Source organism: Aquidulcibacter sp., assembly GCF_049239865.1.
Lineage (GTDB): Bacteria > Pseudomonadota > Alphaproteobacteria > Caulobacterales > Aquidulcibacteraceae > Aquidulcibacter.
The window spans coordinates 1-56,427 of record NZ_JBMLTR010000031.1; the positions used below are offsets into that span (position 1 = coordinate 1).

The 56,427-nt window shown below is 56.8% G+C and carries 54 protein-coding genes and 1 tRNA gene (1 of these 55 only partly in view); 25 read left to right on the forward strand and 30 right to left on the reverse strand.

Going from position 1 to position 56,427, the window contains the following annotated elements; all coding sequences use genetic code 11:
- Together ACOVRA_RS02620 and ACOVRA_RS02625 are read right to left on the reverse strand one after the other, a co-directional pair.
- Window positions 1-724, reverse strand: a 724-nt coding sequence (locus ACOVRA_RS02620) for an acyl-CoA carboxylase subunit beta (protein ID WP_421718931.1), incomplete at its 3' end; no start/stop codon positions are given.
- A 102-nt stretch (window positions 725-826) separates the two neighbouring features.
- On the reverse strand, window positions 827-1,414 hold the full coding sequence (locus ACOVRA_RS02625) for a glutathione S-transferase family protein (RefSeq protein WP_421718932.1): 588 nt from the start codon (window positions 1,412-1,414) through the stop codon (window positions 827-829).
- Between the two features lie 203 nt (window positions 1,415-1,617).
- Here ACOVRA_RS02625 and ACOVRA_RS02630 point away from each other — a divergent pair, with 203 nt between their 5' ends.
- The 3 genes from ACOVRA_RS02630 to ACOVRA_RS02640 all read left to right on the forward strand — a co-directional run bounded on the left by ACOVRA_RS02630 (window position 1,618) and on the right by ACOVRA_RS02640 (window position 5,113).
- Window positions 1,618-2,757: a beta-ketoacyl-ACP synthase III gene (locus ACOVRA_RS02630; protein WP_421718933.1), complete on the forward strand. Its 1,140-nt coding sequence runs from the start codon at window positions 1,618-1,620 to the stop codon at window positions 2,755-2,757.
- A 119-nt stretch (window positions 2,758-2,876) separates the two neighbouring features.
- Window positions 2,877-3,245, forward strand: coding sequence for a hypothetical protein (locus tag ACOVRA_RS02635; protein ID WP_421718934.1), 369 nt, complete (start codon window positions 2,877-2,879; stop codon window positions 3,243-3,245).
- Between the two features lie 47 nt (window positions 3,246-3,292).
- Window positions 3,293-5,113 carry an AMP-binding protein gene (locus tag ACOVRA_RS02640; RefSeq protein WP_421718935.1) on the forward strand — a complete coding sequence of 607 codons (1,821 nt, stop codon included), beginning with the start codon at window positions 3,293-3,295 and terminating at the stop codon, window positions 5,111-5,113.
- On the opposite strand, the gene ACOVRA_RS02645 is transcribed toward ACOVRA_RS02640, so the two are convergent.
- Window positions 5,110-5,736 (reverse strand): 1-acyl-sn-glycerol-3-phosphate acyltransferase, encoded by a 627-nt coding sequence (locus ACOVRA_RS02645; RefSeq protein WP_298228996.1) that lies wholly within the window; start codon window positions 5,734-5,736, stop codon window positions 5,110-5,112. The two genes, ACOVRA_RS02640 and ACOVRA_RS02645, sit on opposite strands and share 4 nt — an antisense overlap.
- Before the next feature lie 323 nt (window positions 5,737-6,059).
- Between ACOVRA_RS02645 and ACOVRA_RS02650 the strand changes: the two genes are divergently transcribed.
- The 7 genes from ACOVRA_RS02650 (at window position 6,060) to ACOVRA_RS02680 (ending at window position 14,141) form a co-directional block, all read left to right on the forward strand.
- Window positions 6,060-7,817, forward strand: a complete 1,758-nt coding sequence (locus ACOVRA_RS02650; protein ID WP_421718936.1) for a DEAD/DEAH box helicase — start codon at window positions 6,060-6,062, stop codon at window positions 7,815-7,817.
- A 131-nt stretch (window positions 7,818-7,948) separates the two neighbouring features.
- Window positions 7,949-9,022: an extracellular solute-binding protein gene (locus ACOVRA_RS02655; protein ID WP_290805253.1), complete on the forward strand. Its 1,074-nt coding sequence runs from the start codon at window positions 7,949-7,951 to the stop codon at window positions 9,020-9,022.
- On the forward strand, window positions 9,019-10,608 hold the full coding sequence (locus ACOVRA_RS02660; protein WP_421718937.1) for an ABC transporter permease: 1,590 nt from the start codon (window positions 9,019-9,021) through the stop codon (window positions 10,606-10,608). The genes ACOVRA_RS02655 and ACOVRA_RS02660 overlap by 4 nt, the downstream gene beginning before the upstream one ends.
- Window positions 10,605-11,636, forward strand: coding sequence for an ABC transporter ATP-binding protein (locus ACOVRA_RS02665; protein WP_421718938.1), 1,032 nt, complete (start codon window positions 10,605-10,607; stop codon window positions 11,634-11,636). The genes ACOVRA_RS02660 and ACOVRA_RS02665 overlap by 4 nt, the downstream gene beginning before the upstream one ends.
- Before the next feature lie 54 nt (window positions 11,637-11,690).
- Window positions 11,691-12,689, forward strand: a complete 999-nt coding sequence (locus tag ACOVRA_RS02670) for a phosphotransferase family protein (protein ID WP_421718939.1) — start codon at window positions 11,691-11,693, stop codon at window positions 12,687-12,689.
- Window positions 12,682-13,044, forward strand: a complete 363-nt coding sequence (locus ACOVRA_RS02675; protein WP_421718940.1) for a DUF6285 domain-containing protein — start codon at window positions 12,682-12,684, stop codon at window positions 13,042-13,044. Before ACOVRA_RS02670 ends, ACOVRA_RS02675 begins: the two co-directional genes overlap by 8 nt.
- Entirely contained in the window at window positions 13,041-14,141 is a 1,101-nt protein-coding gene (locus tag ACOVRA_RS02680; RefSeq protein ID WP_421718941.1) for a DUF3089 domain-containing protein, read from the forward strand. Before ACOVRA_RS02675 ends, ACOVRA_RS02680 begins: the two co-directional genes overlap by 4 nt.
- A 68-nt stretch (window positions 14,142-14,209) precedes the next feature.
- Here ACOVRA_RS02680 and ACOVRA_RS02685 read toward each other — a convergent pair whose 3' ends face one another.
- From ACOVRA_RS02685 to ACOVRA_RS02695, 3 genes are all read right to left on the reverse strand, one after another.
- Window positions 14,210-14,854 carry a glutathione S-transferase family protein gene (locus ACOVRA_RS02685; protein ID WP_421718942.1) on the reverse strand — a complete coding sequence of 215 codons (645 nt, stop codon included), beginning with the start codon at window positions 14,852-14,854 and terminating at the stop codon, window positions 14,210-14,212.
- A 252-nt stretch (window positions 14,855-15,106) separates the two neighbouring features.
- Window positions 15,107-16,300, reverse strand: a complete 1,194-nt coding sequence (locus ACOVRA_RS02690; RefSeq protein ID WP_298229014.1) for an acetyl-CoA acetyltransferase — start codon at window positions 16,298-16,300, stop codon at window positions 15,107-15,109.
- An 82-nt stretch (window positions 16,301-16,382) separates the two neighbouring features.
- Entirely contained in the window at window positions 16,383-17,696 is a 1,314-nt protein-coding gene (locus ACOVRA_RS02695) for a hypothetical protein (RefSeq protein ID WP_421718943.1), read from the reverse strand.
- Window positions 17,697-17,993: 297 nt separating this feature from the next.
- On the opposite strand from ACOVRA_RS02695, the gene ACOVRA_RS02700 reads away from it, so the two are divergent.
- Entirely contained in the window at window positions 17,994-18,560 is a 567-nt protein-coding gene (locus tag ACOVRA_RS02700; RefSeq protein WP_421718944.1) for a hypothetical protein, read from the forward strand.
- Window positions 18,561-18,566: 6 nt separating this feature from the next.
- Here ACOVRA_RS02700 and ACOVRA_RS02705 read toward each other — a convergent pair whose 3' ends face one another.
- From ACOVRA_RS02705 to gatC, 4 genes are all read right to left on the reverse strand, one after another.
- Window positions 18,567-20,057: a hydroxymethylglutaryl-CoA synthase family protein gene (locus ACOVRA_RS02705; protein WP_421718945.1), complete on the reverse strand. Its 1,491-nt coding sequence runs from the start codon at window positions 20,055-20,057 to the stop codon at window positions 18,567-18,569.
- A 39-nt stretch (window positions 20,058-20,096) separates the two neighbouring features.
- Entirely contained in the window at window positions 20,097-21,491 is a 1,395-nt protein-coding gene (locus ACOVRA_RS02710; RefSeq protein WP_421718946.1) for an NAD(P)-binding protein, read from the reverse strand.
- Between the two features lie 62 nt (window positions 21,492-21,553).
- Complete coding sequence (gene gatA / locus ACOVRA_RS02715; protein WP_421718947.1) at window positions 21,554-23,032, reverse strand: Asp-tRNA(Asn)/Glu-tRNA(Gln) amidotransferase subunit GatA; 1,479 nt, start codon at window positions 23,030-23,032, stop codon at window positions 21,554-21,556.
- The gene (gatC, locus tag ACOVRA_RS02720; RefSeq protein WP_290801524.1) at window positions 23,032-23,319 is read right to left on the reverse strand and encodes an Asp-tRNA(Asn)/Glu-tRNA(Gln) amidotransferase subunit GatC; all 288 of its coding nucleotides are present in this window, start codon (window positions 23,317-23,319) and stop codon (window positions 23,032-23,034) included. Before gatC ends, gatA begins: the two co-directional genes overlap by 1 nt.
- Window positions 23,320-24,002: 683 nt before the next feature.
- Between gatC and ACOVRA_RS02725 the strand changes: the two genes are divergently transcribed.
- Window positions 24,003-25,262, forward strand: coding sequence for a TCR/Tet family MFS transporter (locus ACOVRA_RS02725; RefSeq protein ID WP_421718948.1), 1,260 nt, complete (start codon window positions 24,003-24,005; stop codon window positions 25,260-25,262).
- A gap of 9 nt (window positions 25,263-25,271) precedes the next feature.
- On the opposite strand, the gene ACOVRA_RS02730 is transcribed toward ACOVRA_RS02725, so the two are convergent.
- The 5 genes from ACOVRA_RS02730 to ACOVRA_RS02750 form a co-directional block, all read right to left on the reverse strand.
- Window positions 25,272-26,252 (reverse strand): threonine ammonia-lyase, encoded by a 981-nt coding sequence (locus ACOVRA_RS02730; RefSeq protein ID WP_421718949.1) that lies wholly within the window; start codon window positions 26,250-26,252, stop codon window positions 25,272-25,274.
- 30 nt (window positions 26,253-26,282) lie between these two features.
- The gene (hrpB, locus tag ACOVRA_RS02735; RefSeq protein WP_421718950.1) at window positions 26,283-28,748 is read right to left on the reverse strand and encodes an ATP-dependent helicase HrpB; all 2,466 of its coding nucleotides are present in this window, start codon (window positions 28,746-28,748) and stop codon (window positions 26,283-26,285) included.
- A gap of 6 nt (window positions 28,749-28,754) precedes the next feature.
- Entirely contained in the window at window positions 28,755-29,876 is a 1,122-nt protein-coding gene (gene prfB, locus ACOVRA_RS02740; protein ID WP_290807703.1) for a peptide chain release factor 2, read from the reverse strand.
- 95 nt (window positions 29,877-29,971) lie between these two features.
- Window positions 29,972-32,398 carry a penicillin-binding protein 1A gene (locus ACOVRA_RS02745; protein WP_421718951.1) on the reverse strand — a complete coding sequence of 809 codons (2,427 nt, stop codon included), beginning with the start codon at window positions 32,396-32,398 and terminating at the stop codon, window positions 29,972-29,974.
- A gap of 155 nt (window positions 32,399-32,553) precedes the next feature.
- Window positions 32,554-33,876 (reverse strand): N-acetylmuramoyl-L-alanine amidase, encoded by a 1,323-nt coding sequence (locus ACOVRA_RS02750; RefSeq protein ID WP_421718952.1) that lies wholly within the window; start codon window positions 33,874-33,876, stop codon window positions 32,554-32,556.
- Window positions 33,877-34,374: 498 nt separating this feature from the next.
- Between ACOVRA_RS02750 and ACOVRA_RS02755 the strand changes: the two genes are divergently transcribed.
- From ACOVRA_RS02755 to ACOVRA_RS02765, 3 genes are all read left to right on the forward strand, one after another.
- A complete protein-coding gene (locus ACOVRA_RS02755) occupies window positions 34,375-36,882 on the forward strand; it encodes an Rne/Rng family ribonuclease (protein ID WP_421718953.1) in 2,508 nt (835 codons plus the stop codon).
- Between the two features lie 214 nt (window positions 36,883-37,096).
- Entirely contained in the window at window positions 37,097-38,644 is a 1,548-nt protein-coding gene (locus ACOVRA_RS02760; RefSeq protein WP_421718954.1) for a M48 family metalloprotease, read from the forward strand.
- Window positions 38,645-38,697: 53 nt separating this feature from the next.
- Window positions 38,698-39,546, forward strand: a complete 849-nt coding sequence (locus tag ACOVRA_RS02765) for a DsbA family protein (protein WP_421718955.1) — start codon at window positions 38,698-38,700, stop codon at window positions 39,544-39,546.
- On the opposite strand, the gene ACOVRA_RS02770 is transcribed toward ACOVRA_RS02765, so the two are convergent.
- Window positions 39,543-39,740 carry a hypothetical protein gene (locus ACOVRA_RS02770; protein WP_290807714.1) on the reverse strand — a complete coding sequence of 66 codons (198 nt, stop codon included), beginning with the start codon at window positions 39,738-39,740 and terminating at the stop codon, window positions 39,543-39,545. The two genes, ACOVRA_RS02765 and ACOVRA_RS02770, sit on opposite strands and share 4 nt — an antisense overlap.
- 194 nt (window positions 39,741-39,934) lie before the next feature.
- On the opposite strand from ACOVRA_RS02770, the gene ACOVRA_RS02775 reads away from it, so the two are divergent.
- From ACOVRA_RS02775 to ACOVRA_RS02785, 3 genes are read left to right on the forward strand one after another with little or no spacing between them, the layout of a single operon-like run.
- Window positions 39,935-40,462, forward strand: coding sequence for a hypothetical protein (locus ACOVRA_RS02775; protein ID WP_421718956.1), 528 nt, complete (start codon window positions 39,935-39,937; stop codon window positions 40,460-40,462).
- A complete protein-coding gene (locus tag ACOVRA_RS02780) occupies window positions 40,455-40,850 on the forward strand; it encodes a helix-turn-helix domain-containing protein (RefSeq protein WP_421718957.1) in 396 nt (131 codons plus the stop codon). The genes ACOVRA_RS02775 and ACOVRA_RS02780 overlap by 8 nt, the downstream gene beginning before the upstream one ends.
- Window positions 40,847-41,278 (forward strand): DUF6941 family protein, encoded by a 432-nt coding sequence (locus tag ACOVRA_RS02785; protein WP_421718958.1) that lies wholly within the window; start codon window positions 40,847-40,849, stop codon window positions 41,276-41,278. Before ACOVRA_RS02780 ends, ACOVRA_RS02785 begins: the two co-directional genes overlap by 4 nt.
- A gap of 115 nt (window positions 41,279-41,393) precedes the next feature.
- Here ACOVRA_RS02785 and ACOVRA_RS02790 read toward each other — a convergent pair.
- A tRNA-Leu gene (locus ACOVRA_RS02790) sits at window positions 41,394-41,478 on the reverse strand.
- 156 nt (window positions 41,479-41,634) lie between these two features.
- Between ACOVRA_RS02790 and ACOVRA_RS02795 the strand changes: the two genes are divergently transcribed.
- From ACOVRA_RS02795 to ACOVRA_RS02805, 3 genes are all read left to right on the forward strand, one after another.
- The gene (locus tag ACOVRA_RS02795) at window positions 41,635-42,303 is read left to right on the forward strand and encodes an exopolysaccharide biosynthesis protein (RefSeq protein ID WP_290807723.1); all 669 of its coding nucleotides are present in this window, start codon (window positions 41,635-41,637) and stop codon (window positions 42,301-42,303) included.
- 61 nt (window positions 42,304-42,364) lie between these two features.
- Entirely contained in the window at window positions 42,365-42,901 is a 537-nt protein-coding gene (locus ACOVRA_RS02800; RefSeq protein WP_421718959.1) for a disulfide bond formation protein B, read from the forward strand.
- Window positions 42,894-43,472: a demethoxyubiquinone hydroxylase family protein gene (locus tag ACOVRA_RS02805; protein WP_298228484.1), complete on the forward strand. Its 579-nt coding sequence runs from the start codon at window positions 42,894-42,896 to the stop codon at window positions 43,470-43,472. Before ACOVRA_RS02800 ends, ACOVRA_RS02805 begins: the two co-directional genes overlap by 8 nt.
- A gap of 7 nt (window positions 43,473-43,479) precedes the next feature.
- Here ACOVRA_RS02805 and ACOVRA_RS02810 read toward each other — a convergent pair whose 3' ends face one another.
- Window positions 43,480-44,523, reverse strand: a complete 1,044-nt coding sequence (locus ACOVRA_RS02810; protein WP_421718960.1) for a 5-bromo-4-chloroindolyl phosphate hydrolysis family protein — start codon at window positions 44,521-44,523, stop codon at window positions 43,480-43,482.
- Window positions 44,524-44,651: 128 nt separating this feature from the next.
- Entirely contained in the window at window positions 44,652-45,251 is a 600-nt protein-coding gene (locus ACOVRA_RS02815; RefSeq protein ID WP_298228489.1) for an HNH endonuclease, read from the reverse strand.
- A 192-nt stretch (window positions 45,252-45,443) separates the two neighbouring features.
- Between ACOVRA_RS02815 and ACOVRA_RS02820 the strand changes: the two genes are divergently transcribed.
- Window positions 45,444-46,097, forward strand: a complete 654-nt coding sequence (locus ACOVRA_RS02820) for a Pr6Pr family membrane protein (RefSeq protein WP_421718961.1) — start codon at window positions 45,444-45,446, stop codon at window positions 46,095-46,097.
- Here the strand turns inward: ACOVRA_RS02820 and ACOVRA_RS02825 are convergent.
- Window positions 46,084-46,734, reverse strand: coding sequence for an alpha/beta hydrolase (locus tag ACOVRA_RS02825; protein WP_421718962.1), 651 nt, complete (start codon window positions 46,732-46,734; stop codon window positions 46,084-46,086). The two genes, ACOVRA_RS02820 and ACOVRA_RS02825, sit on opposite strands and share 14 nt — an antisense overlap.
- Before the next feature lie 58 nt (window positions 46,735-46,792).
- Between ACOVRA_RS02825 and gluQRS the strand changes: the two genes are divergently transcribed.
- From gluQRS to ACOVRA_RS02840, 3 genes are all read left to right on the forward strand, one after another.
- Window positions 46,793-47,617, forward strand: a complete 825-nt coding sequence (gene gluQRS, locus ACOVRA_RS02830; RefSeq protein WP_421718963.1) for a tRNA glutamyl-Q(34) synthetase GluQRS — start codon at window positions 46,793-46,795, stop codon at window positions 47,615-47,617.
- Between the two features lie 10 nt (window positions 47,618-47,627).
- A complete protein-coding gene (locus tag ACOVRA_RS02835; protein WP_421718964.1) occupies window positions 47,628-48,527 on the forward strand; it encodes a DMT family transporter in 900 nt (299 codons plus the stop codon).
- Window positions 48,528-48,589: 62 nt separating this feature from the next.
- Window positions 48,590-49,201 (forward strand): HD domain-containing protein, encoded by a 612-nt coding sequence (locus ACOVRA_RS02840; RefSeq protein WP_421718965.1) that lies wholly within the window; start codon window positions 48,590-48,592, stop codon window positions 49,199-49,201.
- Between the two features lie 11 nt (window positions 49,202-49,212).
- Here ACOVRA_RS02840 and ACOVRA_RS02845 read toward each other — a convergent pair whose 3' ends face one another.
- The 10 genes from ACOVRA_RS02845 to sufC all read right to left on the reverse strand — a co-directional run.
- Entirely contained in the window at window positions 49,213-49,932 is a 720-nt protein-coding gene (locus ACOVRA_RS02845; protein ID WP_421718966.1) for a TPM domain-containing protein, read from the reverse strand.
- Window positions 49,926-50,807: a TPM domain-containing protein gene (locus ACOVRA_RS02850; protein ID WP_421718967.1), complete on the reverse strand. Its 882-nt coding sequence runs from the start codon at window positions 50,805-50,807 to the stop codon at window positions 49,926-49,928. The genes ACOVRA_RS02845 and ACOVRA_RS02850 overlap by 7 nt, the downstream gene beginning before the upstream one ends.
- A 4-nt stretch (window positions 50,808-50,811) precedes the next feature.
- Window positions 50,812-51,408: a LemA family protein gene (locus ACOVRA_RS02855; RefSeq protein ID WP_421718968.1), complete on the reverse strand. Its 597-nt coding sequence runs from the start codon at window positions 51,406-51,408 to the stop codon at window positions 50,812-50,814.
- Between the two features lie 117 nt (window positions 51,409-51,525).
- Window positions 51,526-52,269 carry a GNAT family N-acetyltransferase gene (locus ACOVRA_RS02860; RefSeq protein ID WP_421718969.1) on the reverse strand — a complete coding sequence of 248 codons (744 nt, stop codon included), beginning with the start codon at window positions 52,267-52,269 and terminating at the stop codon, window positions 51,526-51,528.
- Between the two features lie 11 nt (window positions 52,270-52,280).
- The gene (locus tag ACOVRA_RS02865; RefSeq protein ID WP_421718970.1) at window positions 52,281-52,637 is read right to left on the reverse strand and encodes a TfoX/Sxy family protein; all 357 of its coding nucleotides are present in this window, start codon (window positions 52,635-52,637) and stop codon (window positions 52,281-52,283) included.
- A gap of 2 nt (window positions 52,638-52,639) precedes the next feature.
- Entirely contained in the window at window positions 52,640-53,029 is a 390-nt protein-coding gene (locus ACOVRA_RS02870; protein WP_298228510.1) for a HesB/IscA family protein, read from the reverse strand.
- 9 nt (window positions 53,030-53,038) lie between these two features.
- On the reverse strand, window positions 53,039-53,413 hold the full coding sequence (locus tag ACOVRA_RS02875) for a DUF59 domain-containing protein (protein WP_395631906.1): 375 nt from the start codon (window positions 53,411-53,413) through the stop codon (window positions 53,039-53,041).
- 39 nt (window positions 53,414-53,452) lie between these two features.
- Window positions 53,453-54,697 carry an aminotransferase class V-fold PLP-dependent enzyme gene (locus ACOVRA_RS02880; RefSeq protein WP_421718971.1) on the reverse strand — a complete coding sequence of 415 codons (1,245 nt, stop codon included), beginning with the start codon at window positions 54,695-54,697 and terminating at the stop codon, window positions 53,453-53,455.
- Complete coding sequence (gene sufD, locus ACOVRA_RS02885) at window positions 54,694-55,878, reverse strand: Fe-S cluster assembly protein SufD (RefSeq protein ID WP_421718972.1); 1,185 nt, start codon at window positions 55,876-55,878, stop codon at window positions 54,694-54,696. Before sufD ends, ACOVRA_RS02880 begins: the two co-directional genes overlap by 4 nt.
- Window positions 55,878-56,427 carry the 3' portion of a Fe-S cluster assembly ATPase SufC gene (gene sufC, locus ACOVRA_RS02890; RefSeq protein ID WP_421718973.1) on the reverse strand. Its footprint extends 197 nt past the window's final position, so 550 of the gene's 747 nt are visible here — the last part of the coding sequence; its start codon lies off the right edge, out of view; it ends in the stop codon at window positions 55,878-55,880. The genes sufD and sufC overlap by 1 nt, the downstream gene beginning before the upstream one ends.

The window sequence follows — 56,427 nt, forward strand, 5'->3', positions numbered from 1 at the left end:
CCAAGCGGCGCATCTGGAACAAGGTATCGAAATCATTGTCAAAGCTGCCGTCAATCACGCCAGACTTAGCGCCATGCACGCTCGCCCCGCCCAATTCTTCGGCCGTGACGACTTCATTGGTAACGGTTTTGACCACATCAGGGCCGGTCACAAACATATAGCTGGTATCCTTCACCATGAAGATGAAGTCGGTCAATGCGGGCGAATAAACGTCGCCACCCGCACATGGGCCCATGATGACACTGATCTGGGGGATCACGCCGGATGACATCACATTTTCCATGAAGATGTCGGCATAGCCCGCCAGAGAATCAACGCCTTCCTGAATGCGTGCGCCACCGGCATCAAACAGGCCGATGACAGGTGCGCCATTGCGGGCCGCCATTTGCTGAACTTTGACGATCTTGGCCGCATGGGTCAACGATAAGGAGCCGCCAAAGACGGTGAAGTCTTTCGAGAACAGATAGATCAGACGGCCATTGATCGTGCCTTGGCCGGTGATGACGCCATCGCCTGGAAACTTCTGGGCGTCCATGCCGAATTCGGTGCAGCGATGCTCCACGAACATGTCGAATTCTTCAAAGCTGCCTTCATCGAGCAAGATTTCAATCCGCTCACGCGCGGTCAGCTTGCCTTTAGCATGCTGCGCATCCACCCGTTTCTGGCCGCCCCCGGCACGAGCTTTGGCACGTTTGGCTTCAAGCGCTTGAAGAATATCTTGCATGGGTCTGTCCCTGAAATGAGTTACGCTGCAGGCAGCGCAGGCGGTGTTGGAATTGGGTTAGCGGGACAAAGCCGCGCTGACAAGTTTTCGCAACGGCAAGTGCTATAAGGCAGGCAGGCCTAAAAAGCCTTCGCACCGCCGGATCCAAGCCTGAATGGCCGGATAGCGATGCAGTTCAAACCCGCCCTGATCGGCAAAGCGGGTGTATGGCAACAGTGCCATATCGGCCAAAGTAAAGGCGGTGCCGACAAACCAATCCCGTTCGCTCAAGTGCTCATTCATGCGGGAGAGAATGACTTGCCCACGGGGCAGAAGGCTTGGGTCAATCTCAGCATCGGTTTGGCCGAGTAAATGCACTTTCGCGCGCCGTACCGCGATGACCACCTCGTGGCTATATTGCTCCCAGAACAGCCATTCGAACATTTTCGCGCGGTCAAACGCATCTGCCGGGATCAGGGACGACCCTTCGGCGAGATAGAGGATGATGGCGTTGGATTGGGCCAGCGTTCGGCCATCATCAAAACGAACGACGGGCACTTGGCCAAAGGGATTGAGGGCGCGAAATTCCGGGCTTGCCGTCTGGCCTGTCAGGGCCAACACCTCGTGCCAGACATAGGGTAAGTTCAAATGCTCCGCCGTCCAGCGTACTTTCAAACAATTGCCCGAGCGATCATCGCCATAAATCTGCATAACTTACCCCTATTGGCTCACGATTTTTGACCGCCTAGCACAGCTTCACAATAGATTGTCTCAAGAGTCCGCCTAAAGACTGCTAGAGACGGGTTCTGTCGTGAGGGCCTCGACGGGTTAGGTGACACGGTTTATGCCTACACCCTTGCGCGGTGCCCCGAAGTGCGCCCCACACGACTTTAACAGCTATGGAAAGACTGCCTGTGAGCTCTGCAATCAAACCTGTTATCTCTGCGACTGGCCTTTATACGCCACCAAATTCCATCACCAATGAGGAATTGGTCGATAGCTTTAATCGCTATGTCGAGCTCTATAATGGCGAACATGCAGCGGCGATTGAAGCCGGGGAAGTGGCCGCTTTGACGCCGTCCTCGGTCGAGTTCATTGAGAAAGCCTCTGGCATTAAGGCCCGCTTTGTCGTCAATAAGGATGGCATTTTGGACCCCACCATTATGGCCCCGCGCATTCCAGAGCGGCCGAATGACGAATTGTCGATTCTCGCTGAGCTCGCCGTACGGGCTGCCCGCCAAGCCCTTGAGCGCGCAGGCCGCGACCCGATGGAGGTAGACGCGGTTATCTGTGCGGCGTCCAATATGCAGCGCGCCTATCCCGCCATGGCGATTGAAATTCAAGCAGCGCTTGGCTGTAACCCCGAAGGCTTCGCCTTTGACATGAATGTGGCTTGTTCGTCGGCCACCTTTGGCATTCAGACGGCGGCTGACTTTGTGCGCGCGGGCCATGCGCGCAGCGTATTGGTGGTCAATCCAGAGATTTGTTCCGGCCATTTAAACTTTAAAGATCGCGACAGCCACTTCATCTTTGGCGATGTTGGTACGGCCATCCTGATTGAGGCCGCCGATGTCGTTGGCGACAAGCCGCATTGGGAGATTTTGGGCACCAAGCTCAAAACCCAATTCTCCAACAATATTCGCAACAATTTTGGCTTTTTGAACCACACCGCGCCTGAAGGCATTGGTGCCAAGGATAAGCTGTTTGTCCAAGAAGGCCGGAAGGTGTTCAAAGAAGTTGTGCCCATGGTCGCGGCCATGATCATCGAGCACATGGAAACCTTGGGCCTTGAAGCTTCAGGCCTACGCCGCATGTGGTTGCATCAGGCCAATGCCAATATGAACCGCCTGATTGCGGGCAAGGTTTTGGGCCATGAAGCCAGCGAAGATGAAAGCCCAACTGTGCTGGACACCTATGCCAACACCTCCTCTGCGGGCTCAATCATTGCCTTCCATAAAAATAGCGATGATCTGGGCGCAGGTGACACGGGCCTCATTTGTTCGTTTGGCGCAGGCTATTCGGCTGGGTCCGTCTTTGTCCGCAAGGTGGCCTAAGGCAACCTTGTGATCATTTGGCGGTAGAAACGGGCCAACGTTACAAGAGTTTCACTCGACATTCCCAATACAGCCTGCAAGCTATCCCCAATTGTAAAAGCGCATTGGGGATTTGCGGCATGTGGGTCTTTGCATTGTTAGCGGCTGGCTTTGGATCCTCGGCTCAAACCGAGAGCAAGGACCAAGAGCTTGTTTCGGCCCCTCGGGAGAAAATTGCTATTGAGCAAGAACTGATCCCGCCCCCAACTGGTGGAGCGCCAAAACATTTCTTCGACAAGCGCTTTGAGAAAAGTCCAAGCACGCGCGGTTTCATGGTGGTCACCCCACAACCGCCCGTCCGCCAGTTTGAAGAGCAGACAGAAGGGAACCCGCGATTGGAACCGCCCGGAGGCTGGGTGGCACCAGAGCGCAAGGGCAAGCACTACCGGGTTGAGCCCTTGAACGAGGCCTCGCCAAGAATTCGAATCCGGCGTGGCAACAGCCATTAGAGTAAGAGCTAGGTGCAAAGTGAAACGGGCTCGGCTATTTGTGGCTGATGCGTGCTGCCCCTTATATCTCCCCCGTCAAGATTGATCTGACCCGTCAAGCCGACGGCACCATCTTGCTAACTAACCCACATCCCTTGCGCCCCGCTTTTGCCAATGTTGTGGCACCCTTGGCGCATTGGGCTGATGAAGCGCCGCGCAGGCTTTGGCTTGCAGGCTTTGAGGCGGGGGCTTGGCGGCACCTCAGCTATGAGGATGGCTGGACATTGGTGCAATCCCTTGCTGCAGGGCTCTATGGCCGCTTTGCGCGCGGCAGCATTATTGCCATCGCCTCGTCCAATTCGATCAGCCATGCGCTTTTGACCTATGCTGCCCCCTTGGCTGGGCTGGCCGTCGCGGCAATTACCCCAGCCTATTCGACCAAAGCGCGCGACCCGCGCCGCTTGCACGAGGCTCTCAAGACTTTGGGTGCTTCGGCGGTCTTTATGGAAGGCCTAGCCTTTGCCAAGCCTGCGCTATGGGCAGAAGAAATTGGCGTGCCGGTCATTTCGCCGGGTGACGGGTTTGGTACCTCGGGGGAAATCTCGCTCGACCAGCTTTTCGGCGACCCGCAGGACGCGCCAGATCTCCAAACAATCGACCCGCGCGATGCCTGCAAATATCTTCTGACCTCTGGCTCAACCGGTTCGCCCAAAGCGGTGACGGTCACACACGCCAATTTGGCCGTGAATGCCGCCCAAATTCGTTCCACCTTTGATGCCGCGCGCGAAGCTGAAATTTGGCCAGACGGCATCATCATGGCCAATCACTTGCCGTGGAGCCACTCTTTGGGCGGCAATGCGGTGTTGCACATGTTGCTGCACGCAGGCGGTAGTTTGTGGATCGACCCCGGTACCCCAACCGCTGAAGGCCTTGCGGCCACGATTGCGACGATCAAGCACGTCAAACCCAATTACCACATCACCGTGCCCTTAGGCTGGACGCTTTTGGCCAGTGCGCTGGAACAGGATGAAGACTTGGCCGAAGCACTCTTCTCCAATTTGCGCATTATGCAATATGGCGGGGCGGCTTTGACCCAAGATGTCTATCGCCGCTTACAACAAGTCGCCGTTCGGCAAACGGGCGAGGAAATCACCTTGGCGGCTGGCTATGGCGCAACCGAGACTGCGCCGACGGTTTGCAACGTCCATTGGCCCAATGAAGTCATGGGGCTCGTCGGCCTACCCGTGCCCGGCCTCACGCTTAAACTTGTGCCGCAAGGCAGTAAGTTAGAGGCGCGTGTCAAAGGCCCAGGTATTACACCGGGCTATCTCAACGCGCCTGAAAAGACCGCAGATGCCTATGATGAGGATGGCTTCTATAAGTTGGGCGATGCGCTGCGCTTTGTAGACCCCGACCAGCCCGAAGCCGGCCTCTCCTTTGATGGCCGCTTGTCGGAAGAATTCAAGCTCGCAAATGGCAGCTTTGTGCCTGCGGGCCTCGTCCGCCCCGCGCTTGTTCAAGCCTCAGACGGCCTGTTCAGCGACGCCGTCATCTGTGGTGAGGGTCAAGAAGAATTGGGTGCTTTAGCCTTTATCAATCTCGCCAAAGCCCGTCAGCTTACAGGCCTCGACGAAGATCTCGATGCTTTGGTGTGGCATGAAAACGTGCGCGCGCAAGCCAAAGCAGCGCTCGAAAAAGTCGGGGCTGGCCAGCCCGCAACAAGACGGGTCACCCGCCTCATTCTTCTGACCTCCCCGCCGAGCCTTGAGGATGGCGAGATCACAGATAAGGGCTATTTGAACCAAGGTGCCTGTCGGGCTTGTCGGGCTAGTGCCGTGCAGGCCCTCTATCAACAAGAGCCTGCCTTAGAGCGGATCGATCTGGTTTAAGCGGGCAGCGCGAAATTGGCCGGATGCTTGCCCACAGCCCGTTCATAATGGCTGCGGATCAACGCCCAGTCGGCTTCATAATCGCCGGTTGGCTTAAGCGAGCCACTGATGCGAACAGTCTTGGTGGCAAAGTCCATCACGGCAAAGACGATGGGCACGACAGCTGCTTGAGCAATCAGATAATAGCCCTTCTTCCATTCCTCAGCCCGCGAACGGGTTGCTTCAGGGGGAATGGCGAGGAACAAGTCACGCGCATTGGCGAAGGCGGTGGTCATGCTGGTGACGAGGCCATTGCTGGTGGATCGGTCAACCGGCACACAGCCCAGCCACTTCACAATGCCGCCAAAGGGGCCTTCGGTCAGGCTTTTCTTGCCCATGAAGCGCAATGTGATGCGATATTGGCCAGCCGTGGCCAGCATGAGGATACCATCCCAATTCGACGTGTGGGGGGCTGCGAGAATCACCGCTTTCTGAAGGTCGGGCCAATCGCCTTGCAATCGCCATCCACTCAGCTTCAGATACAAGGCGCAGATATAGCGCCAAATTTCAGGAAGAATGCCGCGAAAAGGCGCGGGCTTATGGGTCGCTGGATCGAATATTTGGTGGCCGTCATTAGTGCTCACGCGTCGTCCTCCAGGGCTCTCTATCATGTGGGTTCAGCCTTGATCCAAGGTTTGCGGCCTCAGGCTTGGCTTGTCCAACCATCAATTACAGTCCGATTGGCTTTCTGCTGCGTTAAGCGGTCAGCCTTAAGTCCGCGTTTTCTAGCAGAAGGACGTGTCGGAATAGCCACAACGCGTGCCCGAAAAAGCAACGACGCCGCGGCTTCATTGACTTTAGGCGCAATTACGCTCACGAGGTAATCACGGAGCCCACCATCCAGGGGGATGAAGGGTAAGTCGCGCCATGTTCGGCGCCTCGCCGCAAAACATTGTGAGACGATAAAATGACCGACAACAACGGGACCGGTGATACCGGCCCGATTAGCGAGACTCCAGATGGCGTAACCTTCGCCGATTTGGGTTTCTCGCCCCCGCTTTTGAGCGCCATCGCCGATACGGGCTATACCAAACCTACCCCCATTCAATGGAAAGCCATTCCGCAAGTCTTGGCTGGCCGCGACGTTTTAGGCATTGCTCAAACAGGTACCGGCAAAACGGCGGCTTTCGTCCTGCCGATGATTGAGCGCTTGTCGCAAGGCCGGGCACGCGCCCGTATGCCACGCACATTGATCCTTGAGCCGACACGCGAATTGGCCGACCAAGTCGCGGAAAACTTCCGTAAATATGGCAAAAACCACAAGCTGACGATGGCGCTTTTGATTGGCGGCGTCTCATTCGGCGACCAAGATGCGCTTTTGACCAAGGGCGTTGACGTATTGATCGCGACACCGGGCCGCCTGCTTGACCATTTTGAGCGCGGCAAGCTCTTGCTGACTGGCGTCAATATGTTGGTGATCGACGAAGCCGACCGCATGCTCGACATGGGCTTCATCCCGGACATTGAGCGGATCGTGAAGCTGACGCCCTTTACCCGCCAAACCTTATTCTTCTCGGCCACCATGCCGCCAGAAATCAAGCGCTTGACCGAGCAATTCTTGCAAGCCCCGGCCAAGGTCGAAGTGGCGCGCCAATCCCAAGCAGCGGCAACCATCACGCAACGTCTGCTGAAGAGCCCCTCTTCTGATCCAAAGACCAAGCGCGCCGTGCTGCGTGCTGCGATCCAGTCGGCCATGGCGACCATGAAGAATGGCATCGTATTTTGTAACCGCAAAACCGACGTCGATATCGTGGCAAAGTCCTTGAAGGTTTATGGCTTTGATGCCGCCCCCATTCATGGCGACTTGCAGCAAAGCGTGCGCACCGCAACTTTGGAGCGCTTCCGCAATAATGACTTGCAAATCTTGGTGGCATCTGATGTGGCGGCCCGTGGTCTTGATATCCCCGATGTCAGCCACGTGTTTAACTTCGACGTCCCCCGCCATGCCGAAGACTATGTCCACCGTATCGGCCGGACAGGGCGCGCGGGCCGTTTGGGTGAGGCCTTTATGGTCGTCACACCTGGCGATACCAAAGCACTCGATGCCGTTCAAAGCTTGATTAAAACGACGATCGAGTTTGCTGACATCGAAGGCATGCCACAAGAAAAAGTGTTCGATGATCGCAAGCCTGCAGCGGCTTCGGGCTCGAGCAAAGGCGGCAGTCGGCCACGGCGCGGCAAACCTGCCGCACCGGTTGAAGCTCAAATTGAAACAGCCGAAGTCGTCGACGCGCCAGTAGAGACGGCTGAACAAGGCGAAGCCCCCTCCGTTGAAACCGCTGTGGAAGCCGCCGGCGGCCGCAGTCGGGGTGGCCGCAACCGCCGTCGCACAAAGCCCGATAATCGTCCTTCTGAGCCTGTGTCAGACCCAATGGCTGTCATTGATTTGGGCGGCGATGATGAGGCCAGCCAAAGCTTTGAACTGCTTCCGCCCCAAGACACGTCGGACACGCCACGTCAAAGCCGTGGGCCACGCGACAATCAAAGCCGTGGGCCACGTGGCCGCGAGCGCAATGATCGGAATGATCGGGGTGAGCGGAATGATCGCGGCGGCCGCTATCGCCAGCAAGATCAGGACCCCGATGTGTTGGCTTTTGGCAATGACATCCCAGCCTTCATGAAAATCCCCATCCATCTAGGCCCCATCAGCGACGACGAAGCCTAGACACTTGAAGTCATAGACTTGGCTTTGGCATTGCGCCCAAAGCCAAGCCGCGACTTTGTGCCGCGCATACATACGGGTTTTGAGTGTGAGTTTGGCTTGCAGGATGCCTGCGGCTGTGACAATACCAGTTGATGATGCGAACCATTCTCAAAAACTCCCGTGCCCGCCTGTTTGTTTCGGTTGCTGTTGCATCCACAATTTTGCTGACCCTTGCGGGTTGTGGTGCGCCAGAGCCTGCCGCTGGCTCGAAAGGCGAAGTCAATATTTATTCGGCCCGCCATTATGATGCGGACGAGCAACTCTATGACTTGTTTGAGAAAAACACCGGTATCGCGATAAACCGCATTGAGATGAAGGGTGACCTGCTGCTTGAGCGTCTGAAGGCTGAGGGCACACAAAGCCCGGCAGATGTCATCTTGCTGGTCGATGCTGGCAATTTTTGGCGCGCCGAAACGGCTGGCCTGTTCCAATCGGTCCAATCGGCCAAGTTAGACGCGACCGTCCCAGCCAATATGCAGGGACCCAAGAAGGATTGGTTTGGCTTTGCCAAGCGCGCGCGTGTCATCGCCTATGACCCTGTTCGGGTGAAGGCCGACCAAGTAGCAACTTATGCGCAATTGGCTGAGCCTGCCATGAAAGGTAAAGTCTGCGTTCGCCCATCCAGCAATGTCTATAATCTTTCCTTGATGTCCTCTTTCATCGCGGATTGGGGCGTTCCCAAGGCTGAAGCCTGGGCCAAAGGCGTTGTGGCAAACTTTGCCCGCCCACCCGAAGGCGCCGACACCGATCAATTGAAGGCCATCGCAGAGGGCAAATGCGCGGTCGCCATTGTGAACCATTATTACGCAGTCCGCTTGCAACGCTCTGAAGACCCGGTGGAAAAGGCGATTGCGGCCAAGATCGCCCTCTCCTTCCCCGATCAAGCCGGTGCAGGCACGCATGTGAATATCTCAGGCGGCGCGCTGGCGGCTCATGCCCCCAACAAAGCCAATGCGGTCGCTTTCCTGGAATTCTTGGCAAGCCCTGAAGCACAAAAGATCTTTGCCAAGGCCAATGACGAATTCCCTATCCTCGCCAGCGCCATGGACGACAATAGTGAATTGAAAGCCTTAGCCGGCTTCAAAGAAGCCCAAACCCCCATGGCTGCTTTGGGCACCAATCAACCTGAGGCCCAGAAGGTCTTTGATCGCGCGGGCTGGAAGTGACCACATTGGATCCGGCCGCAAGACCCAGCCCCACGCGGGACTGGGAAGGGCTTGGCTCTGCCAAACCCCTTGGGCTGCCGCTTAAAGCTTGGGCGCTTTACGCGCTTTTAGTCGCGATTCCAGGTCTCCCCGTTCTGTTCACGCTGCTGGCGGCCTTTGGACCGAGCGAAAGCTTTGATCACATTGCCCGCGTCCTTTTGGGCGAAATGGCGCTGACGTCGCTGTCGCTCTTGGTGATTTCCACCCTTGGCGCGACCATCTTCGGCGTCATCGCGGCTTGGTTTGTGACCGCCTATCAATTCTGGGGACGGACCGCGCTGAGTTGGGCGTTGGCGCTGCCCTTGGCCATGCCCGCCTATGTATCGGCCTATGCGTGGGGCGACTTAACTGGCGCGCGCGGGTTTTGGATCGCAACCTTGGTTTATGTAACCACGCTCTATCCTTATGTGTATCTGGCCGCGCGCAGCGCCTTTGAGGCCCAATCGGTCTGTGCGCTAGAGGCCGCCCGCCTGTTAGGGGCCGGGGCTTGGAAGCGTTTTTTCCGCGTCGCTCTCCCGCTGGCACGACCGGCGATTGCCGCAGGGGCCGCGCTGACAGGCTTAGAGATTGCCGCCGATTATGGGGCCGCGGATCATTTAGGCGTTTCGACCCTGACCATTGGTGTGTTTCGCGCGTGGTTCTCTATGGGTGATTTGGCCGCTGCGGCGCGCATTGCCTGCCTGCTTTTGGTTGGCGTCCTGTTTCTGGTCTGGCTCGAGCGCAAGTCACGGGCGGGCTTGGTATCAGGGGGCTCGACCCGTTGGCGCACGCCACAACGGGCCAAGGTTTCCGGCCTAGTCCAGCTGCAGATTACAAGCTTTTGCTTTGCTATTTTGACCTTGGGCTTGATCATTCCCGTCCTGCACCTTGCCAACCTCGCCATCGCCAGTGGATTGCCCGAGCGGGCCTTGAGTAAGCCGCTGGCTGCCACCGCGCTTCTCTGCGCACTGGGTGCCAGCGCCACCTTGGTCTTGGCTGGCCTCAGCGCCTTTGTCGGCCAGCGCAGCGCGCAAGCCAGCGCTTTTGTCCGCGCTGTTAGTCTCGCAGGCTATGCCACACCCGGTGCCGTGACGGCCTTAGGCATATTGGCAGCTTTAGCCTTGAGTGGCTCACAAATGGTTGCTGCTTTGAGCGGTCCATTAGCCATCATCGCGCTTTGCTATGCCTATGCCGCGCGCTTTACCGCAGCAGGCCTTGAACCTTTAAGTGCGGGCCTTGAAAAATCGACCCGTTCCATGCGGGAGTCGGCACAAACATTGGGGGCAAGCCGGATCAAGCGCTTTTTGAATCTAGAAGCGCCCTTGGCGGCTCCATCGGCCTTTGCGGCGGCCTTGATCGTCGCGGTCGAGATCGCCAAGGAATTGCCAGCAACCACCATTCTGCGCCCCTTCGGCCTCGATACTTTGGCTGTCCGCGCCCATGCCTATGCCGCCGATGAGCGTTTGGGGGCAGCAGCTTGGCCCGCCCTTGCGATTGTATTGGTAGCTTTGATCCCGACCTTATTGTTTTCACACGGTCTTTCTAAATCACGGGCAGGCCAATCATGAGTGAGTTCGCCCTCGAAGCGCGCCACTTGAGCCGCGCTTTTGGTGCCGTTAAGGCGCTGGATGATGTGAGCCTGAGCTTGGAGGCTGGCAAAGTGCTGGCACTGTTGGGCCAATCCGGCTCTGGCAAAAGCACGCTTCTGCGCGTCCTCGCCGGGCTTGAAAGCTTGGATGCGGGCGAAGTCTATGCCGACGGCAAGCTTGTGAGTGACAAGCGCACCACGGTGCCACCTGAAAAGCGCCCGTTAGGCATGGTGTTTCAGGACTATGCCCTCTTCCCGCATCTGACCGCTCTGGGCAATGTCGCGTTTGGACTTGGCCATATGGGCAAGCCAGAGCGGCGCGTCTTGGCGGCGTCTTGGTTAGAGCGTGTTGGCCTAGGTGATCGAGGCGGGGCATTCCCGCATGAGCTTTCCGGTGGCGAACAGCAGCGCGTTGCCCTCGCCCGCGCGCTGGCCCCCAGCCCGCGCGCCATCCTGATGGACGAGCCGTTCAGCGGCCTTGACCCACACCTGCGCACCGATCTGCAATCGAGCATGCTGGCGACTTTGGCAGAGGCTGGTGTTGCCGCATTGATTGTCAGCCATGACACCGAAGAAGCACTCGCCGTGGCCGATCAGGTGGCCATTATCGAGCATGGCCGGATTCTGCAAAGTGGCTTGCCCAGTGATGTCTTTTCCGCACCTAAGTCGCTAGAGGCGGCCCGTGCGCTGGGTGCGGTATGGAGCTTGGAGGCCCAAGCCCAAAATGGCCACGTAAAAACGCGCCTCGGCACCTTTGCGAGCACCTTTGATGGCCCAGTCGTGGTCTGCTCCCGCCCTGAGACAACCCGCGTGACGGCTTCAGAAGCCGGGGATTTCATGGTGGTGGATCGCCGCGGTGTAGGTCGCTTTTTGACCTTAAAACTGCAGGCGATCACGGGCGAAGGTGCATTCATCACCGCCCTCGTGGAAGCCAAAAACGCCCCGGATAGAGGCCAACGCGTGGCTTTAAGCCTGCAGAGCGAAGATGTGTTTGTCTTTAAGGCGTAACCCCTTCGACCAACCTCACTTGAAAAAGCCGCCAAGCTTGCCCAAGGTGGACCGATGACTGCTTTGATTGCCCCCCTCACAAGCTTGATGCAGGCCCGCTTTGGACCAAGCGCTGAGGTAGCCGACATGACGCGGCTGTCTGGGGGGGCTAGCCAAGAGACTTGGGGGTTCAGCTTGCAGGTGCATGGCCAAGCACCGCGCGCCCTGATCCTGCGCCGTGCGCCCTTCCAAAGCGCAGCAAAGGGCGAGGCCATCGGCCTTGTGAAGGAAGCCAAAATCATTGCCGCTGCCGCGCAAACTGGGACGCCCGTCCCCGAGATTATCCATGTCTGCCGTCCAGATGACGACTTAGGCGACGCCTTCATCATGGCCCATGTTGACGGTCAGACGATTGCCCGAAAAATCCTCCGCGACGCGGAATATAGCCGTGCCCGCCCACGACTGGCGTTTCAATGCGGTGAGGCTTTAGCGAAAATCCACGCCGTCGCGGCCGAAAGCTTGCCAGCTGACTTGCCCGTCAGCCATGGCTTGGATCAATTGGACCGCTATGAGGCGATTTATCGTGGCTTTGAGATGGATCGGCCTGTCTTTGAATTGGCGCTGGCTTGGTTGCGCCAGAACGCCCCTGCACCCTTGCCGACAACCCTCGTGCATGGCGATTTTCGCAATGGCAATTTGATGGTCAACGGCGAAGGCTTAGCTGCTGTCCTCGATTGGGAACTCGCCCATCAGGGCGACCCGCGCGAGGATCTGGGCTGGATCTGTGTCAACTCTTGGCGCTTTGGCGTGCGGGAGAACCGGGTTGGTGGCTTTGGCCCGCTGGAAGACTTGTTGGCGGGGTATCAGTCCACCGGGGGCCATTCATTTGAGCCCAAGGACCTGACGTGGTTTCAAGCCTTGGGCAGCTTCAAATGGGGCATTATGTGCCTGATCATGTATCAGGCCTTTGCCACCAAAGCCGACCCATCGATTGAACGCGCCATGATTGGCAGGCGCGCTTCGGAAGCCGAAATCGACTTGCTCAATCTGATCGAAGGTCGCCCCCATGCATGAAGCCCCCTCGTCTGAAGAATTGTTGGGGTCCGTCATCGGATTTTTAAACCACGTTGCGGCACCTCAGCTCACGGGCCAAGCCGCCTTTCATGCCCGGGTCGCCGCCAATGCCTTGGCCTTGGTCGAGCGAGAAATAGCCCAAAGACCCGCAGCCGACGCGCGAGCTCAAGCGCTTTACGCGGACTTATTGCAGGATCAAACCAGCCTATTGGAAGCGCTGACCAAACAAGTCTGCGCGCGCATCCGATCGGGTGAACTTTCGTGCGACAACCCTGCCCTTTTGGCCGCCCTGCGCGAGATTACTTCTGCCCAATTAGCGATTGATCAGCCCAATTATAGCGGTCTGATGCCATGAAGCGGAACTGGCAGCGCTGGATTATTGGCGGGATTATTAGCCTCAACCTCTTGGTGGGGCTAACGGCCTATTTCATGCGCGACAATTTGTTTCGCGAATTGATCCAGCCTGCCGTGCCATTTCAAGTCGATGAGCCACCACCCGTCCCCGACTATAGTGATGCCGCCGCTTGGGCTTTCCGCCCGCAAGGGGCCAATGCCAGCCTTGGCAAAGCCGATATCTTCATCGTGCACCCGACGACCGCTTGGAGCGGCAATACGGGTTGGAACATGGATATTGCCGACAATGTTTCCCGCACGCGGCTAGAAACAATTGCGCTGCCCAATCATGCGGAGCCCTTTGCAGCCGGTGGCCCGCTCTGGGTTCCCCGCTATCGCCAAGCCGTATTGTTTGCCCTGTTGTCGCAGCGCGATGATAGTCACGAGGCGCTTAATCTCGCCTATGAAGATGTGGCGCGCGCCTTTGAGACGTTTCAACAAGCCCGCAATCCTAAGCGCCCCTTTGTCCTCGTAGGACTCGGTCAAGGTGGCCTGCATGTCCTGCGCCTGTTACAAGAAAAGGGCGACCTGGGGCCGATGTTGGCCGCCACTTATGTAATCGATCAGCCTGTGCCCACGGCCCTGTTTGAAGGCCCCAGTGCAGTTCCGAGCTTTCCCAAGCCCTGCCAGAGCGCCAAGCAGACCCGCTGTTTTGTCAGTTACACAAGTCTTGATGGCGGCGATCAACGCGGCGCGCGCATCTTGAGGGAGCGCTCGACCATCTGGACAGCGGACAAGGGCTATCGCGCTATCGGTGGCGCGCGTTTTGCCTGCGTGAACCCACTGACGGGTGCCGCGCCGCTACTCAATGCCGCCCCCAGCACCAATCGGGGCTCTGCTGCCGCCAGCGGCCTGGAACGCGGCACAGAACCGGCCCTGCTACCCGGAGAGACCGGGGCTATGTGTCGGGATGATCTCTTGTGGGTAGAGGTGAACCGTCCGGCGGCCTTGTCACGGGCGCGGTTTGAGCTGGGCACGTTTTACAAGATAACCGGCTATAATCTGTTTTACGCTGCGCTCAGCGCCGATGTTCAAGCCCGGGTTAATGCGCTGAAATAGGGCCATACAAAAAAGCCCGTCGAACCTCTCAGTCCGACGGGCCTTTTGACGACTTGATTTGGTAGAAATTACATCCCGAAGCGGGCCTTCATTTCTGCCGTCATCTCTTCGATTGCCTTCACGGTCACTGCGTCTTTCTCGCGGGTCTTCCAATATTTGGCGATCTTCTTGAAATTCTTCAAAGGTGCTTTCACGCCCATAACCGGCAGGATCTTGACCACGAAGAACAGGCTTGGGGTGATGGTGCAATCTGCCAAGCTGAACTTATTGCCAGCCGCATGCTTCTTGCTCGTCAGCACATGTTCGAGATGACCCAAAGCGGTATTGACGTCCGCAATCGCGGCTTTGATGGCTTCAGGATCTTTGCCAGGGCCCATCAGACCAAAAATCTTGCCCATCGCCGGGCCGACATAGATGTCATTCACGCGCGAGATGAGGCGCACTTGCGCACGCTCTTCAGGCTTGCGAGGACGCAAAGCTGGCTTCGGGAATGCATCTTCGAGATATTCGAGAATGACTTCCGACTCCGGCAAGGACATGCCCGAGTCCGTTACCAAGCAAGGGATTTTCCCGATTGGATTGATAGCCAGAAACTCTTCGCTTTTCATACCGCCGCCTGGGGGTGGCAAATACTCGACTTCCAAACCCTTAGCGGCAATCTGCATCTTCACGCGCTGCACAAACGGGGAAAGGTCACTTCCATATAATTTCATCACTCAAGCTCCCTGGTTCTTATAACAAATCGCGTGCTTTGGCTGCCGATGGGACAGATACTTATCAATCAATTTCGACTCGCGCAGCGCGCCATTCTTGAGAGGATAGGTAGCGCCACATGCGCGTCTGGCCAACAACTTTGACAGCCCAAAGCCCAATCTGTGCAGTCAATTCACAAGAATTGACTAGCCATTGTCGTCAGATGACGGTCTTTGCGCGCAATGAATAGCAAGTCCAAAGGCGCAGTCGCCTTAAAGGCCAATAATCGCGACAGAACAGACATTACTTGCAGGCGCTCCACCCAGATTGTGCGTCAGCCCTAAACTGGGGTTCGACAATTGGCGATCACCCGCCCGACCCTGCAATTGCAAATACATTTCATAAAGCATCCGCAGACCCGAGGCTCCAATCGGATGGCCAAAGCATTTCAGCCCGCCGTCAATCTGGCAGGGCACTTGGCCATCGGCATCATAAAAGCCGTTCATGACGTCCTTCCAGCCTTGGCCTTCAGGCGAGATGAACAAGTCTTCCATGGTCACAAGCTCCGTCACAGAGAAGCAATCATGGACCTCAATCATCGAAATCTGGTCACGCGGCCGCTCAATGCCGGCCTCAAGATAGGCCTTTTTCGCGGCGATGCGGGCAGTATGGAAGTAAGAGCCATCCCACGAATTATGCTGGCTCTCCATCCCGTTAGAGACCGACAGCTGTAGGGCTTTCACATAGACCAAGTCCTTCTTGCCCAAAGCGCGGGCAATTTCGGGCGTCGTGACGATGGCAGCCGCAGCACCATCCGACACGCCACAGCAATCAAACAGGCCCAAAGGCTCTGCGATCATTGGGGCAGCCATGACTTGTTCTTCGGTCACCACATTGCGCAAATGCGCCTTCGGATTCTTCGACCCATTGGCGTGGCTCTTGACGGACACATGGGCGATGGCGCGCTTAAGGTCTTCGCGAGAAACCGTGTGCTTGGCGCGATAGGCACTGGCCAATTGCGCGAAATTACCGGGGGCCGAGCCATTGGGTGCCGTCTGGGGGATAAAAGTGCCCATATTGCCTGTGGGCAGGCCGCCATAGCCAGTGTCTTTCAGCTTCTCGACACCTACAGCAATCGCGATATCGGCAGCACCAGCGGCGACCGCATAGACCGCGCCGCGAAAAGCCTCAGAGCCTGACGCACAGAAATTCTCAACCCGTGTGACGGCGATATTGGGCAGACGCAAAGCGATAGACAAAGGTGTGCCGCCCTTGCCGGTGCCAATCTCATCAATATGGGTGGAAAACCAAGCCGCATCCAATTGGGTCGGCTCAATCCCCGCATCGGCCATAGCCTCTAGATAAGCCTCGACCATCAATTCTTCCGGGCCGCAATCCCAACGCTCTCCGAACTTGGAACAACCCATGCCAATGACGGCGACTTTGTCACGAATTCCTGCGGCCATGCTGATGCCTCCCTGAACCGAATTACTTTTTATTTTGGGAGACTGTGACCCAGATTGATCCGGGTTTCAAGCGGCTGTTTGGCTAGTTTGATGCGGGCTTTTGAACGGTGCGATCAAAAAAGGAAAGTGCTTCTGCCCAATCCTCTGTGTGGATGCCGTGCAGACCTGGCCGCATGTAAAAGGCCAAGACGCCTGTGCCATCGGGTTGCCGCAGTTTGGTCTGGCTAAAGGCTGACTCGCCAAAGAGTTGATAGGCGGGGTCGGCCCCCTTCAACGCCCGGAAACTGCCATGCGGGTCACCCCATTGGTCCCGCCGTCCCGTACCGATCAGGACAGGGCGAGGTGCCAGAAGCGCGATCAATTGATGCTGATCGACGTCCAGGTCAGCGGGTTTGCCCGCAAAGGCACGGTAGGCCGGGGCAAACCAATGGGGGAAAGACGTTGTGATGTCGGCCACCGACTCTCCCACATCATCGCGGCCCAATGCAGCCCCTGCGGTACCAGACTGTAAAGCCCAAACGGCTGCTGGCCTTGGGTCAAAGGCAGCAGACAACAAGGCAGCTTTTCCATGGCGGGAGTGTCCCCATAGCAGCACCCGTTTAGGGTCCAATCGCGGGTCCGCGCTCAAAACGTCCACCACGCGCGAGGAGGTCCACGCCCAAGCCGCAATGGCCCCCGTGCGCTTGTCAGGCGGCGTGCCAACAGGCGTCAAAGCTTGTAGATAGGGTTCAGCTACCACAGGCACGTCGGGCACCACATCGCCTGGATGCCAAGATGCCAAGGCATAACCTTTCTCAGCCAAGGTCTCCCAAGGCGGTGCATTGGCATGCCTGCCGAAAATAGCGGTGACCAGAAAACCTGGTGCCCCGCCGCCGCACTCTTGCGGCAAGGCCATGCTGGTTGTGCGCACGCCCGGCTGTTTCGGCAGAAGGGCGTCATTGCCGCAAAAAGTGCCGCCTGCGATAACCGGGAATGGGCCCTTGCCCTTGGGGATCATCAAAATCAAATCAACGGTCGGGTGACCACCGGGCCAGGGGCCCGCTTGCGCCGTTTTAATGGCAATTGTGATGCGCTCAATCGTGCCGATCGCGCCCTTCTCGGGCTTTTGAAGAAGTTCGCGACTAACGATCTCATAGGCTGCGGGTCCGGGCATCGCGCCATAGATTTCGCTTTGGAAGCGGGCTTTCAATAAGGGCGCGCGGCGGTCTTGCCAGTCTTCTTGGGTTTGGACCGCTGGGTCAGACTTGAATGCTGCCAGAACGGGTGGTGAGGCGGGCGGACCCGTGATCTCTTGGGGGACATTGGGAAGGCGTTGCAGGGCACATCCCCCAGCGCTTAAAGCTAGCCCCGTAACGATCAGAACAGCCCCCAAAACAAGTTTTCGACGCAATCCCATAGGTTTGTCCCTCTTCCTGCCCGTTTCAATTGGCCTACGGTGCGACCTGTCTGGTGGTTACAGGGGTAAAGGCTTTGGGTCTACTAAATTGAAGGTAAGGTTCGCGAAAGGGCTTGCCACTTCATCCCGCTTCAACTGCCCAAAACCGCTTCCTCATCTAAAAACCAGCCTTTCACCGATTGGCTGATGTCATCGGGGCTGACCTCGTCTGTGTCGGGTGAAAGTACCGTGCAAGTCGAAGTGGCCTTGTAACCCCTTACAACCAATCCTATAATGCACCTACTTTAGGGGTGATTAGTGCCAGATTATGACGTCAGGGCTAAGATAAAAATCACGCGCGTTGACTCTGACAGGTCACGCCTGCCAAATCCTAGTGAAACTGTCGGTTGGATCGCACTCGGGCTTGTCATTGCATTCATTTATTTGACGACCAAGGCGCTCCTCCTGCTCGACCGTCAAAAATCCAACGGACAGTCGGAACAAATCTATCTGCCCGAGCCCTTTAACACTAGCCGCAAAACCAAAATTCTCAAGGAAGCCCCGCAACAATTCCTCGTCAGCCCGGACCGTCGGCTCGTGGTGTCTTGGCGCAATCCAAACCAATGTGACAAAGAAATTCTCTTGTCCTATCGACCCAGCGACAATTCAGAGGCCGCCATTAAAACCGAGGTTTTACTCGGGCTTGGCGGCAATAAAATCTTTCCCCTTGTCGGCAAAACAAGCTGGCAAGTGCAATGGTCGCTTCGAGACAAAGCGACAAAAGAGCTAGGCTGCAAGAATGCCGACTATGGCTCTATGCCATTGGACGTCGAAGTGTTTGGCTTTACCGAGGATATCCCAACTTTCTCGCCAACTAAGCAGTAAATTCCCTCACCGCACGGGAACAGCCTTCCAGAAATAGCGGGTGAAGCCGCGGCGGTCGTCCCACTCCTTCACACGGAAAGCCATACGAACTTGCGTGCCGCTATCGATCTCACCGGGCTCAACATCGGCGATATCCATGAAGATCCGGCCACCGCCTTCAAAGTCGATCTGGCCATAATGATTGGGTGGGTTCATCGAATAAGTCAGATAGTCCGCCGAATAGGTCAGCACTTTGGCAGCGCGTTCGGCGAACTTATAGGGCTCTTGGCTGTCGACTTCGGGCGAATTGGGCGCAACCGAAATGCGGGTGCGGGGATATTGAACCGTGCCTGTCACCTGACAGCGGCCCCCAACAAGCCCTAAAATACCGTCATTATAGCGGTAGAGCGTGGTCAAAGCGGTTTTATTGTCCTTTTCCGCCCGCATCCCCTTATCCCACTCCACCAAGCCATTAAAGACCAGATATTTCATATAGCTGGTCTCTTCCTTCCGATTGGTGAGCCAGCCGGACAGGCCCAAGCGCGGCTTGAATTGGGTGATGGCGTCGGTGACTTTAAAGACAAGCGCCTCACAGCCTTGACCGAATTGGGCGACCAAAATCGTCTGCCCAGCTTTCGCCTTCTCCAACACGCCAGCCAGCATCAGGAGTGCATGCGCACAGCCCGTCTCGCCCACGATCGTACCTAAATTGTCAGAGACCGCTTCGGGCTTCAGGCCCAAGCGCTTGGCGATGCCTTCGGCGATGCCCTTGAAGGTGCTGGGCAGGATGAAATGATCGACGGCCGAGGCCTCTAGTCCTGCGCTTGCCAAAGCGCGCGTGAGAACTGGCGGTACAATTTTCATATAGCCTTCGTCGCGGATCCAACGCTCTTCCCATTGATAGTCAAAGGCCTCATCGGCACCGCGAAAATGGTCGACAAAATCAACCGTACTGGCGGCCCCGCCGATCCATTCGGCAAGAACATTGTTGCGCCCAACCACCATGGCCGCCCCGCCATCGCCATAGTCAAACTCTTGAGCGGAAACAGCCTTTGGCACGCGCCGGTCTCCAGCTGCGACCAGAATAGACGGATTGGCACCTTCGGGCGCGCCATTGGCAACGCATAAGGCTTGCGCCAGCGCCGTCACGCCAGCTTTCTGCGTCCCGGAGATATCGGCGGCTTGGATGGTCGGTTCGAGCGTCAAAGCCGCTTGCACAATGCCTGCGTTCAAGCGGTCAGCGAAGGGCGCGGTGGTAGAAGCAAAATAGAGTGCCTTGATATGCGAGCGGTCATCCTCTGGGCCCAAAGCATCGCGGGCAGCTTCGACGGCGAAGGTAATCGCATCCTCGTCCCAATTGCCAAAGGCACGTTCGCCCTTGGCCTTGCCCATCAGATTGGGCGCGAGCCACGCATTGGTTTGCGCCATCGCCTTCTTCTGCAAACGCAAGCGCGGCACATAGGCCCCAAAGGCTGTAATCCCAATCATCGCGCCATCTCCCAGAGCTTTGTTATTCATTCTTGTGTTGATCCACTCTGGCGCGTGGCTGGTCGCATTTCAAGATGGCGGGATCAATTTGGTGAGGTTGGCCGCCGCCGGCATGGCGAACTTCCGAAACTTCTTCAGCACGGCCATTTTGTCATGGTCATTGGGATCAACCGAAGCGATCACTTTTCCAAACCCATCAAGACGCGACTCGCGAATCCAATCGCGCAATTTGGGGTCTTGGCTCCACGCCAATTGGTTCATCATATTGCCCAGAACAGCGCGGGGATACATGTCCAAAGTCCGCGGCAAGGGAATGGATCCGCAAAGGCCATTCTTGGTGGAATCATCCTCATAATTAGCCTCAACATAGGCTGCGAGAGCCGCGCTGAAAGCCGGCTGAGGGATGCGGATCATTTGTGGCACGATCAAGCCATCTTGGAACACCGGCACCGCTGGGCGATCCTCGACCGCCGTGGCCGAGCAGTCGATGAAGAGGGTATTCTCGCCAAAACTTTCCTGCCCACCTTCCAGAACAACTAAGGTCGGGCTGATTGAGGTCACGCGGCCCTTGCGGATCACGTGCTTTATGCGGGCTAATTGCGCGACTTCCCCGGTCGAGACCGTCGCATAGCGGTGGACGGTTGGGCGCACATTGGGATCAATGCGTAGCATGACCCCGCAGGCTTCCAAGCGGTCAAACAAATCGTCGACATCTTTTGCCTCTGCACAGGCCTCCATCATATCGGCTTGGCCCGCGATGGTTTCGTCAAAGAAGTCGAGGCCGGGTTGGGTCTTGCGGCGGTTCAGCAGCCAAGAATCGCGCGGCATGATCCAACTGATGGAGTCAGGGTCAGCCCCAGAGGCCAACAGCCAACAGGCTGCGTCCATCCCGGTCTTGCCAGCCCCGACGATCACAAAATGCTTGGGCATGCCTTGGCTGCGCTTCCACAAATGCGGCAGCTCATTCAAGGGGACAAAGTCCACGCCTTCCTCAATCGCAAACTTAGGTCTGTGCGTCGAAGGAACCGTTGTCCCGAAATAGGTGGCATCGACCGTTTTCTTGCGGATGTGCACTTCGGTTTCCTTGCCCGAGAGCAAGGAGACAAAGCGCCCGTCACCGAGATAATTGGACATCGGGAAATAGCTGACGCGCCCACTGGCCAAGAGCCGCTGGTTCATGACCTTCTCGAAATAGCCGCTGACTTCTGGGCCTGACGCCAACTCATACAGGCCTTGATTGATCCCGGTCTCGTCAATGCGGTCTTGGCCCAGCGGCAGCGAGTTCACGCCATAAAAGGCCGAAGGCTGGTGCAAGGAGACAAAGCTATAGGCATCGTTCCAATGGCCACCGGGCTTGCCATGGCGATCCACAATCGTGATGTGGGCCTTAGTTTGATCCAACAAAGTATCGGCGAAAGCCAGACCAACGGCCCCTGCCCCAACAATCAGATAATCGGTTTCCATGAGCGGCCCTTCCTGAATCAAACCTCAAAGCTTTTTGAAAGCTTAGAGGCTTGCGTCAGGATTTACCACCAGGATTTCGCCTTAGCGTTGAATCCAGACTGCGCTTCAAGCACACCCGCAACGGCAAACACCGTCTCTTCGTCCAAAGCCCGTCCAATGACTTGTAAGCCCAACGGAAGCCCCTGCGAATCAAGGGCTGCGGGTACCGAAATACCAGGCAGGCCAGCCAGGTTCGCCGTCACGGTGAAGACGTCATTGAGATACATCTGGATGGGATCATCGCTCTTCTCGCCCAAACCAAAGGCGGCCGAAGGCGCCGTCGGGGTCAAAAGCGCATCGCACTTCTGCCAAGCCAAGCGGAAGTCTTCGGCAATCTTGGTGCGAACGCGTTGGGCGCGCAGATAATAGGCGTCATAATAGCCAGCCGACAGCACATAGGTGCCGATCAGAATCCGCCGCTTCACCTCATTGCCAAAGCCTTGCGCCCGGCTTTGCTCATAGACTTCGGTCAAAGTCTCACCCTCAACGCGGGTGCCAAAGCGCATGCCATCAAAGCGGGCAAGGTTGGACGAAGCCTCCGCTGGGGCCACGATGTAATAGCAGGGCAAAGCGTATTTGGTGTGTGGCAGCGAGACATCGACGATTTCTGCGCCGGCATCTTTCAGCCACGCAATGCCATCGCTCCACAGCTTCTCAATGGCTTCTGGCATGCCGTCGACGCGATATTCCTTTGGAACCCCGATCTTTAGGCCCTTCACGCCACGCGCAACCGCGGCTGCGAAATCGGGCACGGGGATTTGCAGGCTGGTGGAATCCTTTGGGTCGTGACCACACATGGATTCCAACAGGATCGCGCTATCCAAAACCGTCTTGGCAATCGGGCCAGCTTGGTCGAGCGAGCTGGCGAAGGCGACAATGCCAAAGCGGCTGGCGCGGCCATAGGTTGGCTTAATCCCGACCGTGCCGGTGAAAGCCGCTGGTTGACGGATTGAGCCGCCCGTGTCGGTCGCCGTCGCGCCCAAGCACAAATCTGCGGCAACCGCTGCGGCCGACCCACCCGACGAGCCGCCCGGCGTCAAAGACGCATTGGCCCCGTCTTGGCGCTTCCATGGATTGACCACAGGGCCAAAGCGGCTGGTTTCGTTCGACGAGCCCATCGCGAACTCATCCATATTGAGTTTGCCCAACATCACCGCACCGTCGCGCCACAGCTGGCTGGTGACCGTGCTTTCATAGGTGGGCTTAAACTCACCCAATATGTTGGAACAGGCAGTTGCGCGCACGCCTTCGGTGCAGAACAAATCCTTGATGCCCAAGGGAATGCCTTCCAAGGCACCCGCATTGCCGGCCTTTAAACGCGCGTCCGAAGCGGCAGCCATTTCCAGCGCCTTCTCAGGCGTGGTCACCACATAGGCATTGAGGCTTGGATTGGCGGCTTCGATGGCTTTATTAAAGGCGGTGGCCAGTTCGACCGCGGAAAAGGCCTTAGACGCCAAACCGTCGCGGGCTGCGGCGAGTGTCAGTTCAGTCAATTGGGTCATTATTCAACCACCTTTGGAACCACAAAGAAGCCATCCGCGCTGCGGGGCGCATTGGCGACGATTTTTTGCGAGTTACCACCATCGGTCACAACATCTTCACGCAGCGGCAGCGTGGTTTCCACCGCACTGGTCATGGGCTCAACACCTTCGACGTCGACTTCATTGAGCATCTCAATCCAGCCGAGGATGGTGTTCAATTCGCCAGCCAAGCTTTCAAGCCGGGAATCTGGTTCGTGGATGCGCGCCAATCGGGCGACACGCCGCACGGTGTTTGCGTCTACTGCCATGGGTTGAAGGTCCTTATTGTCGACTTGTCGCTAACGGCTCAAGCCGCCAAGAGCAAGGATAGAGGCCAGTAAGCCCGCCATTCTGAGGCAGAGTCTTGCAGCGCAACGGGGCAGGTTCGCAATTTACTTATCCCCGTCTCCCACACCGCAGTTTCTCGTGATGGCCAAATCCGTCGAGGCAGAAAAGCTTTAACCTTAGGGCGAGAAGGAAGGCGCGTTTGCTTATCAGCTACTACCAAATATTTGAAATAGGGCAGATCCTGTATTCCCGCCTTATCGGCACAGATACGTGCTAATATCGCTTAGGTTGCGACCTTCAGAGCAAGTTCTTGCTTCTTGTGTGTAAGTGCTTTGCGCTTCTGTCCGCGAAACGAACATAACTAGGCTGGCCAAAATGATCCATAAAGCCAGCGACTGTGCGACTTCTTTCATAAGATGCTCCAGTAAAACAAATTCAACCCAGCGCTCTCAACTTCCAAATGGACGACGAATGCTTGTTCAGTTCGAATATTTCACTTCAAATTGATCTAAACGCGATTCCAACATAAAAACTAACTGACCTTAGGTTAGCAGAACCAATTTCCGCTGTCATGACCAGTGGCTGCGTACAACATGAGCATGACGCTTTTTTATGCATCATCTATGGTCGTTGCACGAAATTTCTGCCACACAGCGCTATGACCATGCCTTCACCCAACCTTGAGGTGCCTGAGAAGCGCGCCTCATCCGGTTTTATCTTTGTTTTTATTACGATTACCTTGGACATGTTGGCCCTAGGGCTGATTGTTCCAGTGTTGCCAAATTTCTTGAAAGAAATGACAGGCGGCGATGTCGGTGAAGCGGCCCACATGATTGGGGTGTTTGGGTTTTTCTGGGCGTTGATGCAGTTCATCAGTATGCCGATTATGGGTGCGCTCTCGGACCAAATCGGACGCAAGCCCATCCTGCTGATCTCCAATTTCGGCCAAGCTCTTTCAAATTTGCTGACTGCCTTTGCACCTGGCTTTTGGTTGTTGCTTCTATCGCGCATTCTATCTGGTGCCGTCAGCGCCGTGGGTTCTACCGCCAATGCCTATGTGGCGGACACCGAACCCAAAGAGACGCGCGCGCAAAAGTTTGGCATGCTGGGTGCTGCCTTCGGCCTTGGCTTCATTCTGGGTCCAGCAATCGGGGGCTATCTCGGCGGCATTAACCTACGCCTACCGTTTTTCGTCGCAGCCGGACTTTGTACCCTAAATGGTCTGTTTGGGCTGATTATGCTGAAGGAATCTCTGAAACCTGAAAATCGCAGGCCGTTTCGCTGGAACAGCGCCAATCCAATTGGTTCGATCCAATTTCTTGGTTCAAACCCCAAAATCCTCAAGCTCACGCTCATTCGCGCTTTGTGTGATTTCGCCCAAGTGGTTTATCCCTCCACCTTCGTCCTCTACGGCTTTTATCGCTATGGCTGGGAGTCTGATGTGGCTGGTCTCACTTTAGGCTTGGTGGGCCTGAGTTCCATGATCGTGCAGGCCGGCCTCGTCGGACCGATCATTCGTCGCATTGGTGAGGTTTCAACGTTAATCTTGGGGCTGTTCTTAGGCGCGCTTGGCTATGGGCTTTATGCGTGGGCACCCAATCAATACATTCTTTGGGCTTCTGTGCCGATTGCGTCCTTGGCGGGCATTTATGGTGCCGCTGTTCAGTCCCTCCTGACCCGACAGATCGGTCCAGAGGAGCAAGGTCGGTTGCAAGGGGCAGTCGGCGCGGTGCAGGCGGCGACCAACATGGTTGGCCCACTTGTTTTCACCGCTATTTTTGCTTGGTCTATTGCCCCCGTGCGCGACCCCAGTCTGCCGGGTGTAGCTTTAAGTTTGGCGGCATTCTGCTTGCTGATAGCAACAGGGATCGCCGCCACGGGTGCGCGCCAATTCCGCGCCGATCAAGCGTCAGCGAAAAACTGAAGCCTCACCTTAAACCTTGATCGCCAATGCCCGAATGAAGATCTCGGGATCAACATTGCCGCCACTTCCGGTCACGGCAATCACTTGGCCTTTGGCCGGCACTTTGCCGGACAGGACCGCCGCCAATGCCGCCGCCCCGCCCGGCTCCAACACGATCCGCAGATATTTGAAGGCAAACGCCATCGCATGGAGGACTTCGTCATCGCTTACCGCGACGCCTTTGGTTCCGACGCGGGCGAGAATCTCAAAGGTCAATTCGCCGGGAATTTGCGTCATCAACGCATCTTGGATGGTGCGCGTGCCCGGTTCATTGGCGACGCGTTTGCCCAAGGCGAGCGAGCGGGTCAAATCATCGTGGGAGACAGGCTCTGCCCCGATGAGCTGGGTCTTGGGTGAAAGAGCCTCTAAGGCTAGGCCAATGCCCGCCGCCAAACCACCGCCACTGGCACAACTGACCAATGTATCAAGCTCGAGCCCCAACTCTCTCACTTGATGAATGATCTCAAGACCGCACGTGCCTTGGCCCGCAATCACATCCGGGTGGTCAAACGGGGGGATCAAGGTCGCACCTGTCTCAGCTGCCAGCGCCGCCCCAATCGCCTCACGGCTTTCCAGCACGCGATCATAGGTGACGATCTTGCCACCATCGGCCTCAACCGACTCAAGCTTGCCCTTAGGCGCATCCGACGGCACCACAATAATAGCCGACATGCCCAAATGCTTGGCGACATAAGAGATGCCTTGGGCGTGGTTACCAGACGAAAATGCGACAACCCCTTTCGCGCGGTCCTCCATCGGGATCTTCAACATGGCGTTGGCAGCCCCGCGCATTTTGAACGCGCCACGCGGCTGCAAGCAGTCCGCCTTGACAAAGATTTGGCCGCCGGTCGCCTGATCGAGCGCATCGGCGCGCAATAAAGGGGTGACGAGAGCAAGTGGGCGGATGCGGCGATCTGCTTCCAGCACATCTTCGAAAGTCGGTAGGGTCATGCCCCTTCCTCACGCGCGCTGCGCTTCAGGTCAAGTGCGCGGTTTAGCCCTTGCCGTCGGTTGCGCAGTTGCGGGATCTTCGGGCCAGACATGACGCGGGTAACGCGCTTTCATGTCCTTGCGGACATCGTGCCAACCAGCCTTCCAGAATTCCGGCAAATTAGAAGTGACTGCGATGGGGCGATGGGCAGGGGAGAGCAATTGGAACACCAAAGCCACCTGCCCGCCTGCCAACATGGGATGACGCTCTAGGCCGAATAATTCCTGAACACGAACCTCAATTGTCGGACCTTGCTCTGCCGCATATTCAATCGTGTGGCGCGTTTCGAGGGGCGTGACAAAATGGGTCGGGGCGGCTTGCGCCATGGCTTGGCGTTCTGGCCAAGTGAGGAAGTTCTCCAGCGCTTGGGCCACATCCACATCGGATAGGTCTTTCACCCCCACCAAGGCAGGCAGCAACCAGACTTGCAAAGCCTCTTCTAAAGCCCCGGGCTTTCCCTGCGGCCACTGGTCGGGATAGCGGGCGTAAAGCCATTTCAAGCGCTCGACAAAGGACTTGGCCCGATCCGACCAGTTGAGCTTGTCGAGGCCAAGGCTGCGGACCGCATCAAACAGGCCCGCTTCAATCTGATCGGCGGTCAAGGAAACCGGGCGCTCTTCCAAGATTAGCGCGCCGAGGCGGCGTTGATAGCGGCCCTGCATGGTCCCTTTCGCCCGATCAAATTGGGTCTGGGTACGGGTTTCAATCTGGTTTGCGAACAGCGCTTCCAAATCGGCCTTATCGAGGCGCGCCGCCTCATTAATCCGCGCATTGGCGGCTTTGCCCTGCAGGGCACCAATGGCCAGAAATTCGGCAGTCGCCAGCCCTTCATGGGTGGGCAATTCGCCGCCACTGCCATTGACCAAAATGAAGCCACCGCGGCGGTCGCGCGCTTTGGCGACGCGCTCGGGGAAGGCAAGCGCCAGCGCCCGCCCTGCCAATTCTGCAACAGGGGCCTCTGTTGCGCCAACTTGCTTTGCCCAACCATGGGCTTGGGCGCGCGCCTTGTTGGCCCGAGGCGAACGGTCACGGGCAAATGAGACCAGACGGTGTTCCAGATCAGGCGAGGTGCCACCCAATCCACGCTCGCTCAACAAAGCTGCCAGATGCGCTGCCGTTGCGCCAAAGCCCAGGTCTCCTGCCCGCACGATCATATGGGCCAAGCGCGGTGGCAGGCCAAAACTGACCAGTTTCTTGCCATGTGGGGTCAGGCGGGAGGCTTGACCGGCTGGTGCTTCCAAGGCCTCCAGATCGATCAGAAGCTTGGTTGCTTCCCACAGAGCTGGTGCCGGGGGCGGGTCCAGCCACTTTAAACTGGCGGGGTCCGACACGCCAAAAGACGACAAAGTCAGCACCAAGGGTGCAAGGTCTGCTTCGAGAATTTCAGGGCGATCATAGGCTGGAAACGCGCCCATTTCGGCCTCTTCCCACAGACGATAGCATTGCCCCGCCGCGGTTCGACCCGCCCGCCCTCGACGTTGATCGCACGCTGCCCGGCTAGCGCGCACCGTCACCAAGCGGGTTAGGCCGCTATCGGGCTCAAAGGCCGGCCTGCGCGATAGACCCGCGTCGACCACGATCTGCACGCCTTCAATGGTCAGACTGGTCTCGGCAATCGCGGTTGAAAGGATGATTTTGCGTTGCACGCCGGCTTGAGGGCGAAGCGCTTGATCCTGCTCCGCGGGGCTCAAAGACCCATGCAAGGCGATGACCGCACAAGACATCGTGGCGGCTTTGGCATGAATGGCTTCATAAGCGCGGTTGATCTCGGCCGTGCCGGGCAAGAACACCAACACATCGCCTGGCCCTTTCGATAAGGCCTTCAAGGCAATGTTGGCAGCTTGACCTTCTATCGGCTGATCTTGCGTGCGACCGACATAGAAAGTCTCAATCGGGTAGAGTCGGCCAGCGCTCTCGATGAGCTCTGCGCCGCCCAATTGAGCCGCCAATTGCCCGCCTTCGACGGTTGCGGACATGGCGATCAGGCGCAAATCCTCTCGCAGGCCCGCTTGAATATCGAGCGCCAAAGCCAGACCTAAGTCGCCCTCCAGATTGCGCTCGTGGACTTCATCGAAAATGACGGCGGCAACATCGCTGAGTTCGGGGTCCGTCAGCATGCGCCGTGTGAGAATGCCTTCGGTGATGACTTCGATGCGGGTGCGCGCACTGATCTTCTTATCAAGCCGCACTTGATAGCCGACCGTCTCGCCCACGGCTTCGCCCAGCAAGTCAGCCATACGGGCGGCTGCGGCCCGAGCGGCCAAACGCCTTGGTGCCAGCATCAGGATTTTCTTACCCGCCGCCCACGACTGATCCAGCAAAGCCAAAGGCACCGAAGTCGTCTTGCCTGCCCCGGGCGGGGCAACAAGCACGGCAGAATTTTGGGTCTGCAGGACCTCTACCAAGCGGTCCAGTACGGCGACAATTGGCAAATCTGGCGGAATGGCCGCCAACATGGCCGCTTATTCTTGATCTGGGTCGGTGGCGACCCCGACGCGCTGGGCGAGCGAGGCTGCCATGAACATATCCAAATCGCCATCCAGCACACCTGACGTGTCCGAGGTCTCAGCCCCCGTGCGAAGGTCTTTCACCATCTGATAGGGCTGGAGCACATAGGATCGAATCTGATGGCCCCAACCAATATCGGTCTTTTGATCTTCTAGCGCATTGGCTGCGGCTTCGCGCTTTTGCAATTCCATTTCATAGAGGCGGGCGCGCAACATCTTCCAAGCAATATCGCGGTTCTTGTGCTGGCTGCGCTCTTGTTGTGAGGCGCAGGCAATGCCCGTGGGCAAGTGGGTGATCCGCACGGCGGAATCGGTTTTGTTGATGTGCTGACCACCGGCACCAGATGCGCGGTAGGTATCAATGCGCACATCCTTGTCTTGGATATCAATCACGATGGTGTCGTCGACCACCGGATAGACCCAGACGCTGGAGAAGCTGGTATGGCGCTTGGCCGCGCTGTCAAATGGCGAAATCCGCACCAAACGGTGGACGCCTGATTCCGTCTTGAGCCATCCAAAGGCGTTCTCGCCCTTGATCAAGAGGGTCGACGATTTGATCCCGGCTTCTTCACCGACGCTCTCTTCAATTTCTTCAACACTCATGCCGCGCGATTGCGCCCAGCGCACATACATGCGGCGCAAGATACTGGCCCAATCTTGGCTCTCGGTGCCGCCTGCTCCGGCGTTGATTTCAAGATAGGCATCATTGCCATCGGCTTCGCCGGATAAAAGTGCTTCTAATTCAGCGCGGTCCGCGCGGGTCTTCGCTTCGAGCAACCCTTTGCGCGCTTCCTCAATCATATCCTCATCGCCTTCGGCTTCGGCCATTTCAGCGAGTTCAACATGGTCAGAAAGGTCGCGTTCAAGGTGGCGGACCGCCTCAACCGAGGCCTGAATACGGTTGCGCTCGCGCATGAGGCCTTGGGCTTCTTGGGGATTATTCCACAGATCTGGCCGCTCACTCAGCGCGTCAAGTTCGTCCAAGCGGCGCAGGGCAACATCCCAGTCGAGCCGGCGACGCAAGAGCGCCACGGATTTACTAATATCACGACTGAGCGCTTCAAGTTCGGCGCGCATAAGGTCTCTCCAAAATCAATCCACGCAGAGGGCGGACATAAGCAAGGCCGGCCTGAAGGTCCAGACCGGCCATAAAGTGGTGTCAGTTTGCGTCGTCAGCCTTCTTTTTCAGCTTTCGGCGCGGCTGTTGGCGCGGGTGCAGGCGCAGCCTTGGGCGCAGCTTTCTTGGCCGCAGGCGCACGCGCGGCGGGTGTGTCATCGATCACGATCGAGCTTCCGGGACGCGTGTCCACGCGGGGCCCATCGGTGCGACCACTGCGCATTTGCGCCAAAGTGGCCGCAGCGCCTGCTGGATTGGTTTGAAGCTCAGCCAGAATATTCATCCGCTCTTCGGCTTCGATTTCGCGCGTGACTTCGGGCGAGGCGGTGAAATCCTCAACCGGACGGCCTTCATGCGCCTTCATCATATATTGCTTGAAGATTGGCCCAGCGACGGGACCACCGGAAGCGCCTTGATAAATCGTGCGCGGCAAGTCGTAGCCGACATAGACCCCGGTCGCGATAGAGGGTGAGAAGCCGACGAACCAAGCATCCTTATAGTCGCTGGTGGTGCCGGTCTTACCCGCAACCGGACGACCAAAATCCACGCCGCGACCTGTGCCTTTCAAGACCACATCCCGCAAAATGCCCGTCATTTCCCAAGCAGTGCGTGGCGAAATCACTTGCACGCCCCAAGGGTCAATTTGCGGAGGCCCGGCATCGGGGTTCAAGGCGGTATCGCAGGCCGGGCACGAGCGCCGGTCAGAGCGCCAGACGGTACGGCCACGCGGGTCCTGCAAGCGGTCGTAGAAGACAGGCGGAATATAGCGACCACCATTGGGGAAAACGGCGAAAGCAGAGGTCAAGCGCAGCACGGTGGTTTCCCCTGCCCCCAGCGCCATGGTCAAGTCATTGGGCAGATCATCATAAACGCCAAAGCGACGGGCATAATCGGCCACACGACGCATCCCAATCCGACGGGCAATCCGCACAGTTACCGTATTGCGCGACATCACCAGTGCTTGGCGCAAGGTCATCACGCCATAGAATCGGCGGTCCGCATTTTCAGGACTCCAGCCACCACCGCGGATTTTCTCATCCGAAATCTTGGTTTCAGGCGTTAGGCCCTGTTCCAAGGCTGCCGCGTAAATGATCGGCTTGAAGGACGATCCGGGCTGACGTTTAGCTTGGGTCGCGCGGTTAAAGCCTGAATCCTCGACGTCCATGCCGCCCGCCATGGCGATCACAGAGCCAGTCTGAACATCGATCGAGACCAGTGCGCCCTGAATACCCTGATGGCGTTGCAATTGGAGGGTGCCGTCATCGCGCCGACCCAACCAGACCAAAGCCCCATCCGCTAAAGGTTTCGAAGACCGTAGTGCCCAATCCTTATCCGCCTGAGGAATCGGAACCTTGGTGCCATTGGTGAGGCCAAAGGATTGGGCATCATCCAGCACGATGGCAAAGACGGCGCGAGGGTCTGGCCGCCAGTAGCGCGCCTTGGCCAAACGGGCCGCCCAGTCGCCGTTGACACTCATCATGCCGACTGCGCCTGCAAAGCCCCGCGTCCGGCGCGGATCTAAACGGTTGAGGCTGGCAGTCAGGGCTTCCCGCGCATATTTCTGCTTATCCAAGTCCACGGTCGAACGAATGATAAAGCCACGTGAATAGGGTGCGTCCTTCCCGAAGCGGCGGATCAAGTCGCGGCGAACTTCTTCCACAAACTCGCCCGCATCGGGGTCTGTCCAACTACCACGTGGATTGGGATTGACTGTCAAAGGTTCTGCTTGGGCAGCTTTCGCTTGCTGAGCAGTGATGAAGCCATTTTCCTTCATGCGCTCAATCACCCAATTGCGGCGACCAACGGCACGATCCATGTGACGCAATGGGTTATAATTGTTCGGTCCCTTAGGCAGCGCGCCTAAATAAGCGGCTTGGGCAATGGTTAGATCGCGCACGTCTTTGCCGAAATAGGTTTGAGCGGCGGCTTGAACGCCGTAAGACCGGAAGCCCAAGAAGATCTGATTGACATAAATCTCCATGATCTGATCTTTGGTCAGAACTTCTTCAATCCGGATAGAGACCAAAGCTTCGCGAACTTTTGACAAAATCTTGTCCAAGGTGGAACCGCGCGCATCTTCCAGAAGCAGGACGTTTTCAGCAACCTGTTGAGTAATGGTCGACGCGCCCTGCATGCGACGCTCACCCAGATTGCTGATATTGAACACGACCGCGCGCGCAACACCCATCAAATCAACGCCCGAGTGCGAGTAAAAGTCCTTGTCCTCGGCGGCCATAAAGGCGGCGATCACATGATCTGGCACTTGCTCAATTGGAATGTAGGAGCGGTTTTGGCGCGCGAACAGCCCGATCTGACGACCATCTGAAGAATAAATAGCGCTCGATACGGCGGGTTGGTAATTTGCGAGCTTCTGGTGATCTGGCAAACCTTGCAGCGCCATATTGACCAAAATCACAGCACCGATCACGCCCATGGCAATCGCGACCAGAGCGGTCAGAGCAATGATCTTCAAAAAACGCATCGTCGCTAGGTCTTTCTCGGTCGAGTTTGCGTCGTTTTGGGCTTTTGCCCTGTCACACGCAGCCTCCAATATAGTGGGCTAGTATGGCCTGCTTGGCGCGCAAGTTAAAGCGCCCTTTGCCAGTTGCGCTGCCGGAAGCGAGGCAGGCGGCATTCCTATTTGGTAGCCCCACCGCTGATCACCTGCACCCGATCAAAATAGGTGCTGATTGATTTGGCCGTCGCGGCCATCTGACGGCTGCGAAACTGAGGATTACCCAAGCGAGCCTCGTCCTCGGGGTGGGACATAAAGCCCATTTCCAACAAAACGGCGGGCACACGCGGTGATAACAGCACAAAGAAGCCGGCCCGCCGATGCGAGGTCTGGGTCACTGGCCCAATCTTGCGGATTTCGCCGATCAAAGACTGACCGAAAATAGCGGATTGGTTCTTGGTGTCGCGTTGGGTCAAATCGCGCAGGATTTCCATCACCGATTTATCTTGGGTCTGGTTGGGCTGGGCAATTGACCAATTGTCGTTATTCAGAAGCTGACGCGCCCGTTGCCCACCGGCTTCAGACAAGGTGTAGACAGTTGCGCCCACCGCGCGCGAGCCTGTAGGGGCGGAGTCTGCGTGCAATGAAATAAACAAATCCGCGCGCTTATCGCGTGCAATCAAAATCCGGCGCTCAAGGGTGAGAAACACATCGGTGTCACGGGTCAGGATCACTTCAAACCGGCGATCGCGTCGCAAATAATCGCGCAGCAAAATGGCGCTGGCGAGGGTCACTTCCTTCTCGAACAAAGTACCCGACACACCGGTAGCGCCGGGATCCTTGCCGCCATGACCGGGGTCAATCACAATCACAAATCGACGTCCGGAGGCATTGGGCCGGATCGGTGTTGGCACACTATTGACCTTTTCAACCGCTCGCGGCTTGGGCAAAGGTGCGGCGGTGGAAAACGTATTGGGATTGGTTGGCACCAATTCCAAGCGCAATTGTCGTCCACCAAGAACGCCCACAATCTCGTGCTTTCGCACCCGCATTGGCCCGGTAAGGTCTAGCACAATACGGGATTCAGCTTGCGATTTATCGGCAAAGCGGATTTGCGACACACCACCTTCACCGATCAAAGTGCCTGCCTTGCCATTGCCGAGCCCCCAATTGACACGCGGCATATCGATTACGAGGCGCGGCGAAGGTGCTGCCAAGGCAAAGAAACGATATTTAATCGATTGATCTAGGCGAATGGTGACGATGGTCGCTTCGGCTGCTTGATTCGTTGTGATCGCGCTGACACGGGGCAAGCCACGCGTCTGGGCTTGGGCCTGCGTAAATTCTGGGCTGCCCTTTGTTAGGGGTGCCCGCCAGTCAAAAGAAATCGAGGCTAAACCCAGCGCAAGGACCAATAGTCCCGCCCAACGCCAAGCGAATTTCCGCTGCACCAATAGCAGGCGGATGACGGCTGCAATCACTGTTTGATAAGACAATGGCTTCATAAAGGGTCCGACTGCCGAATCTGTGTGGAAATAAGCCTTAGCTTGATACCTTTAACCCACCGGACCTGTCCAATGTGGAATCAGGAAGCAAGTCGCGCTTCCCTTTCGGTGCGAAGTGAGGCAGTGTAAACTTCGATGCGGACTGGATCAAATTTTGATCTGTGCCGTGTTGTTTTTTTGGAACCGGACTTGCGCATTTGAAAGCCAAGTCTCAACCAGTTCATTCGATATGCCTTTGGGCATATTATAAGTCGGGACGCTCCGCGGCGATGACAGTGCGCGCCACTCTGTTTTTAGAGACATTGATCTTAAGCGAAGCTATGGTGCAGACGCGCCATTCGCATGGGCCTTTTGGCCGGGATCTGGGTGCTGCTCTCCCATCGCGCTTCGTTCAGCGCCGACTTTCACCAACAACCTTTTACGATTCGCGCTCATTGACCGGGAGACGACGCCACTGCGTTGCCCTGCGGCCGAGCCAGCGCGCTGGAGCTTACATCTATGTCCAAAACAATGCTGATCGACGCAGCGCATCCGGAGGAAACCCGGGTAGTTGTGCTCGCCGGAAACCAAATCGACGACTTCGACTTTGAATCCGCCTCTAAAAAGCAAATTCGCGGCAATATCTATCTCGCAAAAGTCACGCGGGTAGAGCCTTCGCTACAAGCAGGCTTTGTGGAATATGGCGGCAACCGCCATGGCTTCCTCGCGTTTGGCGAAATTCATCCCGACTATTACCAGATCCCAGCAGCGGACCGCGAAGCCTTACTCGCGGAAGAAGCTGAGCAAGCCGCCCTTGATGAAGAAGGTGATGGCGATGACGAACAAGTTCGCGCCCGCCGCGCGGCCCAACGTCGCTACAAAATCCAAGAAGTCATTCGCCGCCGCCAGATCATGCTGGTCCAAGCCGTCAAGGAAGAGCGCGGCAATAAGGGCGCAGCGCTGACGACCTATTTGTCGCTCGCGGGTCGCTATTGCGTCCTGATGCCCAACACCCCACGCGGTGGCGGCATTTCGCGCAAGATCACCGCTGTGGGTGACCGCAAGCGCTTGAAGTCGGTTATCTCCGAACTTGAAGTACCCAAAGGAATGGGTCTGATCATCCGCACCGCAGGGGCCAAGCGCACCAAGACCGAGATCAAGCGCGATTATGAATATCTGCTCCGTTTGTGGGACGATATTCGCGAGCGCACGATGAAATCCATCGCGCCGTCCTTGATCCATGAAGAAGATAATCTGGTGAAGCGCGCGGTTCGTGATCTTTATGACAAGGATGTCGACGCGATCTTGGTGGAAGGCGAAGAAGCTTACCGCGAAGCCAAAGACTTCATCAAAATGCTGATGCCTAGCCACGCGAAGAAAGTGCAGCAATATAAAGCGGCGACGCCTTTGTTCTCGCGCATGAAAGTGGAAAGCCAGCTCGAAAGCATTCACTCACCAATCGTTCAATTGCGTTCGGGTGGCTATATCGTCATCAACCAGACCGAAGCCTTGGTCGCGATTGACGTGAACTCGGGCCGCTCCACGCGGGAGCGTTCGATTGAATCAACGGCTCTCAAAACCAATCTGGAAGCCGCCGAAGAAGCCGCGCGCCAAATGCGCTTGCGCGACTTGGCCGGTCTCGTGGTCCTCGACTTCATCGACATGGAAGAGAACCGCAACGACCGTGCGGTTGAAAAGAAGATGAAAGATGCGCTGCGCTTTGACCGTGCGCGCGTCCAAATGGGCAAAATCTCGGGCTTCGGCCTGCTGGAGATTTCCCGCCAACGTCGCCGTACGGGCGTGTTGGAAGGTTCCAGCCACATTTGTCCAACATGTGATGGCACGGGTCGTGTCCGCTCGCCCGAATCTGCCAGCCTACAAGCCTTGCGCTCGGTTGAGGCTGCAGTCGCGAACCGCAAGGATTGCGAAGTCGCTTTGCATGCCGATATCGCAACCGCGCTGTATCTGCTGAACGAAAAGCGCGACCACCTCACCCGGCTCGTTCAAGAGCGCGGTCTCGTGGTGCGGGTATTTGCCGAGTCGGACATGACTCCAGGCCAATACCGCTTTGAGATCGTTGAGCTTGGCGAAGAATTGCTCGAGGATGATTTCGTACCCGTCTATGTGAAGATTGACGATCCAATCGACGAAGATGATGAAATCATCGAAGACGATGAAGACGAAGATCAAGTCGAAGCCGACGGCGACGGTGAAGAACGAGTCAGCGCCAAAGAAAGCCAAGACGGTGAAGGTCCACGCGAAGGCGGTAAGCGTCGTCGGAGACGTCGTCGTGGTGGTCGCCGTGATGAAGCCGGAGAAGGCGAAAGCGTGCGCGCTTCTCAAGCCGAAGGTGAAGCCGGTGAGGCCGTCGAAGGTGCAAGCGGTGACGATGGAGATGGCGAGGAAGAGGCTGGTCCTGAAGGGGAAACCCCAGCAGAAGCCCAAGCCCGTCGTCGTCGTCGTCGCGGGCGTCGCGGTGGTCGCCGCAGACGTGAGGGCGAAGCCATGCGTATGGGGCAGGCCGAAGGTCAGCCTCAGAGTGAAGATGGTGAGACAGAGCCTCAAATCGCTGGCATGGAAACCATCCATGTCGACGGCGGCGAAGCAGAAGCGCCCGCTGGCGAATTGACGGCAGCTCCTGCCGTCGAGCCCCTGCCCGTTTCAGAAGCACCGGCCAAGCGCAAACGCCCAAGCCGGAAGAAGGCCACTGAGGCCGCCGACGAGGTTACGGTTGCTGAGACTGAAGAAGCCCCTGCCGCTGTGGAAATTGTCGTGGAACCGGTTGTGGAAGAAGCGGAAGCGCCTTCCAAAAAGGCCCCGGCCAAACGGGCTGCACGCGGCTCAAAAGCAGCAGCCAAAGCGGCCGAAGAAGTTGCGTCACCTGCGGTGGAAACAGCCGTTGAAGCAGCCCCTGAAGCCCCGGCTGCAGAGACTGACGTCGCAGCAGAACCGGCCAGCACGGAACCTACTGCGCCACGCAAGAGTGGCTGGTGGTCGCGCAATGCCCAAAAGCTGTTTGGCAACTAAAGTCAGTTCGACGACTTAAAAGAAAACTGGGCCAGGTTCCAAGCGGAATCTGGCCCTTTTTATGTCTCGTCACATGCGATCGTGCCATCCTTTGTCACGGTTTCAGCTGAGGTTCATACCTCTGCCGCGAAATTGCCCTATTATCCATGAAAACAGTTTGGTGGTAGAATGGCGGCTCGTATTGGTCGCGTTTGGAAAGGTTGAATGGTCCAAGATGATGAGAGACACAGCCAGCCAAAAGCATGCCCCGGCCGCTCGAACCAAATCTTCCTGGTTACCCCACCTTGGGGTGATCGGCTTTGCAGTGGCAATTGCTTTCGCGCCACAAGCGCAGGCCCAATCCTTGGTCCGCGACGCCGAAATTGAACGCACGTTGCGCGATTACTCAAACCCGATTTTCGAGGCTGCGGGTCTCGCGCCCAATGATGTGAAAATTTACATTGTCGGCGACAAGACGTTGAACGCCTTTGTCACCAATGGCCAAAACGTCTTTCTACACACGGGCCTGATCCTCGAAACCGAGACACCAAACCAGTTGAAGGGTGTGATTGCACACGAGACCGGGCATATTTCCGGCGGCCATTTGGCGCGTTCAGATGCCAACATCCGTGAGGCCATGCGGCCAGCCTATGTGACCATCGCGCTTGGCCTGTTGGCGATTGCGGCGGGCGCGCCCGATGCTGGTGCCGCGCTTTTGGCCAGTTCGCAACAATTTGCGATGTTGAGTTTCTTCACCTTCACCCGCGTGCAAGAAAGCAGCGCCGATCAGGCGGCTGTGACCTTCCTCGAAAAGTCTGGACAATCCGGGCGCGGCTTGCTCGAATTTTTCACCAAGTTTCGCTATAATGAAATTTTGTCAGACTCCCGTCGGGAGCCCTATTTTCGGTCCCACCCACTGTCGGGAGACCGCATTCAGGCGCTGCAAAACCGGGTGAATGAGCAGACCAATCGCGATGCGATGGATAGCCCTGCCGATATTGACCGCCTGAAAATGATGCAGGCGAAGATCCAAGCCTTCCTCTACACGCCAGCGCGCACCTTTGTGAAATATCCAGCCTCGGATCAATCGATTTACGCGCGCTATGCCCGTGCCGTAGCAGCCTTTCGCGCACCCGACCTAACCACTGCGGTCCGAGAAACCCAAAAATTAATCGCAGAACAGCCTGAAAACCCATTCTTTTATGAGTTGTTGGGGCAAATCTATTACGAAAATGGCAAAGCCGAGGCCTCCATTGAGCCCAACAGGCGCGCAGTTGCCTTAGCCCCAAATGAGGCATTGCTCCTCATTGGCCTCGCCCGTTCGCTTCTGGCAACAGAGCGGGCGGACCTACGGGTAGAAGCAGAAGCGAGTTTGAGAGCTGCCTTGCGGCTGGAACCATCAAACGCCTTTGCTTGGAACCAATTGGCAGTAGTGGCGGATCGCAATGGACAAGTTGGCCTCGCCCGTCTTGCGACTGCCGAAGAAGCTTACAATTTGGGCGACCTGTTACGCGCCCACCGTTTCTCGGACCTTGCGATGCGCAATTTGGTGCGGGCAACGCCAGAATGGCGTCGCGCCTTCGACATCTCAACCATTACCCTCCCCATCGCCACCAAGGCTGGGAGACGGGGCAATGACCCCCGTCCTCTGACCCTGATGCCCGAAAGACCAATCGCGTCCAGCATCACGGCACCAGAAACTTCTGTTGGCCTCCTGCGGGTCGTCAATTTGGAAGACGCTGCTCATGATCACGGCGATACAGAGACGCACGCAAAACATTAAGAGTTATCCGATAAAATCTGATAGAAATTCAGTCATATTTCTTGGAGTCGCTGATGCGCCCTCATTACTTTGTCTCGTTCCTCGCTCTGTCAGTCACTGCACTCAGCATCGCAAGCTGCTCTAAGCCGGGCGAGAAAGCCGCAGAAACGGGTGAAGCTAAAGCGACCGCCGCACAAGTAACGCCAGCGCCAGTTAATGCCGACGTTTTGAAGTCGTTGACTGCAGAACAACAAACTGCCGTCCGCGCTCTGATACGCGATGAATTGGTTGCCAATCCTGAGATCCTGCTGGAAGCCCAGCGCGCCTTTGAAACGAAACAAGCGCGCGTGCAGAATGAGAAAGTGGCTGCTGCCTTCAAGAGCCTGAAGAGTGACCATGCCCAATTCAGCTTTGGCCCGGCCAATGCCAAGATCACGGTGATTGAGTTCTTTGATTACAAATGCGGCTTCTGCCATGCGGCCCAAGGTTGGGTCTCTAACCTGATGCAAACCCGCAAAGATGTGCGCGTGATCTTTAAAGAGCTGCCAATTCTGTCTGAAAACTCCACCACTGCGGCCAAGGCGGCAATTGCAGCGCACAATCAAGGCAAATATCTGCAAATGCACAATGCCCTGATGACCGCCCAAGGCGACCTCAGCCCCGAACAAATATTCCAAATCGCAGCCACCGTTGGCTTGAATGTTGAAAAACTCAAAGCCGATATGGACAAGCCGCAAGTGGAAGCGACCATCACAGGCATGCGCGATCAAGCCACCAATCTCAATATTGGCGGCACGCCCGGCTTTGTGATCAATGGGAAATTGGTTTCGGGCTTTAATCAGGAAGAGCTGGAAAACGCTTTGGCGACGGCTGGTGTGGATGTCTCCAACCCACCTCCAGCAAGTGGCCCCAAGAAGGGCTAAACCAGAATATCAATCCCACTGATGGCTTTTGCAGCACTGACCGCAAAAGCATCTTGGCTTTGCACAATGGCTTGCGACAGGGTTGATAGCGCGCGCTCTTGGCCCGGCGTTTCTTGAACCGCGCGCAAAGCCGCCATCTGCAAATGAGCAGCTTGCGCCTGCATCTTAGCATTCATCAATGACGAAACATCCATAGCACACTCCTGTGACGCCCTATCGTCTCAGCAAAGCCTTAGACTTGGCTTGCGGAAATGGATGGAATTTGAGTCAAATTAAATGCTGGGCGAGCTTGATCTATCCTACGCCTTACTCACTGGTAAATACTTCCAAACCGTGCTTCCTTAAAGTCACTTATATCCAAAAAACCCTCTAAAGAGAGGAATATGGGTTGACTTTAAAGGCAACTATGTTAAGTGATGCGCAGTTAAAGCTTGCTGGCTTCGTTGAGCTGACGCCCATTGTTCCTCTGCGCGCGGGAGAGCAGCGGCGGACAATTTGGGCCAAATCAGCCCTTCGTGATGTGGTAACGGGAAAGATCACGCCAGAGCTTGGGTTCCCATGCCTTGAGTTTGATCTGTTTGTTGGTCGGTATTGCAAAGGATACATTGTCAGTGCCACCCGAAATAAAAAGAAGAAGTCGGATTTCAAATGGCTACAAGGCCATCATCAAGTCTGGGTCGTGGCACTGCGCAATCCGCGCCCCGGCTGGCGGATTTTCGGCAGATTTGCGGGGAAAAATCGATTTGTCGCGCTTGGCGTTTTCATCCGCGGGGATCTCGGCAATTTGGACAATTATTCGATTGAAGCATCGAAAATTCCTTTGGAATGGGATGCTCTGTTTCCAAATGTTCCGGCCCACGAAGGGGCTGCGTTTCAAGACTATCTGGGAGAACTTGTGAGAGATGACGATGAATGAGCTGGACACTTACACCCGAGATTATCGCCGCCAGATGACGAGAGCGGCCTTTCAAAGTCTGTTCTGGAACGTACTTCAGAAGCGCAAACAAGACGCAGGCCTGACGCTAAAGGGTTTGGCAGACAAGTTGGGCATCCATAAATCCTATATGACACGATCCTTTTCCAGCCCGCCCAACTGGCAGATTGACAAATTGTCGGACCTTGCTGACGCGTTAGAAGTTGAACTAGTCATAGAAGCGCGGGATCAAAAAACCGGCCGAATTTTTACGGCCTTTGGCGTTCAAAATAGCCCGATGACCATGACCACCCATGGCTCTATGCATGTCAGCACTGGTGTGGAACCGCCAACATCTGCGCTTGAAAAAGTGACTCGCGTGACAGCATGAACGTCATTCAACCGCGACTTCCCAGTGGATACACATTTTTTTGCGATGATATTCGGTTTGAAATGTCGGGCAAGATCTCGCTGATCGGCATCTATTCAGCGGTCATGTTTGTCAAAGAATTCCCAACAATCTTGCCCCAACTTTGGGCATCAATCTATTTCCTTCAAAGCCCAAACGAGACCCGCCCCTTGAGTTTGCGGCTGCTCTTAGAAGTCAATGGAGAGGATCGAATACTCCAAGAAGCGAAAATTGAACATCCAAACAGCCTCCCACCCGTTGAAACTGAAGGGTTTCAGATGGCGCAAATGAACCTTCAACTTCAAATGCCGCACTTTCAGATTCTAGAAGAAGGGCGGTTAAAGGTGCGGGCCTATCTTGATAACGATGAAATTCGCCTCGGGGCGCTGGACATCAAAAAAGCACCCTGAAGTACCGTGTGAGGTCATTACACTCCAGAACAATGACAATTGACATGCCGCAATGAAGTGCGTCCGCAACGGTCAAGTGCGGGCGACAAAAAGCCAATTTGTCTTGAAAAACCGTTGGTGCCCCGGGTCGGACTCGAACCGACACTCCTCTCGGAACTGGATTTTGAGTCCAGCGCGTCTACCAATTCCACCACCGGGGCACGGTTGGGAGGGCAGTTCCTAAACGGGCTTGACCGTGAATGCAATCGGATTTTCTGCAACTTCCTGCAGGTGATGGTCGCGAAACTCAGAGCGCCCCATGCAACCGGTGGCCAAACCTGATTGGCAATCCCTGAGCCGCGGCGTATAGACGGCCGATGACATCTGCCCCTGCCCCCGCGTCTGACGCGCAAGCGCCACCCACCAGCTTTATCGATGCCATTGTCAATCTGAAAAAGGTTGCCGGACCAGACGGGGCCTTGATTGGGGATATTGTTGATCAATTGGATGAGCGTGCCTTTGGCCTCTTGATCCTCTTGTTTGCCATTCCTTGTTTGGTGCCAGGATTACCCGGCGCACAGGTGATCGCGATCCCGATCTTCCTATTAGCCATGCAAATGGCGCTGGGTTCGCAAGAAGTTTGGTTGCCTAAACGCGCGCTGGAAGCGCGGGTAAAATCGGCTTGGATTGAGTCGATTGCTGACTTTGCCGACAAGCGGTTGCGTTGGACCACCGTATTTTCAAAACCCCGCTTTACCTTTCTGGCGAGCGGCTTGGCGGAGCGACTGGTTGGCGCGATTTGCGCGATAGCATCCGTTACCATCATGCTGCCCATCACCAACACCATCCCCTCGCTTGCCATTACTTTGATCGCCGTTGGCTTACTGCAGACAGACGGCCTGTTCACACTGGCAGGCAGCCTATTGGGCCTTGCTTGGTCGACCTTTTTGGTCGTGATGATTTGGGGCCTGTTTGCTGGCGCAGGCTTTGCGGTAAATTTGGTCCAAGAGCATCTGCCCTGGTTGGGCAATATGATCGGACAATAGGTCGCATGCGTGTGGGGTGCGGGTTGAACTGTTCGAAGACAAGGGAACGGCCTATATCATCATGATGCGTCTACGCCCTTTCTTCAGCCTCATCTTGGCCCAATGGCCTTGGATCGCCTTGGCATCCAGCCTGTCCATGTTGGCCATTGCCCATGGGTTTGAGCGCTTCGCTGGGCTTGCGCCCTGCGCGCTTTGTTTGCACCAGCGCGAAGCCTATTGGATTGCGGCCGCCATTGCCGCCCTCGCCCTTATAGCCCGCCGGATGGAAGGGGCAGAGATGACAAACCGCGCCCTAAACCTGCTATTGACCTTCGCCTTTGTCGGCGGCGCGATTGTGGCGGGCTTTCACATGGGCGTGGAGTATAAGTGGTGGCCCGGCCTGCCCTCTTGCACGGCTGCCGGCGGCGGGGCGGTCCCTACAGATTTGCTAGGCTCCCTCAACCAACCCATACACGTGGTGGCCTGCGATGAGGCGGCTTGGGTTTTCCTAGGTCTGTCGATGGCGGGCTGGAATATGTTGATCTCGCTCAAACTCGCCATCTATTCGGGCTTAAGCGTGCTTTATCCTCGCGGTTTGACGGAGAAATCAGATGTCTGAAGCCACCACTGCCCGCGCCAGCCGTCCTGCGGCACCCGGTCGCCGCTTTGTCCAAGACCGCGTGGCGGAGATGCTACGTGTTGACCATGCCGGCGAGTTTGGTGCGACCCGCATTTATGAGGGCCAGCGTGCCGTATTCTCGCGCCTGCCCGGCGCACGCAAGATTGCGGCTCAACTCGCTGAGCAAGAAGCCGATGAGGCGGTGCATAAGGCTGCCTTTGATAAATTGCTGCTGGAACGCAAAGTCCGGCCAACCCTATTAGGCCCGATCTGGGGCGCTGCTGGCTTTGGCCTGGGGGTGGTGACGGCGCTGATGGGCGAGAAGGCCGCCCATGCCTGCACGGCTGCCGTCGAAGAAGTGATCGAAGATCACTACCGCGAGCAGATCGAAGAATTAGGCGATCAAGAGCCAGAGCTGTCGGCTATGATCCGCCAGTTTCGCGAGGAAGAAATCGCGCACAAGGATCAAGCCATTGCCGAAGGCGCGAAAGAGGCTTTCGGCCATCCCGTCCTAGAAGCCGTGATTAAGGCCGGATGCCGGGTTGCGATTGCGGTCTGCCAAAAGGTCTAAGGCGGCCTTATTGATAGCGCAGATCAGACTCGATCGATTGATCCAAAAGCTTCAGATCAATATCCAGCTCTTTGCCTTCATCGGCCTTAAGCTCCAGCTCAGTCCGCTCAAACAGTACTTCCAACTTCTTCAAGATCGTCTGTGTGCCGCCAATCCGCTCCATATCTGGGGCAGGGTCGGTTTCAAGCTTGGCAAGGGCTTCCGCGACTTTGACCGTCTCGGGGCAATAATAGGTGAAGACGCGCTGGGCGATGGACAGCTTCTCCGGATTTGCCGCCACCATCATCATCAAGCGATTACCCACCGCAACGATGCGCGCGACCGAAGCTACAGAATCTGGGTGGCGTAGTCGCGACAAGGTGCCGTCGAGTGCGCGCAACGCCGTTGCGGCATCGGCCAAGACCTGCTGCACCAATTCGGTACGGCCTTGCGGCATGGCGTTTTCGCTGACCGTTGGGGCTTCAATTTCAGGGCGGGCGGGCACAGGCGTTGCGGCTGTTCCAGCCGCAGGCTTCCCGATGCGATGGAGGAATAATGAGCCTACCCACGAAATAGCTCCACCGGCCATGATGCCAAAGCCAATACCAGCAACGGGGTTCAACAGATCACCAATCACGGCAGCCAAGAAAATCCCGGCACCGACAGAGGCTAAGGTCCAAGTCGCCTTAATGCGACCTTGGGCACGGCGTTGTTCACGCTGAACATCCCGCGCGGCGCGAATCTCAAGCTCAAAGCGGCGGCGGGCATCTTCCATTTTGCGTCTATAGACCTTGCGGTCTTCCTCGTCATCCTCTTCACGCCATTCGCGTCGCCGTCCCATCGTGTCACTACCCTTTTTAATCTGCGCCTCATGGCGCCGGTCGAGGGCTTCATAGGCCTCGCGCATCGCCAGTTCGATGACACTTTGTATAAATCCGATTAAAACGCCAAGTAAGCCAAGGCCAGCGAGACGGCCTTTACGCAGTAGAGGCGCTGCTTCGCGCACGCGGCCCATGCCACGACGCAGGGTTTCGCGGGCGATTGCACTGGTTGGTCCAAAAGGGCGCTTCATCAAAACATTCCTTTGGCCAATGCGAAATTGGCCATTCATCCGACATAGGAGCTTAACAGCCTCCTCGGAAGGGGGCATTGCGCGCAATAAGGCGACCAGAAGATTACAATGATGTTAGGCGGGCTGACTTATGCTTCCAGCACCACATCCCAATAGAGCCAATCAACCCAGCTCTCGTGCAAATGGTGCGGCGGGAACTTGCGGCCCATGGCCTGCAACTCATGCATGGTCGGTCTACGCGGTGGCTTGCGGGGCGTCATACCCACTTCGCGCAAACTCCGCCCGCCCTTGCGCAAATTGCACGGCGAGCAGGCAGTGACGATGTTTTCCCAGGTTGTCTTCCCGCCTTTAGAGCGCGGCACCACGTGGTCAAACGTCAAATCATCGGTGGCATGGCAATAGGCGCATTTAAAGCCGTCACGCAGGAACAGATTAAAGCGGGTAAAGGCTGGGGCGCGGTCTTGCTGGACATATTCTTTGAGCGAAATGACGCTGGGTAGCCGCATTTCAAAGCTGGGGCTGTGGACGGCCTGATCATATTCCGCCACCACTTCGACCCGGTCCATGTAAACCGCCTTGACCGCATCCTGCCACGACCAAACCGACAAAGGATAGTAAGACAAGGGGCGATAATCGGCGTTTAAGACCAAAGCCGGAAAGCCCGCTAAACTCGATTGGGCCTTGATCGGCTGGTGGTTTGAGGCGAATTCCAGATGGTCAATATTCATGGTCGCCTCCGTGTTTCAGGGAAGCAATCTTCATGAGATCGGCACGGCCGACGGCGAGACTGGTATGGTATGGCCTGTTGAAAACGGCTTCCTCCTGCTCTGCGCTTTATCAGTAACCGATTCACTGCAAAGAAAACATGACAGATGCGATATCGATTTGTGTCGATGCAGTTGCTCTGCCAGTGACGGGCTATGACGACCTACCCGCCCAAACCAGCCGCCAAACTTTTTGCGGGCCTCTTGTGCCTATTCACCTGTGCCGCTCTGATCCTGCAATCATGGATCAGTGTTGGATGGACCATGCGCGATGGCATGGGCTTGGCGGACAGTCTGTGGCGGCTGACGGGCTATTTCACCATCCTGACCAATAGCTTGATCGCGATCAGCATGGGGTTGATCGCAACCTCGCCCAAAGGACCCAAGATTTTCCCAAATCATGCCTTGGCGGCCCTGACCTTTTATATCACCACCATGGGCGTGATTTATCACCTCCTTCTCAGCGGAGGGCGCAATCTTTCAGGCCTGAATCTGATCGGTGATTTAGGGGTTCATTATGTTGTCCCGGCCTTAACGCTGCTTTGGTGGGCCTTATTTGCGGACAAGGACGAGGTGAAGTTTGGCCACGCTGTTATCTGGCTGGCGTGGCCGCTTCTTTACACCAGTGCAGCCCTGCTGCGCGGCCGGTTTGAAGATTGGTACCCTTACTTCTTCCTCGATGTCGGCAAATATGGTCTGGGGCAGATTGGGCTGAATGTATTAGGCTTGGGGCTCGGCTTTTTGGTGATGGGGCTTTTGTTCGTCATCCTCGCCAAAGGCCTGAAGCGGCTGCAGTCTAGGCCCCTTTAAGCACCCGCGCCAAGAAGGCCCCGCCAAGCTGCAAACCGTCCATCGCAATCGTATGGGCCGCCCTTGGTGAGACATGCAGGCGTGCATCAAGGCCAGCCTGACTTAAAAACTGCTGGGCCATTTGACTTGCCGCCAGCGGTACGACGTCATCTTGATCGCCATGCACCAATAAGACGGGTGGCTTAGAAGCCAGATCCGGACTGCCAACCAAGGCACCCGAAAACCCCAAAATGCCGGCATAGGCCTCCTTAGAGGCCAAGCCCACTTGCAGCGCCATCATCGTGCCTTGGCTGAAACCCACCAAGGCCGTCTGGGCTTTGGTGACATTAAAGCGCGCCATTTCAGCTTCGAGGAAGGCTTCCAGTAGGGGCGCTGCCTCCTTTGCGCCCTTGGCCAAATGGACGGGGTCCATGCTTTCAATCGCGAACCACTGATACATCGCACCAAAGCCTGGCACCTGCGTGGGCGCGTTGGGCGAGCTGAATTGCACATCTGGCAAAAGACGATCCCAATAGGGCGCAAGCGAAATCAGATCATCCCCGTTTGAGCCATAGCCGTGCAAGCTTACGACAAGGCCTTTGGGGCTTTGACCAGAAGTGGGCGCGCGACGCGGGCCGGTAAGGATTGTTGTTGCCATAGCCCATGCTAGCAAAAGCCAATTGCCAAGGACAGCCGCCCCACGGCATAGAGCAGGCATGTTTGCCACCCGCTTTGCCCCCTCGCCTACCGGCTATCTACATTTGGGCCATGCCTTTTCGGCTTGGACGGCCTTTGACGCGGCCCAATCCGAACAAGGGCGCTTTATTCTGCGGATCGAGGATACCGACCTGACGCGGTGTCGGCCTGAATTTGAAGAGGCCATTTATGAGGATTTAGCGTGGCTGGGCCTGACATGGGAAAACCCGGTGCGTCGCCAAAGTGACCATATGGAGGACTATGAAGCGGCTCTGGAACGCTTGAAAGCACTTGGCGTGCTCTATCGCTGTTTCAAGACCCGCAAAGAGCTGATGGAGGCCATCGCTTCGGCCCCCCATAGCTTTTCAGGCCCAGAGCCTGTTGCGCCTTTACCGCCCAGCGAGGAGGCCGACCAACTGGCGACAGGCAAGGCCTATGCGTGGCGGCTGTCGCTGGCACGCAGTGCGGCGGTGATTGGTGCTGACTGGGATCGTTTAGGCTTTGAGGCCAATGGCCAATGGGTCAAAGCCGATCCCGGCCAATTGGGCGATATTGTGCTGGCACGGAAGGAGTTTCCCTCCAGCTATCACCTCGCCAGCGTGCTCGACGACGCCAGCCAAGGCATCACCCATGTTATCCGCGGCGAAGATTTGGCCGAAGCCGCCCATATTCACGTCGTCCTGCAAAAACTGCTCGGCCTGCCAACGCCCATCTACCGGCACCATCGCCTGATCTTGGACGCCGATGGCAAGCGCTTTGCCAAGCGTAATCAGTCCGTCACATTGCGTAGCTTGCGCGAAAGCGGCACAAGCCCGGCTTTGATTCGAACCAGTCTTGGCCTTTAGGAACCCGCGCGTGGCCCAAACCGATGCACAAAAGCTATTCCTCGGGACAATCGCCTTGGCGGCGGGTGCTTCCTGCATCGCGCTGGCCCCCATTATGGTGAAGCTGTCGCCACTGGGTCCACAAGCCAGTGCGTTTTGGCGCCTCGCCTTCGCGCTGCCGCTTTTGGCCCTCTGGGCTTATTTGGAAGCCAAACCCAAAGCAAATGATGGTAAGCCTACTGCTTTGCCCATTGGCCTCTTGGCACTGGCAGGGCTGTTATTTGCGGGCGATTTGGCAACGTGGCACGCGGGGATCGTGCGCACGAGTGCGGCCAACGCCACCTTTTTGTCGAACCTGACGCCGATTGTGGTGGTTGCCGTCACCTGGCTAACGACACGGGCTTTGCCCAATAAGGCCTATTGGGTCGCAGTCGTGATCGCCCTTGTCGGTTCGCTCTTGCTCTCTGGTGGGGCCCCTGCCACCAACCCAGACCGCTTGGCGGGCGACGGATTATCAGCCCTAACCTCCATCTGGTACGGGCTTTATCTCATCACCATTGCCAGCATGCGCAATCAATGGGGCGCAGGCACAATTATGTTCTTCTCTTCAGCCTTTGCCATGCTCTGCTGCTTGGCCGTGACTGTCCTTTCGGGTGAGCCCCTCTTGCCGCCAGCAACCGGACAATCCTTCATCGCGCAATGGTGGCCACTCTTGGTCTTAGGCGTGATGGCGCAAGTGGCCGGGCAAGGCCTCCTAGCGGTGGGTTTTGGCATGGTGCCGACCCACATTGCGTCGGTCTTGATCTTGTTACAGCCTGTGCTGGTCGGCTTCCTCGGCTGGGCGTGGCTGCACGAAAGCCTCACCCCGGTGCAGATGATGGGCGGGGCTTTGGTGCTGGTGGGGGTTTGGCTCGCAAGGCGGGCAGGCTGATCCCCCTTGCCTAAATGCAAAAAGAGGGTGAACCTACCTCAAACATAAAGGGAGGCACCAACATGGCAGACGGCCATCATTCTGATCTTCATTCAGACCAAGCGCAGTTTAAGTCCATGATGGAAGGCACACAGGAAGATTGGGCCATCATTGCGGGCCATTCTAAAGCTTTCAATAAAGGTTTGGCAGACCGGGTTTTGGCACATTTGCGCCTGTTGGACGGCGATTATGGTGGCTTTCCGATTGATCGGCTAACCCATTCATTGCAATCGGCCACCTTGGCCCACCGCGACGGAATGGACGAAGAATATGTCGTCTGCGCGCTCTTGCATGATATTGGCGACACCTTGGGCAGCTATAATCACCCCGATATTGCCGCCGCAATTTTGAAGCCCTTTGTCAGCGAGGCCAATCATTGGATGGTCGCCAATCACGGTATCTTCCAAGGCTATTATTTCTTCCATCATTTAGGGCTCGACCGCGATATGCGCGAAGCTTACCGCGACCATCCCCATTTTGAGCATACCGCGCGCTTCTGCCACCGGCATGACCAAAACGCCTTTGATCCAGCCTATCAAGCCATGCCGCTGGAAGCCTTTGACCCCATGGTTCAACGCTTGTTCGCCGCACCTAAAAACTCAATTTATTTAAAAGCTTTAGCAGACAAAGCTTAGGCGATTTCTCGCTAGATGATGATGACTTTGTTGGGCAATTCGTCCACATCGTCATCCCGGCGTGGGAAGTGAACCGACAATATGGTGGCACTGTCTTCTATGGCCGCAATCAGGCCACGGCCTAAGGCTTGCTCGCGCGCGGCTGTGACCAGCTTGCCAATGACATCGCGCCAGACATCACGGGACACCTTGGTATAAATGCCCGTATCGGCAATGATTTCGGCTTGATGTTCGGCCAAGCTCACAAAGATCAACACCCCAGTTTTCCCAGTGGTCTGTTGCAGGCCGTGTGCCAAGAATTGATCGCGTGCCGCGCGATGGACTTGCTGGCGCTTGATCCAAGCAGGCGTCAGCTTCGCGGCGATACCCGGCTGCAGGTCTAAAGCCGAAACCAGCATAAACAGGATCGCCTGTAGGGCTAGGATGAAGATCATGCCGGTTGCTGCCTCATCGGCGGGCGTGGCACCAAGACCGACATTCCACCCCCCTGCCTGCCAGAGCGTGAAGGCGCTGCCAATGGTCAAAGGGTTCAGACCAATCGCCATCAGGAGCAAGGGCACGAGAATAGCAACCAAGGCCCCATAAAATAGCATGATCCAACGATAATCGACGGTTCGCCCCGAGACGACAACCACGATCTCGCCCGAGGTCTTTGTTTCGGCCGCCGCAATGGCTGCCGTGACTGCAGCCTTATCCTCAGCGGTCAAATGCATATGCGCGTGTTTTACCATGAGCCTGATGCCCCGCCCCCACCAAAGCTGCCGCCGCCGCCGGAGAAACCGCCGCCGCCGCCAAAGCCACCACCACCAAATCCACCACCACCAAAGCCGCCACCAAAGCCACCGCCGCCGCGGCGGTCATCATCATCATCCCAGTCATGCAGGATGATAGGACCACTGCCCCAAGGGGAATGGCGGCGAAACCGCGTACGCCGTGTGTTGGCGATCGAGAGCCAAATCCAGAAAATCAAAAAGGCAATCACAATGATCACGGCAATCGGATCGCCACCTGTGTCCTTGGCCTCCGCCTTCAGGCCACGGGCGGCCCGGGCTTGCAGCTCAGCTGGATCGGTCGTCAAAATCTGCTCAATCGCGGCTGTACCCGCAACAATGCCGCCCGGCATATCGCCCGCTTTAAAGGCCGGCACAATGTTGTCGCGAATGATTTCGCTGGTATAATAATCCGTCAAAATGCCTTCGAGGCCATAGCCGACCTCGATCCGCACTTTGCGCTCATTCGGAGCCACCAAGAGAATGACGCCATTATTCAGGCGTTCGCCCTGCCCGATTTGCCAAGCCCGACCGAGCTTGTAGCCAAATTCCTCGAGCTCAAAACCCTGTAAGCTTGGAACCGTCACCACCACCAATTGGTCCGACGATTTGGCCTCTAATGCCTCCAATTGCGCAATGAGTTCGCCCTCGGTCTCCTCGGGAATGATATTGGCATCATCCACAACCCGGCCAGTTAGGACCGGGAATTTAGGATCGGCGGCCCGAGCAGGGCTTGTTATCCAACATGTGGCGATCAAGCTGAGCGCCAGCAAAGCCAAAAGCCAGAAGCGACTTGAAAGGCTTGGTGAAGGCCGCAGCAAGGCGGGATTGGTCACGCGCTTAAAACTTCACTTCCGGCGGCTTTTCAGAGCCTGCGGTCGCTTGGAAGAGCTGCATGGGCTGGGAGGACGAAAATGCCGTCTTGGCCCAGACCACACTGGGGAAAGTCCGCAAAGTGGTATTAAAGGTCTGCACGGCGGCATTATAGTCGCGGCGCGCAATGGCGATCCGGTTCTCCGTGCCCTCAAGTTGGGATTGCAGCGCTGCATAGCCCTCTAAGGAGCGTAGCTCCGGATAGGCTTCAACGGTTTGGCGGAAGTTGATGAGTGCGGTTGAAAGCTGCGCTTGCGCCGCTTGAAACTCTTGGAATTTTTGCGGGTCGGTGATGGTTGAGGCATCAAACTTGGGTTGGGTCGCGGAAGCGCGCGCCTCCGTTACCGCCGTCAGAACACCCTTTTCCTGTGCTGCAGCGCCTTTGACAGTCGCGACAAGGTTTGGCACCAAGTCCGCACGGCGTTGATATTGGGTTTGAACTTCGGCCCAAGCCGCCTTGGCAGCCTCTTCCTGCGTTGGAATGGTGTTATAGCCACATCCTGAAACCGATGTTGCGGCAACGCCAACCAATGCCAAAGCAGCAAAACGTGTGTTCAAAGCCATCTAAACCTCCATACCGTCTTTGTGTCGCTACATGCGCGCACCAAAGGACGCCCTTATGTTAGGGGTGGCAAGGGGTAGCGCAAGATGGCGCATGTTAAAATCGAACCCATGCCCGCGTTAGGGCTCTCGGCGCACCGTTTGATATTGGTAGGCGGCTACAAAGCCTTCACTTTCATAAAGATGTCGCGCCGGGGCATTATTGGTTTCGACTTGCAACCAGAATTGTCGATAGCCTGACTGAAAAGCCCGCCCCATGATCGCGCGGAGGACGGAACGGGCAAGCCCTTGATTGCGACAACTGGCATGGGTGCGCATGGCCGCTATGCCAGCGCTATCACCGGCAAAGGTGCAGAGCCCCGCTGCTGCCAGCGCCCCATTTTGGCGGATAATCCCAAAGGCAGATGGGCAAGGTATGCGGCCTAGAATGTCGATCCGCTCTTGGCCATCGCCACCTGAATGGCTGGTTTCTGAGACGATCTGAATGAAGTCTTGTGTGACGTGGGGACTGATATCTACCTCATGCTTGGGCGCGCCTAACTGGCCCTCAAAAGTCATCACGGCAACTTGGCTGACGGCCACATAGCCGCGCCGCGCCAGTCTTTCGGGCAAGTCCAACGGGTCTGCGCCACCGGTCACCAATTTGAACTGAGGTGCCAAGCCCAAGGCACGATAATGCGCCTCCACCGCCTCGATGGAGGCGTCAACATCACTCCCCGCATAGGTCAACGGCCAGCATGAATTGGTGCGACCAACAAAACCCAGCCCCGAAAAAACTTGCCACCCATCAAGCCGATTTTCGCGCACGGCAGGCCAGCCGCGCGCGGTTGCCTGTTCGATACGATGGATGGCGGATAGGTCCAAGCTACCAGTCTCTATTTTTGCGCGCGGGCAGCGGCCTCAATGCCCAGCTTGGCCCAAACCAAGGCTTCGTCTGCATCATCAAAAGCCGATTCCGGCATCGCCCGATAGGATAGAGTCATGATCTCGCCTGTCCCTTTATCATAGTGAAAGGGTTGGCAATCCTGGGCGTCAAATTTTGGGTTATTGATCCGGTCGGCTTTGAGATAGATTTCATTATCCGTCAGAAGCGCAAACATGCGGCCGTCATAATAGACGCCTGCGCCGCCAAACATTTTGCGGACCCGAATATCGCCTAAGCCGCTGAACAAATCCTGCGCGGTCGCAATCAGCGCATCTAGTTCGGGATTGGCCTTTGCCTTCTTGGCCAAAATCAGGCCTCAGACGTGGCAGGAACGATGGTCACGCTCTCCCCACAGCCACAAGCATCGGTTTCATTGGGGTTTTTGAAGACGAACTTGGAGTGCAGCTTGGTGTTCTCCACATCGACGACAGAGCCGACCAAGAATAAGATGGCATTGGAGGCGACGAGGATTTTCACGCCCTTATCTTCTACCACTTCGTCCAAAGGATCTGGGGCATCGGCATAGGCCATGACATATTCCATTCCCGCGCAACCGCCATTTTTAATGCCGACGCGCAGATAGGGCTTTTCAGACTTGGCCATGACATCGCGCACGCGCTCAGCAGCGGCGTCTGTCAGGCTCACGACTTGCGGGCGCGGGCGGCGGGTGCGGGTTGGGATCAGGTCGGGCGAATTCATGTGTGCCACCTATAGCATATTCAAAGCCAAACGGGCTTCATCGCTCATGCGTGCTTGCGTCCAAGGTGGATCAAAGGTCACAATGGCCTTGGCCGAATTGATCCCATTCACCGTCTTGGCCGCATCTTCTACCATAATTGGGAGTTCGCCGGCCACAGGGCAAGCCGGGGCGGTGAGCGTCATGTCGATATCGACATGGCCGCCAGCTTTCAGATCAACTTTATAAATCAAGCCCAATTCATAGACGTCGACCGGAATTTCCGGGTCATAGACGGTCTTGAACGCGTCAATCAAATCGTCCGTCAAGCGGGCGATCTCTTCGGGTGGCAGGTCGGAAGGCTCCCGATCTGGTTGCACGATAGGCGGGCTGGATACATCCAGCATATCTCGTGGGGCAGTCGTTTCATCGCTCATGGGTGGACCTTACAGCAAAAAATCGCGCGCTTTTGCAAGCGCTTCAACAAAGGTGTCGACATCGTCGAAACTGGTATAGGCGGCAAAGCTCGCCCGTGCGGTGGCAGTGACGCCCAAGGCCTTCATCAGCGGCTGGGCACAATGATGGCCGGCCCGAACGGCGACACCATAACGGTCCAAGACTTGGGCGACATCGTGGGGATGGGCACCATCAATGTTGAAAGCAATGATGCCGCCCTTGCCAGGTGCAGTGCCATAAAGACTGATGCCATTAATGCCGCGCAAGCACGCCATCGCATGATCTAGCAAGGCCTGTTCGTGGGCATGCATCGCCGCTTGATCCTGCGCCATCATCCAGTCGACCGCAGCGCCTAAGCCCACCGCTTCGGTAATCGCAGGCGTGCCCGCCTCAAACCGGAACGGCGGCACATTATAGGTGATCAGCTCTTTGGAGACGATCTCAATCATCTCGCCGCCGCCTTGCCACGGTGGCAACAGGTTCAAGGCCTCTGGGGTGCCGTGTAAGACGCCAATACCGGTCGGCCCATAAATTTTGTGCGCCGAGAACGCATAGAAATCAGCGCCAATGGCTTGGACGTCGACGCTTTGGTGCACCACGCCCTGACAGCCATCGATCAGAACTTGCGCCCCAACTTGATGGGCAAGCGACACAATGGTCGCTACATCTTGCACGCTGCCCAACACGTTGGACATATGGCTGATCGCCACCATTTTGGTGCGCGGACCGACGAGGGCGGCCAGCGAGTCCATATCGAGTGCGCCTTGCGGCGTGATGGCTGCCCATTTCAGCACCGCGCCGGATCGTTGCGCTGCCATGTGCCAAGGCACGATATTGGCGTGATGCTCCATCTCGGAGATGACAATCTCATCGCCGGGCTTCAAGCTTTGGCTGACGCCAGCGGCCACCAGATTTATGGCCTCGGTCGCACTCTTGGTGAAGACAATCTCGTCTGCACTGCCAGCATGGATAAAGCGGGCGACCTTAGTGCGTGCATCCTCAAACGCTTGGGTCGCTTCATTGGCTAGAGTATGCAGCCCACGGTGGACATTGGCGTAAGAGGTGCGTTGAAAATCCGCCATGGCCGAAATCACGCTTTCAGGCTTTTGCGCGCTGGCGGCACTATCGAGATAGACCAAGGGCTTGCCGTGGATCTTCCGAGTCAGGATCGGGAAATCCGCCCGCACTTTGGCAACATCAAAGGCCGCAGGATTGGTTGGAGTTTGGGCGTTCATGATGAACTCGCCTCCAACCACATACGTGCCAGCTCAGAAAACCACTCCCGTACACCTTCGTGCTCAATTGCCTCAAAGACGTCGGTCACAAAGGCTTCCACCAACAAGGACTTGGCTTGTGCCTCTGGGATGCCGCGCTGGCGCATGTAAAATAGGGCTTGATCGTCTAACGCCCCAATCGTGTTGCCATGGGCGCATTGAACGTCATCGGCATAGATTTCAAGCTCTGGCTTGGCATCAATCTCTGCCCCTTCGCTGAGCATCAGGGCATGGTGGTTTTGTCGGGCATCGGTCTTTTGAGCGGCGCGCTCGACCAGGATTTTACCTTGGAAGACACCGCGCGCCCGGTCCTGAACCGCCCCTTTAAACAATTCCCGCGTTTGCCCGTTCGGGCTTGCATGGACGACCTTTGTGGTCATGTCGGCATGGGTGTGGCCGGAGAGCAAATAGGCCCCATGTATCAAACAGCTCGCGCCCTCGCCCGCTAAGGTCACATGGGTTTCAGCGCGCGCAAGCTTGCCGCCAAACATCAGCGAAATCGCGTGATAGCGACCTGTGTCGGCAACATCCACCGCCGTGTGGGTAAGCTCGATTGCCTGCGTGTCACCATTTTGAAGGCTATAGCGAACCAGTTCTGCACCGGCGCCAATCTCAATTTCTAAGAGCCCCGTTGAAAGACCAGCGGTGGCGAGGCCAGTATCGATCAAGGTCAGCCGCGCGCCCGCATCCAATTCCAAACGCACCCGCATCGGCGCGCCGGGGTGGCGGCGCAAGACAACAGGGCGGCTCTGGCTTTGTGTTACCCGCAAAACCACCGCACGCGGGGCAAAGCCCACAGCCAGCGTGGCCAAGGGCCCTGCGCCTTCAAGTTCTAAGCTGTCTTCAGTCTCGATGATGAGGCCCAGGTCCTTTTCTCCCTCAAGGCCAAAGCCATCGGGGGCAAAGTCCAAGACCAACGCATCTTGCAGGCAAGCCGGGATCAGGCCAGCCGACCCATCGGATTCTGGGATTCCATCGGCAAGGGCGGCACGCAGATCCGTCCATTTAAACGCTTCAACCCGGCGATTGGGTAAGCCTTCAGCGGCAATTTGCGCGCGGGCCGCATCGCCTGCTTCGGTGGGCGGAAAAGCGTTTAAAAGCGCCGCCTCACCTGCCGATAATGTCAATTCGGCTAAGGCCATTAAGCGGCATCCTTATAGCGATCATAGCCGTCTGCCTCGAGTGCCAGGGCCAATTCCGGCCCACCGCTATCGACGATGCGGCCGCCGGCCAACACATGCACCCGGTCAGGCTTAATATGGTCCAGCAAGCGCTGGTAATGGGTGATGACCAGCATGCCCTTATCGGGACCGCGCAGCGCGTTCACGCCTTCAGACACAACTTTGAGCGCATCGATATCAAGACCGGAATCGGTCTCGTCCAAGATCATGAAGCGCGGGTCGAGAAGCGCCATTTGGTAGATTTCCATCCGCTTCTTTTCACCACCCGAGAAGCCAACATTCAAAGGACGCTTCATCATCTCCGGCGTGACACCGAGCTTCTTGGCGACATCGCGCGACAATTTCATAAAGTCCGGCACGGAGATTTCGCCTTCGCCGCGCGCTTTGCGCTGGGCGTTCAAGGCCGTGCGCAAGAAAGTCAGGGTCGGAACACCGGGGATCTCAAGTGGATATTGAAACGACAAGAACAGGCCCTTTGCGGCGCGCTCTTCCGGGGCAAGATCCAACAAG

Coding starts and splice junctions, on each gene's coding strand:
- ACOVRA_RS02785 (WP_421718958.1), top strand. CDS start 40,847: ATGAACGTCATTCAACCGCGACTTCCCAGTGGATACACATTTTTTTGC.
- ACOVRA_RS02840 (WP_421718965.1), top strand. CDS start 48,590: ATGGCAGACGGCCATCATTCTGATCTTCATTCAGACCAAGCGCAGTTT.
- ACOVRA_RS02810 (WP_421718960.1), bottom strand. CDS start 44,523: ATGAAGCGCCCTTTTGGACCAACCAGTGCAATCGCCCGCGAAACCCTG.
- ACOVRA_RS02650 (WP_421718936.1), top strand. CDS start 6,060: ATGACCGACAACAACGGGACCGGTGATACCGGCCCGATTAGCGAGACT.
- ACOVRA_RS02745 (WP_421718951.1), bottom strand. CDS start 32,398: ATGCGTTTTTTGAAGATCATTGCTCTGACCGCTCTGGTCGCGATTGCC.
- sufD (WP_421718972.1), bottom strand. CDS start 55,878: ATGGCCTTAGCCGAATTGACATTATCGGCAGGTGAGGCGGCGCTTTTA.
- ACOVRA_RS02625 (WP_421718932.1), bottom strand. CDS start 1,414: ATGCAGATTTATGGCGATGATCGCTCGGGCAATTGTTTGAAAGTACGC.
- ACOVRA_RS02855 (WP_421718968.1), bottom strand. CDS start 51,408: ATGGCTTTGAACACACGTTTTGCTGCTTTGGCATTGGTTGGCGTTGCC.
- ACOVRA_RS02730 (WP_421718949.1), bottom strand. CDS start 26,252: ATGACCCTACCGACTTTCGAAGATGTGCTGGAAGCAGATCGCCGCATC.
- ACOVRA_RS02765 (WP_421718955.1), top strand. CDS start 38,698: ATGCGCCCTCATTACTTTGTCTCGTTCCTCGCTCTGTCAGTCACTGCA.
- ACOVRA_RS02805 (WP_298228484.1), top strand. CDS start 42,894: ATGTCTGAAGCCACCACTGCCCGCGCCAGCCGTCCTGCGGCACCCGGT.
- gatC (WP_290801524.1), bottom strand. CDS start 23,319: ATGGCAGTAGACGCAAACACCGTGCGGCGTGTCGCCCGATTGGCGCGC.
- ACOVRA_RS02875 (WP_395631906.1), bottom strand. CDS start 53,413: ATGCTGGATGTATCCAGCCCGCCTATCGTGCAACCAGATCGGGAGCCT.
- ACOVRA_RS02655 (WP_290805253.1), top strand. CDS start 7,949: ATGATGCGAACCATTCTCAAAAACTCCCGTGCCCGCCTGTTTGTTTCG.
- gatA (WP_421718947.1), bottom strand. CDS start 23,032: ATGACCCAATTGACTGAACTGACACTCGCCGCAGCCCGCGACGGTTTG.
- ACOVRA_RS02640 (WP_421718935.1), top strand. CDS start 3,293: ATGCGTGCTGCCCCTTATATCTCCCCCGTCAAGATTGATCTGACCCGT.
- ACOVRA_RS02635 (WP_421718934.1), top strand. CDS start 2,877: ATGTGGGTCTTTGCATTGTTAGCGGCTGGCTTTGGATCCTCGGCTCAA.
- ACOVRA_RS02845 (WP_421718966.1), bottom strand. CDS start 49,932: ATGGTAAAACACGCGCATATGCATTTGACCGCTGAGGATAAGGCTGCA.
- ACOVRA_RS02755 (WP_421718953.1), top strand. CDS start 34,375: ATGTCCAAAACAATGCTGATCGACGCAGCGCATCCGGAGGAAACCCGG.
- hrpB (WP_421718950.1), bottom strand. CDS start 28,748: ATGTTGGCGGCCATTCCGCCAGATTTGCCAATTGTCGCCGTACTGGAC.
- ACOVRA_RS02725 (WP_421718948.1), top strand. CDS start 24,003: ATGCCTTCACCCAACCTTGAGGTGCCTGAGAAGCGCGCCTCATCCGGT.
- ACOVRA_RS02685 (WP_421718942.1), bottom strand. CDS start 14,854: ATGAAATTATATGGAAGTGACCTTTCCCCGTTTGTGCAGCGCGTGAAG.
- ACOVRA_RS02675 (WP_421718940.1), top strand. CDS start 12,682: ATGCATGAAGCCCCCTCGTCTGAAGAATTGTTGGGGTCCGTCATCGGA.
- ACOVRA_RS02815 (WP_298228489.1), bottom strand. CDS start 45,251: ATGAATATTGACCATCTGGAATTCGCCTCAAACCACCAGCCGATCAAG.
- ACOVRA_RS02680 (WP_421718941.1), top strand. CDS start 13,041: ATGAAGCGGAACTGGCAGCGCTGGATTATTGGCGGGATTATTAGCCTC.
- ACOVRA_RS02800 (WP_421718959.1), top strand. CDS start 42,365: ATGATGCGTCTACGCCCTTTCTTCAGCCTCATCTTGGCCCAATGGCCT.
- ACOVRA_RS02780 (WP_421718957.1), top strand. CDS start 40,455: ATGAATGAGCTGGACACTTACACCCGAGATTATCGCCGCCAGATGACG.
- ACOVRA_RS02820 (WP_421718961.1), top strand. CDS start 45,444: ATGACGACCTACCCGCCCAAACCAGCCGCCAAACTTTTTGCGGGCCTC.
- ACOVRA_RS02870 (WP_298228510.1), bottom strand. CDS start 53,029: ATGAATTCGCCCGACCTGATCCCAACCCGCACCCGCCGCCCGCGCCCG.
- ACOVRA_RS02705 (WP_421718945.1), bottom strand. CDS start 20,057: ATGAATAACAAAGCTCTGGGAGATGGCGCGATGATTGGGATTACAGCC.
- prfB (WP_290807703.1), bottom strand. CDS start 29,876: ATGCGCGCCGAACTTGAAGCGCTCAGTCGTGATATTAGTAAATCCGTG.
- ACOVRA_RS02760 (WP_421718954.1), top strand. CDS start 37,097: ATGATGAGAGACACAGCCAGCCAAAAGCATGCCCCGGCCGCTCGAACC.
- ACOVRA_RS02795 (WP_290807723.1), top strand. CDS start 41,635: ATGACATCTGCCCCTGCCCCCGCGTCTGACGCGCAAGCGCCACCCACC.
- ACOVRA_RS02710 (WP_421718946.1), bottom strand. CDS start 21,491: ATGGAAACCGATTATCTGATTGTTGGGGCAGGGGCCGTTGGTCTGGCT.
- gluQRS (WP_421718963.1), top strand. CDS start 46,793: ATGTTTGCCACCCGCTTTGCCCCCTCGCCTACCGGCTATCTACATTTG.
- ACOVRA_RS02880 (WP_421718971.1), bottom strand. CDS start 54,697: ATGAACGCCCAAACTCCAACCAATCCTGCGGCCTTTGATGTTGCCAAA.
- ACOVRA_RS02695 (WP_421718943.1), bottom strand. CDS start 17,696: ATGGGATTGCGTCGAAAACTTGTTTTGGGGGCTGTTCTGATCGTTACG.
- ACOVRA_RS02665 (WP_421718938.1), top strand. CDS start 10,605: ATGAGTGAGTTCGCCCTCGAAGCGCGCCACTTGAGCCGCGCTTTTGGT.
- ACOVRA_RS02750 (WP_421718952.1), bottom strand. CDS start 33,876: ATGAAGCCATTGTCTTATCAAACAGTGATTGCAGCCGTCATCCGCCTG.
- ACOVRA_RS02770 (WP_290807714.1), bottom strand. CDS start 39,740: ATGGATGTTTCGTCATTGATGAATGCTAAGATGCAGGCGCAAGCTGCT.
- ACOVRA_RS02825 (WP_421718962.1), bottom strand. CDS start 46,734: ATGGCAACAACAATCCTTACCGGCCCGCGTCGCGCGCCCACTTCTGGT.
- ACOVRA_RS02670 (WP_421718939.1), top strand. CDS start 11,691: ATGACTGCTTTGATTGCCCCCCTCACAAGCTTGATGCAGGCCCGCTTT.
- ACOVRA_RS02690 (WP_298229014.1), bottom strand. CDS start 16,300: ATGGCCGCAGGAATTCGTGACAAAGTCGCCGTCATTGGCATGGGTTGT.